The organism is Amycolatopsis sp. MJM2582, from assembly GCF_000754115.1.
In the GTDB taxonomy this organism is placed as follows: domain Bacteria; phylum Actinomycetota; class Actinomycetes; order Mycobacteriales; family Pseudonocardiaceae; genus Amycolatopsis; species Amycolatopsis japonica.
The window spans coordinates 170,613-228,283 of record NZ_JPLW01000004.1 but is presented as its reverse complement, the minus strand read 5'-3'; the positions used below and the strand labels follow the sequence as shown (position 1 = coordinate 228,283).

Genomic DNA, 57,671 nt, shown 5'->3' with positions numbered 1-57,671 from the left:
ACCGCTCCTTCGCGGCGGCCTCGGTCGGCGCGGTGTAGACCGGTTTGAGGGCCTTGGCGATCGGATCCCAGTGCTGACGGCCCGCGTAGCGGAAACTGTTGCGCAGCAAGTGCACCACGCAGGTCTGGGTGATCGTCTGCGGCCAGACCGTGGTGATCGCGTCGGGCAGCCCGGTCAGCCCATCGCAGACGACCATGAGCACGTCGGCCACGCCGCGGTTCTTCAGCTCGGTGAGCACGTGCAGCCAGTACTTGGCGCCCTCGCCGCCGTCGCCGGCCCACAAGCCAAGGATGTCCCGGCGGCCCTCGCAGGTCACCGCGAGCGCGACATAGATCGGCCGGTTGGCCACCTGCCTGTCACGGATTCTGACGTGGATAGCGTCGATGAAGATCACCGGATACACCGCGTCCAGCGGCCGGTTCTGCCGTTCGGTCATACCCTCGACCACCTTGTCGGTGATGGCGGAAATGGTCTGCCGCGACACGTCGGCGCCATAGACCTCGGCCAGGTGCGCGGAGATCTCCCCGGTGGTCAATCCTTTGGCGGCCAAGGAGATCACGGGCCGACATCAGTCAACACGGTCTTCGGGCGGGTGCCGTTGCGCGAGTTGCCGGTCCCACGACCGGCCGGATCGTGCTTGTCATAGCCGAGGTGATCAGTGATCTCGCCCTCGAGCGCGGACTCCAGCAACCGCTTGGTCAGCTGCTGCAGCACCCCGCCCTCACCGGTCAGCTTCAGCCCGCTGGCCTTGGCGCTGCTCAGCAACTGCGCGACGAGCTGCTCATCCAAGCCGTCCAGACCGGTCAAGGGCTTCGAATCCTCAGCGTTCTCCACGCCGGACATCATGTCGGTCATCAGGTGCACTTCCATGATCGGGAGTTACACCGCTCGTTCTACAGTCCCCTTCCAGGACGACCTGGGCCGCACCTACCGGGCATTCCTCGCCAGCGTCGCGCGATCCGGCCAGCCGACGAGAACCGCGAACCAACCGACGAGGAATGGACCGAATTCCAGCAACACTTCCACGCACGCAAGCTGGAACTCGGCACCTGCGGCCGCCCCTACGGCTCCTCCTGCCAGCACGAGCACGCCTGCATCCGATGCCCGGTCCTGCGCGTCGACCCCCGCCAACGCGCCCGGCTGGTCGAGATCGCGAACAACCTCCGTAACCGGATCGGCGAAGCCGAACTCAACGTATGGCGCGGAGAGATCGACGATCTCACCGTCAGCCTCAAGCAGCCCACACGAAGCTGGCCGCACTCGATCGGCAGACTGAGGACTCCGCCCGTACCGGGCCGGTGAGCATCGGCATGCCCGTCATCAGGACCGGGCAGTAGCTCTCCGAACTGCTGGGCAATGCGATCCTGGAGAAATCGAGGAACCGGGCCTCCCCGTCGATTCCGGTGAGCCGTTGAAGGTCAGCTTCAAACCGACTGCGCACGCCAAGCGAGCGCGACAGACGACGCAGCGCGACGTCCACCTCCCTCGGCCGCGCGCAACAACACGATCCCGTACTGTTCACCAACTACTTCCGCGACGATCCGACCACAGTGGACTGGGTACAAGAGATCGCCGCCTCGGCTATCGCCGACGCCGTAGTAGCCGCGCTGGCCGCGCATCGACGCCGGCTCGCCACCCACGGCGGGCGGATCGGGGAGCCAAGCAGCTCGACGGCGCGGCGCCTGGGCTCAGCGAAGGAGGCTGGATACGGTGCCGCGACCGCGAGCACCGTCCGAGTCCGGCGCGCCTGCCGTTCGTCCTTTATGGACTGCTTTCATTGCGGCAACTGTGTGGTCACCCAGCGGGCGGCTTATGCTTCCTCGCTTGCGGAAGGTCGGCCGGGCCAGATCGGTCACTGCACTGTGAGCTGCCAGTCGAGGACGATGGCAATTTCATGGATTGCCGGGATGACGGTGAAGTCGAGCAGGTTCGCTGCCGCCCCGATGTGCAGAAACACGCCGTCGCCGCCGGGAAACCAGATCATCTCGGTCAAGTCCCCTGCGTCGAATTTGATGGCCACATCCCCGAGCCACCACGAATCGCCATCGACCGCCCTTAGGAACGACGTTAGCGCGTCAGCTTCGCCGTCCGCATCGAGCTTCCCCAGGGGCCTGGCCACCCGCGACCGGCCTTCGCCGGCCGCGGTGGCCACGAACCTCAGCAGCCTTCGCTTCTGCTCGATACCAGCAGATTCCGGCCACTGCACCGTCAGCGACTCGAAAGTCGCAAGCACACCGACCTGGGCGACGAAATCTGGTGCCATGTCGGCGAACTCGCCGGGCTCGTCGCGGAAGACGATCACCTCAACCGGGTCACTCAAATTTTCCTCCAGACCCGGAACACCCGCCTGGCCGTCCGCTTCTTACCCGTGTGGATGTGCCATCGTCCCACATGCGGCTTGGTGCGCTTGGAATACCGCCTGTTCACGGCGTGAGGAGCGTGCAGAGCGATCCGGTGCCTCTTGTACCCGATGCCTTGTCCACCGATCTTGACCTTGCGGAGGATCCTGTTCGCTCGGCTTGCCGCGCTCGCTGACCGAGTCGTCGCGGTGAACCACCGGCCTGCCTTCGACGCCACCCGGCCGACGGCCTTCACCGCGCCGACGGCGGCGCCGATCCACTTGGACGCGCCACCGGTGAGGGCGCCGAAGGCGTACTGGGCGGCCGCTCCCCAGTTGCCCTGGATCGCATTGCCCACCGCGGCGACACCGCTCGCGATCGAGCCGATCGGTCCCGGCACCCACGAGACCACCTGGGCCACCCGCGTCACCGCGCCGACGAGCGAACTGAACCAACCGTGACCGTCGAGGTCGAGGCTGTTGATGGGATCACCGGCGACGTAGTCGTAGTCGTTCGCGGAGCCCCCCTCTTCGGGATCCACCGACAGGAACCGTCCGAGCAGTGGACTGTAAGGCCGCGCGCCCATCTGAACCAGCGCGATCCCGCCCGCGTGTTCGTAGGCCCGCTGGTGTTCGCCCAGCCAGCCGTAGTCCATCGACCCGGGCGAGTTGTCAGGCACGGCCTGAGGATCGACGGCTCCGGTACTGCTCAACGGCTGACCATATGGGTCGAAGGCGCGCAGTGTGCCGACCTGATGGCCGGCCACGTCGGTCGTCAGCACCAGGTCGCCACGCACCGACGGATGGTCGTACGCCGGGGTGAACGCGCCGTCGCTGCCGACCTTCGTGGTGTATAGGACTCCACCGGGCAGAGACAACGACAGCGAGGTCAGCCGGCCGGCGGCGTCCAGGGTGAGGTCCGGGGCGTCCCCGTCGCCGGTGAATCCGTAGCGGATCACGGCGTTGTTGTCGCAGTTCCGCGGGTCTCGCCGGACGATGCGATCGGTGGCGTCCCGGGTGTAGGCGACTTCGGCGTTGGCCGCGGCGACCGGGCCGCTGGTTTTGACCCCGGTGTTGCGGTCGGATCCGTCCCAGGTGAGCGTGGTGACGGTGCCGTCGGCGGCCGTCCACCCGGTCGTGTTGCCCGCCCGGTCGTAGGTGAAGCCGGACAGGCCGGTGCCGCCCTGTGTCGCGAGCAGGCGGTCGGCGGCGTCGTAGCAGTACAGGGTTTCGGCAGTTCCTGTCGCGGACTCGTCGACCAGACGCATGCGGTTCGTGTTGACGCCCGCGTTGGCCTGCGTTCCCGCTGGGCAGGTCGGGGACGCCGAGGAGGTGTAGTCGTAGGTGTAGCGGTGACCGGTCACGAACGCCTCGGTCAGGCGGCCCGCACCGTCGTAGATGTAGTTCGGCGCGTTCGGGCGGGCGTCAACGCCCGCCAGGGATTCGTCGACGATCGTCCCCGCCGCCGTGCGACCGACCTGGGACACTACGTCCTTGTTGTCGCTGGTCTTCCAGCCCAGTGAAAGGGTGCGGGCGGCGGCGTCCTTGGTCACCCCGGCGAGCGAGGTTCCGTTGGCGTACGCGACGGTGGCGAGTTCTCCGGCAGAGTCGTAGGTCACCGTGGCGAGCACGACGGCGTCGAGCTTCTGCGACAGCGCACGCCCGGCGTCGTCATAGGTGAAGGTGAGTACCCGCGGAGCGTCTGCGGCGTCGGGCGGGGCGACAGTGCTCGACACGGTCCGGCCGGCCTGGTCGTACGCGGTGCTGGTCCGGACTCCGTTGGCGTCGGTGTAAGCGACGATCCGGCCCAGCAGGTCGGCAGTGGTGGTGATCGTGCCGTTCTCGTCGGAAACTGCGCTGGTGAGCGGATCGCCGCCGACGGAGTACTGGTGCTTCACCGTTCGCGCCGGCGAGCTTGCCGATGCCGGGACGTGTTCCTCCAGCGGCCGGTCCCTGTCGTCGTAAGTGGTGCATGTCCACTCACCACCATCGGACTCGGCTACGGCTCGGCCGGAGGCGTCGTAGACCCGCTCGTCCACTCTGGCAGGCCCGGTCGCCGGCGCCGCCGAAGTGATCACCTTGGCAAGGCCACCCTGGTTGACCGGTGCGCTGCCTGCCACGCACGGGTTCGTGCGGGTCTCGGCGTCCCCGTAGTAGGCGTAGACGGTCTTCGCGCCCGTGGCCATCGTCTTGCTCGTTTTACGCAGGTAGCCGCTACCGGGCGTTTCATAGCCGACCGAGCCCGTGATCTTCAACCCTCCCGGATTGCCTTGCCCGGAGGTGGCGAGACCATAGACCGGGTCGAGCCCGTTCTCGTCGAACCGGGTGACACCGGACTTGTCGGGAACACTGTCGGACTCCGTCGCGGTCGTCGACGTGGTCAGCCCGTACCGCGGCTTGAGCTGGCTGCCGGGCACCGGCTCCTGCGTTCCGGCCGGTGTGGTCCAGTGCAGTTCGAGCTGGGCGGTGAGATCGAATTCGTAGTAGTCGATCCGGATTCGCCGGGCAGCGCCCGGTGTGGAGTTGCGGACGACTCCCGAGCGCCACGCGGGCGTGGTGTTGCGCCAGTCGTCGATCACGATCTGGTCGTCGACCCAGACCCGGACACCGTCATCGGCGAGGACGCGGAAGGTGTAGTCGCCTGCGGCGGGGAAGACGATGTCCCCGGTCGCGCGCAGCGAGAAATGGTCGGCGGTGATCCCGGTGGTCGGCGCGTCACTGTTCCAGTTCTTGACGAACTGTCCGGCGGGGCCAGCGATGCCGGTCGTGTATGCCTTGGGCGCTCCGGAGAGGCTGTCGTTGTCGTAGTACGCGACCGCAAGGCCGTTGATGCCTTCGTCGTATCCGGTGTGGCCGTGGGACATCGCGCAGCTGCTGTTGGGCGATTGACCGGCGAAACACGACCCTGGCGCCGGGCCGTAGGCATCCGTCGGGCGGTCGGCGTAGTCGTAGATAGTCGTACTGCGACGCCCTGCCGGGTCGGTTGTGGACAACGGCAGGTCCTTCGGGCTCCATTCCTGGGTGGACGTCTTCCCGGTAGCGTCGGTCGTCGACAGCGTCCGGTCGGCTTCGTCGTAGGTCACCTTGCTCGAGAACCCGGTCGCCGGCGTGAGACCGGCTGTGTCGGTGTACGTCGTGCGGCTCGCCGGGTCGTATCGGTAGCTGGTCGAAGGCCGCGGTTGTCCGGGAGCGGGCGCAGGCTCGGTCACGGAAGTGACCTGTGTCTTCCCGTTCTGGACCGCGTAGGCGATGGTCGTGTACGTCTCCGTGGTGTTGCGGTGGGCCGCGTCTGCGGCCACCCAATCGACCGCGAGCGGACTGCGGACACCCGTCACGAGACCGTTCGCGTCGTACAGGTAGTCGTTGTTCTCGGCTCCGGGATCTTCGATGCGGGCCAGCCGTCCCTGGGCGTACCAGAGACGGGTTTCGGTCCCGTCCCAGTAGCTGATGCGGCACAGCATCTGTGACGGCGGCAGTGCGTCGGTGCCTGCGGGTGCGGCGACTGAGCCGTAGCAGTCGTCGCCGGGCCGGTTGTAGTGCAACGTATGCACCCGCCCGGAGACCGGGTCCTTGATCTGCGTCAACCGCGACGGCGTGCCGCTGTAGATGTTCTGCAACGCGGCGGGCTTGCGCGAATCGGCCGCGGTTCCTTGGGTATCGAGCTTGCCGTCGGCGCGGAACGTGAACACGTCGCCGCCTTCGTGAAGCGTGACCCGGCCCGAGGTATCCAGGGCGAGGACACCGTCTTCGCTCTGGGGCGGGGTGTAGCCACCGGTGCTCTTCTTGGTCCAGGTGTGCTTGGCGCCCGTGGCGTCGGTCAGGACGATGTTCTGGTCGGTGACCTTGGCTTCGGTGTAGCTCGAGCCGTCTCCGTCCAAGTCCGCCGAGAGGGTCCAGCCCTGCGGCAGGACCGGCAGGTCGGAGGTGTAGAGCCAGTCGGCGGGCACGATCTGCGGAGCGACGGTGGTGTTGTCGCTGGTCCGCACGAACAGGCGCATCTTGGCCGCGCCAGTGGCCTCGGCGTTCTCGACCTTGATGGGCACGCGCTGGCCGGCGGTCAGCGCGACGTTGGTCGCCTGAGTCCAGTTGAGATCGCTGGGCGTGCCGACGTCGTAGACCTTGGCGCCGTTGATCCACACCACGGCACCGTCATCGTGCACGCCGGCGAACTGGTAGGTCCCTGCCACCGGCGCCTGGAAGAATCCCTCCCAGCGAGCGACGAACCAGTCCCCCGGCAAGGCCGGGGCGAACGGCGAATCCACGCCCCAGTCGACGTTGACCTGCGGCTCGGTCCGTACCAGCACAGGCTGCTGGGCGTCGCTGATCAGGCCGTTGTGAGACAGGTCGACGAAGTAGGAAGCTTTGAGGCCCTTGTTCTCCCGCTGCTGTGAGTTGTAGCCGAAAGTCAGGCCGGCGTTCCCACCGACGGTTTCGAACGTCGGTGTCTGCTGCGACAACGAGGCGTTGCCGTTCGCCAGGTTGACCGTGACAGGGCCGGCATCATCCGTCGGAGAGGGACCGTGGTCGCCGATCCGCTGGTCGATCTTGAAGTGACCGACCCACGTCGGCGTGATCGTAGTGGTACCGCTGTAGGTCATCGCCTGCCAGGTGTAGGCGACACCGTCCTGCAGAATCCCTGCGGGGACCGTCCAGGTCGGCGTCGGCAGGCAGCCGGACTCGACCACGACACCCGACTTGGCGTCGGCACCGGTCGCGATGCGGAAGCAGTATTTGACCGGCTCGCCATCGGGGTCGGTTACTGGCTTCACCGACAAGGTCGGGGTAAGCGAGGTCGACACAGTGCCGTCGGCCGGAGCGACCAGCGTGGTGGCGGGCGCCGGGGAACCGGTGTCGACGGTGAGGGTGGCGTTGAGGTTCTTGTAGGTCCAGGTCCCGGCGTTCTCGGCGCCGATCAGCATGAAGAAGACCGAGCCGTCGCGGGCGTTCACGCGATCGCGGATGAAGCCGGTCAGGCCTTCACCGACGAAGCTGCCGACGTCACCGACGAGCGCGCTGGTCATGTAGCCGCCGACGCCGTTGAAGTTGAACGCGGACGCGTGGTGCAGGTTCGCGTTCCAGGTCTTCAACGAGCCGACGACGCTGGTGTTGCGGGTCAGATCCATGCGGGCGCCGACGACGGTCTTGCCGAACAGCGGCGTGTAATCCACGTTGAAGACACTGCGGTTGTAGGTGTCGCCCTTGGCCTGGCTGTTGCCGATCCGCAAGCCGCAGGCGTCACAGTTCGTGCCGTCCGAACGGTACGAATGGGACTCCTTGACCCCGTAGGTGAAGGTCGGGTCCACGTAGACGGGGTAGACGCGTTTGGGGTCACGCAGCCAGTTCGCGTCGACGGCGACGGTGAGCCACCAGTCCGCTCCGGCCTGTTCGAGGGAGTAGGTGCCGCCGGTCATCGCGGGCGCGGTCTCGCCGTTGCCCGCGGAATCCCAGGTCTCGATCGGTGGCATCACGATCTTCGCCGCCCCGCCCTCATCGGCGAGAACGACCGTGCCGTTCTCCAGCTTCGGGGTCAGGCCACCAGTGTTGAGTTTGAACTTCCACGACGACCGGCCATCAGCGGGCAGGCGCTTGAGCTTGATGGTCTCCTTGACCGCACCCGGCGTGACCTCGTACTCCAGATCCGTCCCGGCCGCGACCTCCGGATACGTGACGGAATCACCCTTCACCGCGGCGGTCGATCCTGCGGCCTTGTCCATCGCGAGGCTCGCGGTGTGCCCACCCGACTCCACCTGCAGCACCGCACCGTCGTCTGCCTTCGTCGCCAGCGACGGGCTCAGCGGATGCTGATCCGCGTCGGCGCGCTTGGTAGCGGGATCGGTCGACAGAGTGGTCTGGACCGGCTGCCAGTTCCCGGCAGCGTCCTGCACGTTCAGCGGCTGGTTCGACTGCCGCACCGACCGGGTGCCATCGGGATTCTCATACTCGGTGACGAACATCGACCGCGACACCGGCTTCGACCGCTGCGGATCGAAATGACTGCCCGCACCGCCGTCAAGCCGTGATCTGGCTCCGAAATCCGCCGTGGACGGCGCCTGTGGCGTGACCGGCGCGGCGGGTTCGGACGGCAGGACACCGACCTCACGCGGATCGATCCGCTCGGCCGCCGCCGCCTTCGGTGAAGCCGAGACAGTCTCCGTGCTCCCGATCACCAGAACGGCGATCAACAGGAAAATCAGAGCTCTGATCCACCGGGTTCTTTCGATCTCACGGCGCAACAGGAACACGAAAGCCCCCTCCATCGCGACGGCGAAAGCCGTCGACGCAGTGCCGCCTCGGCCTGTCGGGGGCCGGGGCGTGATCGAGGGGATGACCCGCCCGACCGAGCCGTTCATCGTCGCGACCACACGTAGTCGTTACATCACTTCTTGAGGTGAACCTCACTCTTGCCAAGCACCGGCCGGGTGCCGTAAAGACACTGGTCACAGCCGTTCCGGAGCCGAATCGGGCAAACCGCTCAACTCTCCGGACCGAGTGCTCACCCCACCCCGGCAGGAGATCCGTGAACCACCTCGCCCCCGCCCGTCCCGCAACCGCGGACACGCTTCCACGCCCCGCGCAGGCCCGCCTGTGGCGACGAAGCGGACCGGTCGCATTGTGGCTTTTCGCGGTCGTCCCGTTCGGGCTTGCTCTGTTCACCGCCGTGCGGGCTCCGAAAATGCATGTGCTGCTCGATTACTGGCATGTACTGGCGAAAATCACCGACGATAATGGCGATCTGCTGTTCGGTCAGGTGTTCACCTATCACCTCGATCAGCCCTTCGTCCTGCCTTCGCTGATGTTCTGGGCGGACGCGGCGTGGTTCGGCGGGGACAACCGGGTCCTCACCATCCTCACGGTGCTGCTCACGGCCGGGATCGTGGCCTGCCTGTACTCGATGCTCCCGGATTCCCTTTCCACGACAACAAAAACCGTCGTCGTGGCAGGCTTTTCGTGGCTGCTGTTCACCTCGCATGCGGCGGAGCTGTGGTTGCAGGGCACCAACGGGATCAGCTGGATCCCCGCGGTCTTCTTCTGCGTGCTCGCGATCGCCTGTGCACATCGCGGCAGGAGCTGGACAGCGGGTATCTCGGCAGCGCTGGGTTGCCTCAGTTTCGGTGCGGCTCTGCCGATCTGGTTCGTTCTGGCACTGATCGCCTGGCTGCGTAAGGACTCGCGCCTGCGAGTCTTGATCCCTGGCGTGACCGGAGTTCTCGTTGTCACGGCGTGGTTCCTGACCAAACCGTCCGGTCAGCACTCGCTGGCCACGTCGGCGTTCGACCCCGACGGCAGGCTGTCCGTTCTCGCTGCGGCACTCGGCGGGCTGTGGTCGGCCGACATCGCAGTAGTCGCGGTGATCGCCGGCGGGATCACAATCGCCGCGCTGGTCTACCTTGCCCGAGAAGCAAGTCCTCGAGTCTCTGGCTGGATCGCGCTCGCCACGTACGCCATCTTGCTCGCGGGCATGCTAGCGCTGGGCCGTACGACCGATCAGGTACCCGGCGGTAACGTCGGACTCATCAGCCGGTACGCCGTCATCGGCGCACTCGCCACCAGTGCCCTACTGGCATTGGCGGCCATCAACCGTCCACAATGGCCACTACGGGAGCTGCTGATCGGCACCGCGGCGGCCGCCTTGGTCACCCACGCCATCGGCGGCGCCAAAGCAGAACGCGTCCGGCACGACTATGCCCCCTTGAGCCTCGCGGCCATCGCCCTGCGCGTGGACGCACCCACCGTCCTCGACACACTGCACATCCAACGCGCGGCCGCGCCCGCGGCGCGCTCACTCGGCGCCTACCCCTTCAACGACACCTTCACCCTTGGCTGCGGCGGACCCGAACTCGGCACCCACCTCTCGACTCCGGCCCCACTCCCCCATGGCACCGAACCAGGGAACACACGCGGCGAAACCAGCATGCCGCCGGCTGGAGACACGGTCCTCAGCGGCTGGGCCACCATTGGCGGCACGCGGGCCGACTGTGTTCTCGTCGTCGATCAGAACAATGTCGTCGTCGGTGGCGGCCTCATCGGCCTGCCGAGTTCAGCCGCCAGAACCAAGACTCCCGCACCGGAAGGAATGGCCTGGCAAGCCGTCGCACCAGCCGGCACCGCGATCGGCGGGATCATCGCTGTGAAGGCGGGCACACTCTACCGACTGCAACCACAAGAGTGATGATCACCGCGTCGGGCGACTCCAGCAAGTCGCCCCACGCAAGCGAAGAAAACCCCTTGGCCTTCGCGCTCGCCGACCACGCCGGCTGTCCATTCTCCCTCGAGCGGGCCGGGCAGGCGACGATCTTGCTGGCCGCGAGCACGACGCCGCGACCTAATACATACAGCGGTCAGTCCCGGTCGAGCATTCCGGGGCCGAAGACCTCGTAGTGGATGCGCTCGGCTGCCAGGCCGCGCTGGATCAGCCCGGCGCGGATTCCGTGCATGAACGGCAAGGGACCACACAGGTAGGCGGTGGTGTCCGGAGGAAGCGGTAGCGCGTCAACATTCATGAAACCGGGCTGCGAGCGGTCGGCGTGGGCGAGGTTGATCCGCCGCGTCGGCTGGGTGCGGGCAAGGTGATCCAGCATGGCGGCCATCGGGTTGATCCCGATACCGGCGCTGACCAGGAGCACCGGTCCGTGCCCAGTGTCGAGGGCGCACCCCATACCCGGGCATTCCTGGACACCGTGCTTCCGACAGCCCGGCAGGGTCTACGCCTTCGCCGCCGGCGCTCTCGCGCGAACAACTGAGGCTGATCCGTTGGTGGTGACGTGTCGGTGAACGTGATCGTCGGTATCCTCTGTTGTGCGGGTCTGCCGGTGCTGCCGTTGTATCGTCTGCGGCATGAACGGTTCCGTCGAGGAAACACGACGACAGCTAGTGATCGACGAGCTGCGGCCGCTTCTCAACCAGGTTTCCCTTCCTGCCGCTGATCTGCGACTGGGTGGTGGCTCGCCGGTGTCGGTGACGGGGTCCTATCTGGCTGGTCATCCTTATCTGCCCGAAGGCGTGCCGTGGCCGCGGTACAACGACGTTCCGATGTTCTGCGTCGCTCAGGTCAATTTCACCGATGTCGGGCCGTTGCCCGGCTTCCCGTCGACAGGGTTGTTCCAGTGGTTTGTCGCCGCAGACAGCCTCAATTTCGGGCTTACATATGACGAGACGGGAGGCAAGTCCGGTTTCGAGGTCCGCTGGTATTCCGATACCACTGCGCGTCCGGTGGCGCCGCCGACAGCTCCGACACCCTGGCATAAGGCTGGAGACGAGCCGGAGGTGTACGCGCCCTTCCGCCCCACCGAAGCGCGAGGTGTGACGTTCACGGTCGGCAGCGCGCTTCCGCAACTAGCCGAATTCACCCCTGACGACCAGGGGGACCTGGCACGGCTGGTCCGTGAACTGGCCAAGCTCAACGGCGAACGCGGTGACCATCCAGGAGATCTTCTGCACAACGGATGGAATTTCCACGTCCTCGGTATCGAAAGCCCGTTCCGTGAGACCTTCGTCTTCGGTAGCTCAGTGGGAGGCAGCGCCAGTTTCAGGCAGGAGGACGCGCGCAGTTATCCGAACTATCCATCGATCGGTGAGCCCGCGGGTCAAGTGCTGGTCACGATCGATCAGGACGTAGCACAGGGCTGGGGTGACAGTGGCATCGCGCATCTGTTCGGTGACCCGGCCGACCTGGCCCGAGGGGACCTGAGGTCGGTGCACTACTACTGGGACAGTTTCTGACCGCACACCATCGAGTAGCGGCTGTCCGGTGGCGCATGGTCAGGTACGCCGGGGGTCCGGCAGATGAACCACCGGACCCCCATTTCTCACGTTGTCCGGTCAGTCAGTCCGGGCACCGGCCGAGCATCGCTCGCAACGCGTCTTTTTCCTCGACCTGCATGCTCAGGCCCCACCGGAACTTGGTGTGGACCCAGTGCTTGGCGTATCCGCAGTGCGCACCCTGTCGTGGCGGTACCCAGGACGCAGGATCTTTGTCGCGCTTGTTGTTGTTGACCTCCTTGGTCACCGGCCTCAATTCCGGTCCTGCAAGATCGTTGGCGAAGTCACTGCGCCGTTCGCGGGTCCAGGTGTTGGCGCCCGAGCGCCACGCATCGGCGAGCGGCACAACATGATCGATCTGGAGTAGTTGCGGGTCGGTGACGGCAAGGCCGTCATATTCACTGAACCAGACGCCGGACGCTGGTTGGCAGCCGGCGCCGAGCCGGACTGCTCTGCCGTCACGCCGAAGCACGATCTGCCTGGTACTGCAACCATCGCTCTGCTTCCAGTGCGGGAACTGATTGGCGTCGTAGCCCTCCATCGATCCCTCAGGAATAGGGATGAAACTATCTAGTTCCAGCCGTGCTTGGGTCGTTGGGACTCCCGGCTGAGAGACTCCACTGTCGCGGTGCGCGTGATCGCTGACGCTCACCGTTCGCCAGGCAGTGAATACCATACCTGGACGATGCGTGTTCGCGACCTCGGAGTCGGCCCAGCTCAGATTATGACTCTGGAACAACAGCCACAGAGGAAAGTTCACTACGTCCGGCGAGTGATAGCTCACCAGCGGACCGTTGGAATCGAGACCAGTAACGATCATCGACCGGATCTCCTTGGTCTTGGAGTCCGGCAGTGCCAGTTGTACTACGTCGCCGAGTCCGACGTCACTCAGATACTTGATCTTTGTCACGCGACCCGACTTTCTCGCGAACGAGCTCCAGGTCTCAGCGTTCACCCATGACCAGGTAGTGGCGCCGACGCCGTTACCGTTCGTGGCATTTCCTCGGTAATACCAGTAGTTGCTGCTCTGGTGATCGCCAAGCTCACCGTCTCCGGGTTCGTACCATTGCCAGCCTCCCGCAGCCAGAGACTGGCTCACGAAGTTCGGACTGTCACCACCCACGGCAGGACCTCGATGGTCCCAGTTCCAATAGTTGCCGTTGTAGTTCCGGGCATGCGTCCGCGCGTAGGCCGCGGTCGCATCGGGGTCGAATCCGGGTGCTGGTCCGATCTTCGCCGGTACGCCGGTGTCACCCTCAAACAACGTTTCACCGAGCGCTTTGGCGACAAGATGGTACCGGGCAGGATCGAACCGCAGCGATCTCACCGCTTCGACATGATAGAAATAGCCGCCCTTCTTTCGCGTGTGTTTGGCCTGCGGGTTGATCGTCGCGCCGACGGCGGGATAATTCCTCGACGGTTTGGAGCATGCGGCGTCTCCTTCGAAAACACCCGAAGAAACACCCTTGTAGCGAACTTTCTCGGCGAAACTCCGAAGCTTCGGATGCGGCTGACAACTTCCGTTACTTAGTACAAGCTCCGGATATCCGTCGCGCGCTTCGAAACCGTGGATCTGGAGCACATGAGTTGGACTCCATGTCCCTCCTGTGACATTCGGGTGCCCGGTCGTGAAATTCGCGTGCACTTTATGAAAAAGACTTTCGTAGCTGCGCGCCATGTCCGATATTCGACTCTTGGGATACTTCACAGGATCGCGGACTTCGGTGCTGTTGTAGCGATGAGTGCCGGCCATCGCGAACATCTTCCCGTCAAGATCGATAAAAGTCTTGATACCGAAGTTGACGGACAGCTCGTCGTGAATCGGATGAGGAGCCTCAACTGCCAAGTTTGCCGGCGCCGACGTCGCGTCATAGCGCAGCACATACAGACCCCACCCGCGATTGAACGGGTTCAGCTCATAGAGAAGGAGATAATTTCGGCCCGTGGTCGTGTCTGTGATGAACTCGAGCTCATAGCCATAGTCCTCCAGCCCGCGGTCCGCTTCCAGCCTCCCCTCAGGGGTTCCACTGTTCGCGGTCTTCATCAAGGAGATGATGTTCGCGATTTCGCCAGGACTCTTGGCGTCCCACTGGTAGTCATTGGTGTTCTCAGTTGCCGGGATTCTGGCCCGATAGGCAAGGGTGACCGCCTCCAAATCCCTCGAGACGGGTTGGTTGTCGTCGGCTTCGCCTTCCTGACATGTGCCGTCCCCGGCGACGTGATATCTGCTTGGCGGCGACAGGCGGCCAGCGGTCTCGTGCTCCCAGCCAGCCAACGTCGCCCAGGTCCCCGCGCAGTCCACGATCCCGTTACTGAGATACAAGGTGGTGCCGGATACGATTTCCCGGACGGCGCAATCTTTCACCACGTCGGTAAAAGGGTACATTATCGCGCAGACCTCGATGTGCTGCCCCAGACATTTGAGCACTTGATCATCAGTCAGGCGGACCCGACCGTATATCCGCTCGAGGGCCACTACCGAATATACGGGTCGCTCCACACTGAAATCCACAGTGGCACACCCCGCGGCCACTCCGCCCTCCACGCCCGGGTTCGGATCTGCCGAATGCTTGCCATCGCGCAACGCCGCGCGGTCCCGCACCGCTGACTTATCGTTATCCGCGCTGCCAGGCAGGTATTTAGTTCCCGGAGGCGCCTCGGGGCCCTCGATATCTGCGTCTTCTTCCGGAGCTCCCACTTCCGCGTCCTCCCCCGAATTTCCAGCACCCGAGTCATCGACTGGAGTCCCCACGTCAGTATCGGGCGGCGCGGCTTCCGCGGTCGTTTCGGCTGCCGGAACGGCCGAAGCAGGCGACAATACCGGCGCCACCATAAGGAACAACACCATCAAACCAACGGCACCACATGCAACGGCACACAATAATCGACGATGAAGATTCATATAGATCATCATCCGGCTACCCGTAAATCCCACAACCGCCGAACGGCCCAGTCAACGTCACACCGAGCGGAATCGACGTTCTCGAACATGAGTACGACAGATGGTTGCATGCGAAGGGGTTGCCGACGGTCGGAATCTCGGTAGACGACGCGGGCACGCCGCAAGCAGTCTGGCGGCGACACCGATGCCAGCGATCATGTCGGTTGACGGGACTCGACATCTTCCCGTGGTCCGACTTACGACAGTGCCAGCCGTGCCCGTCTCGGGTTGTGCATGACCCGCACTGCGTGGAGGACGAGCCCTGCACAACCCGAAGTGGTCAGCGAACTCTTGGGCGAGTCCGTCCCGACCGATTGATACCCGAATGCCACCCTGTCCCCCAGGCTCCTCGGGCGCCGGTGCTGTGCCGGCGCCAACGACCACCTCCTCTCATCCGCATGTCCGGACGTGTGTACGTGGGAGATTGTTTTCATGACAGCCGGAGAGATCACAGGACGTGAGGTACTGCTCGTGACCGAACGTCTACTGCTTCGACCGTGGCGGGCGGCCGAGGCTGCCCTGCAGCGCGAGCTGTGGGTCGAACGTACTCCGCGAGTACCGCCGCAGAGGCGGATTGCTGCCGGTGGGCGTCCGACCGTTGTCGAGATCGAGGAGGCGATTCGCGCCGTCGATCGTCGTCGGCCGGGTTACGGGCGGTCGAGCGGAAGGCCGTCGGCGACGTCATCGGGCGGTCGCCCCGTCGCCGTCACCAACGGCCGCGGTGGCGCAGTGCAGGTGTGGGACCTGGCCACCGCCGAACGCATCACCACCTACAGCGGCCACACCCGACGAGTTGGGGTTGCCCCTTGGGGCCGGACGTCTTGATTCCAGACATGGGTCTGGAGGGAGGATGTCTTGGTGTCGCGTTCGTCGAAGTATCCGGAGCAGTTCCGTCGGGATGCGGTGGAGCTGGTTGGTTCGGGTGATCGTCCGTTGCGTCAGATCGCCCGTGAGTTGGGTGTCAATCATGAGACCTTGCGGTCGTGGGTGAACAAGGCCAAGGAGGAAGCGGCCGCGCCGGCGGCGGGTCCTGAGGTCACCGATGAGGTGCAGCGGTTGCGGAAGCGGGTCGCTGAGCTGGAGAAAGAGAAGGAGATCCTGCGTAAAGCGGCCACCTATTTTGCCAAAGAGATGGATCGATGATCTACCGCTGTCGGTTCATCTCCGAGCATCGCGCCGAGTTCGGTGTGAAGCGGTTGTGCCAGGTCCTGGGTGGGATCGAACGGTGTCGTGCTGATGAAGCTGGCAGGGTCACGCGCCGACGGCGAAGCGGGCTGTGACCGTTTGCGCTGCCACTCACGTAAAGTGTCTAGCGGCGCGGTCTCGGTGATATATGTAGCGAGCCGAAGACGAAACCGCATTAGCCGCACTAGCTGAACGCTTCTCAGGGGGTCAAATGGCGGTTCCTGTAACGGAACAGCGCAAGCTGTTCCAACGCTCTGGCGACATGTGCGCTTTTCCCCGTTGCAAGAAGGCGCTCACGGCGAAGCAGACAGACAGCGAACCCGTGGCGTCCTTGGGCGAGATAGCCCATATTGTGGGCGACAGTGCCAACGGCCCTCGTGGGACCTCCCTGCTCACGTCCCGCGAACGCAATCAGTACGAGAACCTGATTCTCCTCTGCAACTATCACCATCAGCTCATCGATTCGCATCCCGCCACCTGGACGGTCTCACGGCTTGAGGCGATGAAGCGGACTCATGAGGAATGGGTACGGTCTCGGCTCGGCTCGATCGATCCCGTGACGGGCACAGCCGATCGAGGTGCTCAAGCCGGAGGCGACTTCATCGAGTGGTTCATCACCGAGGCGGAACGGTGGCCCATCGTCGATTCCCCGGTCGACCGGGCTCTTCTGGGTATCCATGCCGCGTTGCCGCTCCCGTCAGGACTCCCTGAGTCGTTGTCGGCGCAGCTGCCCGAGTATGTGCGTCGCGACATGGACGCCGAACTCCATAAGGCAGTTGGCGACGCGGCGCGCCGAAGCGGCTTCGTCGTCGTAGTAGGGCCGTCGGCATCGGGCAAGACTCGATCGATTTATGAGGCTGTGCGCGCCAAACTTTCCGGCTGGCGCATGATCATCCCGCCGACGGCGGGCGACCTCGACGAGTTGCTGCTCTCTGGAATCCCGCTGGACCGATCGGTCATCTGGCTCGACGAGCTAACCCACTATCTGGATTCCGGCGCGCTGAGTCTGCGAGCCATCCGGAAGATTCTCGCGGAGCAGAGCGGTCCTCTTCTTGTCATCGGGACTATGTGGCCTGCAGATTTTGACCGTTTTTGCGTCCCGCCCGTCACGGAGCATGCGCTGGATCTGAACGCCGACGCCGCCGCGATCCTCCGCCTTGCCATCAGGTTCGATCTCGCCTCCGCCTTCACAGAGTCTGAGTACCGGCGGGCGGCAACGGTTGGCGAACAAGATCCCCGCGTCCGCGAGGCGATCGAACGCTCGGCGGACGCGGCGATTCCATCGTGCCTGGCATGCGCGCCTGAGTTGATCCGCCGCTGGGAGCGGCCCAGCGACCCGGTGGGCGCAGCCGTCATCACCGCTGCCGTCGAGGCGCGACTGTGCGGTCACCCTGCGGTCGTCCCGCCTGGTCTTCTGCGGTCGCTGGCCGCGGAGTATCTGACCAGCGCGCAGCGGGCCACGGCATCCGCCGGTTGGTTCGACTCGGCGCTCCAATGGGCGCTGCGTCCGGTGCGCGGGGACGTCGCCCCACTCGTCCCGATGGCGCGCCGCGTCGGAGAACTCGATGGCTACCAGGCAGCCGATATCCTCACGCACCGAGCGGCGCGGCGCTACGGCGAGCGTGGACAGTCCCCGGACAAGCCCTGGGGCGTCTTGGCGGCGCATGCGGATCACGAGGCGTCCATGGCGATTGGGATGTTCGCTAGTGCTTGCGGCTATCGCGATCACGCGGAAGCCGCGTGGAGCCGTCTCGCGGAGGCTGGTGACACCTCCGCCATGGCTGCCCTGGGGTTGGCACGCCACGACGACGGCGACGACGAGGGCGCAGCCACCTGGTACCACCGTGCGGTCGAGGCCGGCGACAACGAAGCGATGGCGCCCCTCGCAGCCGCGTTACAGCAGCTCGGCCGGACCGACGAGGCGAACGCCTGGATCCGTCGGGGCGCGGAGGCCGGCGTGCCGCGCGCCATGGTCGGTCTCGGTCAGATGTTGGAGGACGGCGGCGACTATCAGATGGCGCGGCACTGGTACGAAGCCGCATCGGAAGCCGGGGACAACGGCGCGGGCAAGCTCTTCCTCGGCTGCATGTTGCGCGATCAAGGAGATCTAGACGCAGCCTGTGAATGTCTGCACGAGGCAGCCGAGGCGGGCCGCGCGTTCGCAGGCGCTGATCTCCACCACATGGCAATGCCGATCGGGGCAACCGACGCCGCGATCGGGAGGTTCCGCGTAGGTCTCACGACCACGTATGCGAGCGCGGCGTTATGCCTCGGCGAGATCTACCTGTCGCAGGAGCGCTCCGACGAAGCGAAGACCTGGCTTCAGCGCGCCGCGAACCTGGGACGCCAGGACGCGATGCTGGCCCTCGGCACCTTGGTCTGGCATGAAGGCGAGCACGAACTCGCCTTGACCTGGCTCCGGCCGGCCGCGGAGGCGGGCGAAGCCGAGGCCATGCTCTACGTAGGTCTGACGCTGGATGAACTGGAGGAAAGCAGCGAAGCGGGCACATGGTTCAAGAGGGCCGCGTCGGAAGGGCATCCGCTGGCCATGGGCCGCTACGCGATCTACCTTCACGAGCACGGTGACACCGCGCAGGCGCTCGAGTGGCTGACCAAGGCACGTGAGGCAGGCGACCTAGTGGCCGACATATTCTTCGCAGCAGTGCCCGGGACAGACAGTCAGACGATCGTAACCGTGAACCCTCTGAGGCTCGGAGACCTGAACGACGCGATCAGCTGGACTCCAATGGCGCACACCTGTGGATGTGTCGCGGACTGGGGCTGGGAAGCGGAGCACGCCGACCCACTGAGCTTCATGCAGTGGTGCTCCGGGGTGGTCACCGTGGAATGTCCCTGGCACGCGGTGGCCAAATTCCCCGAGGACAGGCCGCCTCTCCTCGTCCGGAGCTCACCGGACGGCCCCGCCTTCTACGCACGGGCCGCGTCCAGCGCCGACGAGAACCTCGGGCAGCGCATCGCGTCGGGAATCCAAGAACTGCTCGCGATGGCCGAGAACGGGGACGTGGCAGGCATCCTGGCGACCATCTCGCCCGATTATCGGTCCTGGCTCGAATCCCAGCAATACGATGTGGAAGAAGAATGCTTCCGCTGGCGCCTTATGAACCTAATCCTAAACCGTTGCACATAAGGGGCGCGACCCACACCGGGACACCAAGCCCGAGAGCGAGTACGAAGACATTGCCGAACCCGAAGAGAAACGTCAACCCGACCACGGTTGCCACCATCGTGCTCACAGCCGACACAACCGGATCGCGCCGCCCCTCCAACATCATCGTTCACACCACCCGGCAATCCAGCCATCCAAGGCGGCTGGACCAGGCGACAGAACCCGGCATCTGCGAGCCCGAGAGGTCCGAAACAGTCCGACACCAGGCGACGTACCCCGACACCGCGGACACGCTGCGACCAGACGAAAAGGTCTTGTTCGACATCACTCGGCACCATCCGACACGGAGGGTCGCTGGCTCTTAACCAGCTGGTTGCCGACCCGACCTCAGCCCTGTCGGCAGAGGTAAGCCCGCTCGAAAGTCCACGTCCAGTCCGACCGTGCTGGCCTTCCGCTCACGGTCGGGATCTCCGCCGCGAACACTCATGACTCGCTCGCGCTCGAACCCCTGGTGATGGCGATCCCCGCAGTCAACTCCCAGCGCGGCCCGCGACGCCGCAAGGCCCGCCAAGCTGCACGCCGGCAATGCCTACGACCAACTCGCGCTCCGACGCACCTGCTCCAGCTTCGACCCGAGCGAAACCGCGGGGGCGAGCGCCGACTCCAGCAGGGCCGCAGTTCGAGAGCACGTCTATCTACGCGACAAGCAGGAACAGCATCTTCGACCGAGCGGTGGTCGGGAACGCCGTGCACGTCGCGGAGGCCTGCGCGAATCCGGTGCGACGTGCTACCGAATCTGGGCAAACGGCTGCTCGGCGGCTCCGCGTATCCCGGGACAAGCTGCGCCGGCTGGCGAGCGGCCGTACCGAGGCCTCGAGAAACCCGCGCTGCGCGCAACCCGCTGCGACGGCGGCCGCACGTGATGTCCCGACAAGATCGGTCCCCCGTGAGAGCTACTCGGATCGTCCGCTCAATGGTGATTCGCTGATGTCGGTGCGCTTCTAGCGTTTCCGTCGGGTCGCGCAGCCGTGCGGCCGTGGTTCTTCTGGAGGACACCATGCACACGAGTCCGATCGCAGCGGCAGATCATCAGCCTGGGCGAGCGGGGCGCATTTTGCGGTTCCCGCTCGTCTGGACGCTGGCCGGGATAGTCGGTGTCGGCGGGGTGTCGGCGCTGTCCTCGGGTGGACCGCCGGTGCTGGCGGCCGTGGGCGCGGTGGCCGCAGTCGCCGTCTACTGGGCGGTGATGCGCTACGTCGCACGGCGAAGCACACCGGAGATCGCGAAGACCCGGGCAGGCAGCCTGGCGTTCCTCGGCATCGGGCTCGGCTTCCTGTTCATCGCCGTGTCGATGCTCATAGTGATCACCGAGTTCTCGTTCACCTGGGCGCCTGGTAGCGCCGTGGTGACCGTCATGAGCATCATGGCGGTGCAACTCGGTGCGGCGGTGACCGAGGAACTACTCTTCCGCGGCCTGTTGCTGCAGGGACTGGAACGGCTGGGCGGCAGCTGGTTCGCGCTGGCGAGCACCGCGGTGCTGTTCGGTGCCATCCACCTGGCCAACCCCGGTGCCACGCTGTGGACCGGGTTCGCGATCGCCGTCGAGGCCGGTGTCCTGCTGGGCGCCACTTTCCTGTGGCTGCGCAGCATCTGGGCGGCCGTGGGTCTGCACTTCGCCTGGAACACCACCGTCGGGCTGCTCGGCCTCCCGGTCTCTGGTCACGCGTCGCCGGGTTTGCTGATCACCCGACCGATGGGCCCGGAGTTGGTGACCGGTGGCCAGTTCGGCATCGAGGGATCGATCGTCCCCGTCGTCGTGAGCCTGCTGCTCGCCGTGCCCATGCTCGTCGCCGCTCACAAACGCGGCAACCTCGTGCCCATGCGGCGGCGCTAAGCTCGCCGAATGCTTGCCGGAGCGGCATCCCGCCTCAGCACCGCACTCAGCGGGTGGCGCGACCTCCCATCGTCCACAAAAGACAGTCTATTGGCGGCGACGCTGACCGTACTGGCCTTCGCGCCGACCGTCGCCCACATCGGCCCGGAGATCGGCGATCTCCCCCGGCGGGAGACGGGCGGCATCGGTGCGGCGCTGACGCTGGCGATGTGCCTGCCGCTCGCGGTACGCACCCGCATGCCAGCCGCGTGCCTGTCGATCATCGGTACCGCGTTCGCGATCGGTCAGGTGCTGGGCTACCCGGACACGTTCGGCAAGGTGGGGATCCTCCTCGCGTTGTACGCCGCCGGCGCGCACCTGACGCGGTTCCGCCGGGCGCTTGCCGCAACGCTGACCGCGGGCTATGCGGTACTCGCGGTAGTACTGCACAATCTTGGCTCACCGCAACGGTTTCCGGACTTTCTCGCGTTCTATTTCGTCTTGGTGGTGATCTGGCTGGCCGGCACCGGCATGCGCCGATGGCGCGCGGAAGAAGCCGAACGGAGACGGCTGGCGGCCGAGGTGGCCGCGGCCACCGAACGGGCACGCATCGCCCGGGACCTGCACGACGTGGTCACCCACCACGTGACCGCGATGGTGGTCCAGGCCGACGCGGCGCAGTTCCTGCTCGACTCCGCACCGGATCGGACCGGGACAGGGCTGCGCGCCATCAGCGACACCGGACGCCGGGCGTTGACGGAACTGCGGACCCTGCTCGGCATTCTCGAGGCGACCGGCGAATCCGGGACAGCGGACCGGACACCGGCCCTGGGAAAGGTCGCCGATCTGGTCGAACAGGCCCGGCTGGCGGGTCAGCCCGTCGAGTGGACCGAGCAGGGCGAGCAACGACCGCGGTCGGTCGACGTGGAGCTGGCGACCTACCGCGTGGTGCAGGAGGCGCTCACCAACGCGCTCAAACACGCCACCGGAAACCCGACCCAGGTCCGGATCCGACACGGCAAGGACCACATCGAGGTCGAGGTGATCACCGTCGGTCCCACGGCAGGCGACACGGCCACACCATCCGGTGGCCGGGGCTTGACCGGACTGCGGGAACGTGTGCGCATGCTCGGCGGGGACCTGGTGTCCGGCGGCCTGCCCGACGACGACGGCTTCCGTGTCTGGGCCATGATTCCAGGGAGTCCCGCATGACCGAGCCGATCCGGGTACTGATCTGCGAAGACCAGGAACTGGTGCGCACCGGGTATGTCACCATCTTCTCCGCGATGCCCGATATCGAGGTCGTCGGCGAGGCGGCCGACGGTCGAGCGGCGGTGGAGGCAGCGCGGCGGTTGCGCCCCGACGTGATCGTGATGGACATCCGCATGCCCGTCCTCGACGGCATCGAGGCGACCCGCCAGCTGGCCGGCCCCGGCGTCGAAGCACCGGTGAAGGTACTGGTCGTCACCACGTTCAACGTCGACGAATACGTCTACGAAGCACTTCGCGCCGGCGCCAGCGGATTCCTCCTCAAGGACACGCCACCCGCGCAACTGGTCGACGGCGTCCGCACGATCGCCCGCGGCGAGTCCCTGCTCGCCCCCGCGGTCACCCGAAGCCTGATCGGCCACTTCGCCGAACGGCTCCGCCCCGCCGACACCTCCCGCCCGGCACGAGACACCGTCGTGCGGACACTGACCGCCCGCGAGCTGGAAGTACTCGAACACCTCGCCGCAGGCCTGTCCAACGCCGAAATCGCCGCGGAACTGGTCATCTCCTCCGAGACGGTGAAAACCTATGTATCCCGGATCCTCACGAAACTCGACCTACGGGACCGCGTTCAAGCAGTCGTCCTCGCCTACCGGATCGGCCTCATTTCCAGCACAGACTGACACCCGTCAGTCGATCGTGAAACACCGTAGACTTGCTGGGCCAATCGGGCCGGTGCCGACGTCGTGACCGACCAGCGGCGCCCTCGTCGGCGGCGGATGAGCTTATCTGCGCGGGGCACACACAGCCACGTCGTTTCGGGTCCCTTGCCAGCCCATAGTGATCAGGCCCCCGCCCCCGTGCGAGTTGTCTGTGACGATCGCGGCCCGGTATATCACTCGCCCCTTCGGTAGTGTGTGCCGCCTAGCTACGGGGAGGGGATCCCTAGCGGTGAACGGGTGGCAAATCGGCGTGACCGCCCTGGTCGGCGTTCTCGCGACCTCGGGCGCCTTCGTGGGCGCACGCCTGGGTGCCCGAGCGAACGACCGGGCGACCGAGCAGCGAGAGCGGGCAGCACGGCGCGAGGAGTGGTGGCGTCGGTTCACCTGGGCGGCAGAGCTTGCCGTGGACGATGCGCCGGTGAAGCGCGTTGCCGGACTGAAACTTCTGACCAAGCTGGCGCAGTCAGAACTCGCGCAAGCAGACGAGCTTGCCTTGCTAGACGTGTTCCAAGGGCGTGTACTTGACACGCTTTTGGACGAGTTGGCGCGCGAAACCTACGAAGGAGGAGGGTCGGCGGCGTGAATCAGCCACAACATTTCACGGAGGAACAGATCGCTGCCGCACAGCTGCGCATCGTGCTGGACGAAAGGCTCGGACGCCAGACCCCTGAAGCTGTCCGTCGCATCGCAGATTCCTCATCCAGTGGGACTCTCGGAGGCGACGGCGCCACAACCTCCGAGGGAGCCAACGTCACCTACTACAACGACCTCCCAGTGAGGGGACAGGAGTCATCGACACGACAGCAATCTGGGCAGCACCAGCGGTGGATGCCCCCTCCGCCACGCGAATCGAGTCGTACTCCTGGGGTCTACCCCCGAAATACGCCCAGGATGAAGAGACTCGACGAGGTACTGGTCGCGGCCATAGAACGCGAGCTCGGCCCCGATCATCCCGAGACCCTGGCAGCTCGGCTTGATTTGGCGATCGGAAAAGCTGATGCCGGACCGACCCGGGACGTGTTTGAAATGGTGGAGCAACTGCGCGAAGACATGCTCAGAGTCCTGGGGGAAGAGCATCCCGAGCTTGAAAGAGTGGACGCACTGTTAACCCAGATGCGAAACAGCGCCGACAGCGAACAGTAGTCATTCTTGCATGGAACGCGATGCCGCCGACCAGATCAGCACGGTCACCGACCGCGCGGCTGGTCCTGGCTTTTGGCCCGCTACCCCCTCAGATACCTCTGCGTGGCGACGCGCTGTGGAGTACTCGGCGGGATCGTCCGCTCTCGCAAACCGAACCCGACGTCGATCCATTCTCGCGGCGATCGTGAAGGCCGCCGTCGACCACGTCCGGGGGCGCCGAGCACGCCGGGTTCTTCCTCGTCGCACCCACCTCGCGGTCGAAAACCGCGACACGATACCCCCGGTCCCACTGAAGCCCCCACCGAAGCGGTTGTGACGACGAAGCAAAGAGTCTGCTACGCCACCAACCGGCTCCGCGGAGCGCTTCTTCTACTATCGGCACACCGGAGCAAACGGAGACCAGCCGCGATTAGCGCCAAGGCGAAATTGCCGCCGAAGGGCCAATATCCCCACAGGTCGGCAACGATATCGATATGGTGGGCCGGGTCGGGCTCGAACCGACGGCCAAGGGATTATGAGTCCCCTGCTCTAACCAACTGAGCTACCGGCCCCAACGGTGCCCTGACACCTCCGCGGGAGCCGTCCCCGCCCGAACAGCGGGTTTGCGAACGCACAGAAGTCCCAGTTCGCTCCAAGCTATCACAGCGTTCACCTGCCCCGATCGCCTAGGCCGATCAGCTGGTTTCCGGCGCCGGGCAAAGCCGGCTCGTCTAGGTTTCAGGGACCAGCGCCGGGCGGTTCGCCGTCCGGGCCCGTCGGGCAGGGAGGCGCTCGTGGCGAATCCGGTCGCCATCGGGCTCGGTGTCGTGGTCGTCATCGGCATCGTGTTGTCACTGAGGGCGAGCATCCGGGTACTGCGGCGAGCCGGTCTCCGGATCGACGCGATCCTGGCCGACGAGCTGGACGACCGGCCGCCGCGGTAGTCGATTGCCAGTCCAATTTGGACGGTCAACGACCCGGCGGCTCGGGTGTGGTGGGTGTGGACGCCGGCGGGAACGTCCTCGAACTGGTCGGCTGAACGATCGGTGCGCCATAGGCCGCATAGCTGAACCAGATCGCCCCGCCGACCTTCGGCGTGGTCTGGTCGAACATCGCCCGCACCTTGAACGTGGTCGCCGTGTACGAACCCTGCACCGTGTTCAGCATGTACGCGTTGAACTGTCCCGGCGTGTTCGCCGAGACGACCACCACCGCCGGGACCGCGCCCAGCGTGTGCTGCACGGTGCACATCCCGGCGCCGTCGGTCACGCACGACGTCTCCGCGGCCTGCACGCTCGGCGCCGGCGACGGGCCGACGGCGCCGGACGTCCCGGCGAACACCGTGCCCCCGGCCGCGGCGACGGCCAGCCCCGCCACGGCGAGCGCGGCCTTCTCCCTGGTCCTCATGTTCGTCCTCCCTCGCTCGGAACCCGAAGGCAAGGGTCGGCGGCCGCGCCGCGATCGTTACGCCACCCCGAGTCGCCGCAGCGCCGGTCGCCACCGGTTCCCGCCGGTCGCCAGCCCCAGTGCCACGAGGCCCGCGCAGTACTTGCTCACCGATTGCTCCCGGATCCGTAGTTTCGCCAGCGCCTCGGTGACGCTGTTGCGCTCGGACGCCGACTTCACCTCCAGCAGCACCAGGTCGTCCCCCGCCGCCAGGCTCCGCGCGCCGGAGCGCCAGATCAGCGACGTGTCGCAGGTGATCCGCGTGTCGGCGGTGACGAGGGTGGTCCGCCGGTAGTCGGTGACCAGCGCGGGAAGCAGCGGCCGGGGCGCGGGGCGGCCGTAGGCGGCGGTGAGGGCGTCGTCCAGGAACGTCAGCGCGGGCGTGGTCAGGCCGTGCGCAGCCTCGACCGGATGCGGGCGGCGGACCTTGACCGTTTCGTCGCGTCGTCCGCTGACCTTGAGTTCGCAGTAGGTGTCGGCCGAGTCGGTGTAGGTCCGCGTGCGGATCTTGAACCGGCGACGGCGATCCTGCCGGTGCGCGCGGAAGATCGCCAGATCCGGTGTGTCGAAATAGGTCGACGAGTAGCCGAACACCCGTTGCCCGCCGATTTCCAGGCAGCGGAGCGACAGCACGTCGGCGACGGCAAGGAAGTCGTTGAGCGGCAGGACGTACTTGCGGTCCGTCCGGCTCATCAGCCCGCTCGTGGCGACGACTTCGGCCAGCGACAGCGAAGGAAGCCTCTTCGCCACCGCGGCGACGGTGGCCGTACCGCGCCCGTTCACCGGTGCCCCGCCGGAGCGCCGTGGACGACGGTGGCGGTGCCCGGCCGGAACCGGACGTCGACGACGGTGACCTCGCGGACATAGTCCACTTCGGACACACTGTGCCGCACGACCGTTCCGCCGAGCCGCGCGCGCAGCTCCATCAGCATCGTCTGCTCGTCGGGATACACGGTGTCGAGCACGACCGTCCGCCGCTGCGGACCACGAGTGCGCGACGGGTGGTCGGCGACGTACATGACGGCCAGCAACAGCACGTTGAAGACGGCGATGATCCGCCAGTCCGCGGACGGCAGCCCGTTCACCAGGCCGAGCACCAGCGCGACGAAGTAGTACGCGACCTCCTGCTGGCTGATCGAATCGGATCGCAGCCGAATGATCGACAGTACCCCGAAAAGGCCGAGCCCGAGCGCGCTCGCGGTCGACACGGAAAGCAGCACGGCGACCGAAACGCAGACTCCGACGTTCAGCGCGAGATAGGCGCACGCGAGGTCACCTCGATGATGGCGACGGGCGTAGATACCGTAGGCGAGGATCACGGCGGCGACGAGGTCGACGGTGAGATGAAGCAGTGTCGTGGTCATGGAAACCACTGTGGCGCCCGAGAAAGAGACCGTCGTGAGATCGCGATGAGAACAGTCTCATCAGGACTCACCGAGCCGGTAGCCCATCCCCCGCACGGTTTCGATCCGCTCGGCGCCGATCTTCCCGCGCAGGTAACGGATGTAGACGTCCACCACGTTCGAGCCCGGATCGAAATCGAAACCCCAGACCCCGCCGAGCAGTTGCTCGCGGGACAGCACCTGGCCGCGGTTGCGCAGCAACGTCTCCAGCAGCGCGAACTCGCGGGCGGTGAGGTCCTTCTCCTCCCCCGCCACCGAAACCCGCCGTGTGCGCAGGTCGAGGGCGAGGTCCCCGGCCCGCAGCACAGCCGGCTCGGCTTCGGGATTTCCCCGTAGCCGCAACCGGATCCGCGCCAGCAGTTCCTCGAAGGCGAACGGTTTCGCGAGATAGTCGTCGGCACCGCCGGACAGCCCGGCGACCCGGTCGACGACGCTGTCTCGCGCGGTCAGGATGATCACCGGCACCGTGCGGCCCGCCGCGCGCAGCGCCCGCAGCAGATCCGAGCCGTCGAGGTCCGGGAGACCGAGATCGAGGACCACGAGGTCGTGCGCGCCGGTCAACGCCTCGGTCAGCCCTTCGGACCCGGTCTTGACCCAGCGGGTCGCGAAACCCTGCGCCCGCAGGCCTTTCTCGACGAAGGCACCGATCCTGGCGGAATCCTCCACCACGAGCACGCTGGTCACCGGTCCGCACCTTCCGCGACGGGGATCTCCATGGTGAACGTCGCTCCTTCGCCGGGCACGGTGTCGAGCAGCACCCGGCCACCGTGCGCTTCGGCGATCGCGGCGACGATCGCCAGGCCGAGCCCGGCTCCGTCGTCGCCGCTGGAATTGCTGCCGCGTTTGAACCGTTCGAAGATCCGGCTCCTCGAATCCGGCGGGACACCCTCGCCGGTGTCACGGACCCAGAGCCGCGCCGTCGTCGCCGTCACCTCGGAGCCGAGGGCGATCTCGTCGCCGGGTGCGGTGTGCCGGACCGCGTTGGAGACCAGCTGCAGCAGCGCCTGCGCGAGCCGTTGCCCGTCCGCGCGGACCTTCACCTCGGCCACCGCGTCGAGCCGCCAGACACGGTCGGCCAGCGGACGGGATTTGGCCAGGGTTTCGACGGTGAGATCGGCGAGGTCGGTCTCACCGGGCGCGAGGAAGCCGGGGTCGCCGGATTTGGCGAGCACCAGCAGATCGTCCACGATCCGTTGCATCCGCCCGAGTTCGTCGAGGACCAGCCGTCGCGTCGCCGCGTTCTCCTCGGGATCTTCGCCCATCAGCTCGATATGGCCACGGACGATCGTGATCGGCGTGCGCAGTTCGTGCCCGGCGTCGTCGATGAAGTCACGCTGCCCGGCGAAGGCGCTTTCGAGCCGGTCCAGCATCGTGTTGAAGGTGCGGCCGAGCGCGGCGACGTCATCCGAGCCCCGGACCTCGATCCGGCGGGAAAGATCGGTCTCGCCGATCTGCTCGGCGGCCAGGCGCACCTCCCGGACCGGCGCGAGGATGCGGCCGGCGACCAGCCAGCCGATCAGCCCGGCCAGTACCAGCGCCGCCCCCGACATCGCGGCCATCACGCCGACGACGTCGTTGATCTCGCCCGCGGCATGGTCGACGAACTCGACGATCACCAGCGCGCCGCGGCCCGGCGAGCCCTCGATGGTCACCGGGACGACGCCGTAGCGCGCGGATCCGACCGCGGTGGTGACCGTGCCGTACGCCGGGCTCGTGGCCCTGGAGAGTTCGGCGACGAATTTCGGGTCCGTGTCGAGGCGGACCGGCGGCTCGATCGCGCTCCGCCTCGACGCGGCACCGTCGCTGATCGAGAAGAACGTCTCGTACTTCTCGGGCAGATTCCGTTCCAAGTGGCGGCCGAGGACCGCTTCGACGGTGGCGGGCTGCCCGGCCGGACGGGCATCCGGAGACGCCAGGAAGGCTCGAAGTTTGCCGGTCTCGTGCGCGATCTCGTTGTCGAGGCGCTGGTCCAGCTGGTTGTGCAGGACGGTCCGGGTCGCCAGCAGCGAACCGGCGAGCGCGAGCAGCACGACCAGCAGGACCCACGCGAGGATCCGGGCGCGGGCGCTCATCGGCCCCGCTCAGTCGTCGAGGTCGAAGTGGTCATCGGCGTCATCAGGGTCATCATCGACGTCGTCGTCGTGCCCGGCCAGCCGGGGCGGGACGACGGCGGGCGGGGCGCCCGCCTCCCCCGGTCCGGAGACGGCCCGGCCCGCGGGGGCGACCACGGCGGGGCCGAGATCGGGCGGCGAGACCGCGGTGGCCGCGATGACGGCGAACGTGCCGGTGGCCGCCACCACGACGGCGGCGACCCCGGTCAGGACGATGATTCGGACTCGCATACCCCCAGGCTGCCCGGACCGGGTGAGCCGCCGATGAGGGCTCGATGAGAACTTTCTCATCGAGCCCTCCCGCTCATTTGAACGCCGCCGCGTTCCGCGCCGCCCATTCGGCGAACGTGCGTCCCGGCCGGCCGAGCACCTTTTCGACGTCGGGGCTGACCCGCAGTTCGTCCTCCGTGGGCGCGCCGAGGATCGAGAGCGTGGCCTCCACGACCACCGGTGGCATGAACTCCGACATCGCGGCGCGGGCCTCGTCCTCGCTCAGTTCGGTGAACCGCACCGGCTCGCCCAGCGCCTCGCCGAGGTCGGCCGCCTGCCGCCGGGGCGAGATCGGTTCGGGTCCGGTGAGCACGTAGGTCCGGCCGTGGTGGCCGGGTTCGCGCAGCACGGCCGCCGCGACGTCGGCGATGTCCGCCGGGTCGATGACGGGCAAGGCGACGTCGCCGAACGGGGCGGCGACCACCCGGTCGGCCCGGACCGACGGTGCCCATTGGAAGGCGTTCGACGCGAAACCACCCGGACGCAGCACCGTCCACTCCGGACTCGACGCCTTGACCGCCTCTTCGAACGCGGGCGCGTGCCGTCCGGACCCGACTCCTTGGGAGGACAGGAGCACGATCCCCGCTCCCCCGGCCGCCGCGACGATTTCCGCGACGTCGCCGCCCGCCGCCATGAATTCCCCCGAGGTCAGCAGGAAAATCCGATCCGCGCCGTCGAAGACCTGCTTCAATCCGTCGGACCTCGTGAGGTCGGCCTGCACTGTCCGCACGCCGTCGGGCACGTCCGCCGCCGAGATCCGGCGAGACACCGCCGTCACCTCTTCTCCCGACGTGGCAAGGGTTTCCACCAGCAGCCGTCCCACGTTCCCGGTCGCTCCGGTCACCACGATCATGGTCTCTCCTCGAATCACGTTGCGTTGACGCGACCGAAGCTACCTTCCTGGGGATAGTAGGTACCTAGAGGAAAGCATTGGATTCGTGAGCGCGATCACAACTTCGAGGACGGCAGCGGCCACTTAGGGTCGGGCCATGTCCGAAACCGCACTCGGCCCGCTTCGCGTCCTCGACTTCTCGCGGGTGCTCGCCGGCCCGTTCGCCACCATGCTGCTGGCCGACCTCGGCGCGACGGTGATCAAGGTCGAGCGGCCGGGCACGGGCGACGACACCCGCAGCTGGGGCCCGCCCTACGACGCGGCCGGGCAGGCGACGTACTTCCAGTCGGTGAACCGGAACAAGACGAGTGTGGCGCTGGACCTCGGGAATCCGGACGACCTCGCCCAGGCCCGCGCGCTCGCGCTGGAGGCCGACGTCGTGGTCGAGAACTTCCGGCCGGGCGTGATGGAGCGCCTCGGCCTCGGCCCGGAGGTGCTGCTGGCGGCGAACCCCGGCCTCGTCCTCTGCTCCGTCACGGGTTTCGGCTCGGGCGGCGGCGCCGCGCTGCCCGGTTACGACCTGCTCATCCAGGCCGTCGGCGGGCTGATGAGCATCACCGGCGACCCGGCGGGTGAACCGCAGAAGGTCGGCGTCGCGCTCGTCGACGTCCTGGCGGGGCTGTTCGCGAGCGTCGGCATCCTCGCCGCCCTGCGCCACCGCGACCGCACCGGACAGGGACAGCGCGTCGAGATCGACCTGCTGTCCAGCCTGCTCGCCGCCCTGGTCAACCAGGGCAGCGCCTACACCTCCGGCGGGACGGTCCCGGCGCGGATGGGCAACCGGCATCCCAGCATCGCCCCGTACGAACTCGTCCCCTGCGCCGATCACGAACTCGCGCTCGCCGTCGGCAACGACCGGCAGTTCGCGGCGCTGTGCGAGGTCATCGGCCTGCCGGAACTCGCGGAGGACAGCCGGTTCGCGACCAATCCGGCGCGGGTCGCGCACCGGACTGGGCTCCGCGCGCTCCTCGAAGACCATTTCGGCAAACGTCCCGCGGCCGAGTGGGCGGCGGAGCTGAGCGCGGCGGGCGTTCCCGCCGGGGAGGTCAACGACGTCGCGGGCGCGTTCGCGCTGGCCGAACGGCTCGGCCTGAACCCGACGGTCGATCTGCCGCGACCCGACGGCACCTCCGTGCGGCTGACCCGCAACCCGATCGGGCTGTCGGCGACACCCCCGCGCTACGAGACGGCGCCGCCGGAAGCCCCTGGGCAACTCACCCTTCCGCTCCCCGGCTGGAGCTGACGAGGAGCGGTCAGCGGACTGTCAGCGCTTCGTCAACGCCGGCCGTGAAGCTCCTGCCATGACGAACAAGACAGTCCTCATCTCCGGCGCCAGCATCGCCGGTCCCGCGCTCGCCTTCTGGCTCTCCCGCCAGGGCTACGCGGTCACCGTCGTCGAACGGTCGCGGGAACTCCGCAGCGGTGGCCAGGCGGTCGATTTCAAGGGCGCCACCCACCGCGCCGTCCTCGAGCAGATGGGCATCCTCGGCGAGATCGAGCGGCAGCAGACCGGCGGGCTCGACCAGACCATCGTCGATGCCGAGGGGCGGCCGCTCGCCGTCCTGCCCGGTGAGTTCACCGGCGGCGACGTCGAGATCCGGCGCGGCGATCTGGCCCGGATCCTGTACGACCGGACCTCGGCGGACTGCGAGTACGTCTTCGGCGACTCGATCACTTCGCTGACCGAGACCCCCGACGGCGTCGACGTCACCTTCGAGCGCGAAGCCCCGAGGCGGTTCGACCTCGTCTTCGGCGCCGACGGCATTCACTCGACCGTGCGACGGCTGGCGTTCGGCCCGGAAGCCGACTACGTGCAGCACCTCGGCCACTACTACGCCCTGGTCGAGACCGGCGAAACCGACGGCGGCCCGGCCGTGATGTACAACGAGCCCGGCCGCATGGCCGCCACCGGCGGACCCAAGGCGACCGCCTTCTTCGTGTTCGCCTCCCCGGAAATCAGTTACGACCGATACGACACCGGACGGCAGAAGGAGATCCTGACCACCGCGTTCGAGGGCGGTGGCTGGCGGCTGCCCGAGCTGATGGAGATGGTGCAGCGCGCGGACGACGTCTACCTGGACTCGATCGCCCGGGTGACGATGGACGGCTACTCCACCGGCCGCGTCGCGCTGCTCGGCGACGCGGCGTACGGCAACACGCTGGGCGGCTTCGGCACCGGGCTCGCCGTGGTGGCCGCGTACGTCATCGCGGGCGAACTCGCCGCGGCGGACGGTGACCACGAACTCGCCTTCCGCCGGTACGACGAGAAGTTCCGTGGTTACGCCAAGATCGCCCGCAACGCCAACGCCGGGCCGTTCCTCGCGCCGCCGACCCCGCTGCGGATCAAACTGCGCGACCAGATGTTCAAGCGCCGGTTCCTGCTGCGCGGGATGCTGTGGGTGACCGACAGGTTCGCCACCGACATCACCCTCGACGAGTACCCCGCACTCGCCCGGCAGGGCTGACCACCCGGCTTCGGCGTGCGCGATCCGCCGTGCCGTGGTCGGCTGGATCGGGTTTCCCGCGTGACGTTTCCGGGGAAGCGGTGTCTTGAAGGGTGACCACCTGTCCGGGTGGGGTGAAGGGAGCTTCGGCATGACGGCGCTGCACAGGTGCGCTCGATGACGACTTCGGCGAGAACAGAGCCGCTCGCGGCCGGCGAAACGGTGCTGGACGACGCGACGCTGGTGGCGCGCGCCCGCGACGGCGAGATCCGCGCGTACGAGCAGCTCGTCCTGCGGTTCCAGGGGCCGATGTACCGGCTGGCGCTGCGGATGCTGGGGAACAAGGGCGACGCCGAAGACGTCGTCCAGGAGGTGTTCCTCATCGCCTGGCGGCGGCTCGACCAGCTGCAGGAGGACGCGGCGTTCGTCGGCTGGCTCTACCGGATGACGACCAACCGGTGCCTGAACGTGATCCGCGCCAGGAAGCCGGTGGCCGACGTCGAGCTGGACCAGCAGGAGTCCACCGGTTCGGCGGGCCGTCCGGATCGCGCGGCCGAGACGAGCGCGCAGATGACGGCGCTCACCGGGGCGCTGGACCAGCTGACCGCCGAGCAACGGGCCTGCTGGCTGTTGCGGGAGGTCCACGGTCGCTCCTACGAGGAGATCGCGAAGGCGATCGGGGCGACCACCACCGCGGTGCGCGGACGCATCGCGCGAGCACGAGCACAGTTGGCGGAGGTGATGGCGCCATGGCGATGAACCACGCGACCCGCGACTACCTGCTGCCGTGCGGCCGTGATGTGGAACAGGTCTGGGAACGGCTCGACGAGGTCGACGCCGGCCGGGCGGACGCGCACGAACTCGACTGCCCGCACTGCCGGGCGACCCGCGAAAGCCTGCTGGTGCTGCGCGGGCTGACCAGGGAACTGGCCGACGACGACGCCGAGCCGTCGCCGGATCTCACCGGCCGCATCATGTCCGCGATCCGCGCCGAGGTGCGGCGTCGCGATCTGGTGCCGCTGGCGAGCCCGGAGCCGGGCGAGGTCCAGGTGAGCGATCAGGCGGTGGCGGCCGTGCTGCGGTTCGCTGCGGACTCCGTCGACGGCGTCCGCGCGCGGCGCTGCCGGGTCCTGCCCGCACCGGACATCGCCGACCCGCTGGCCGTGAACGTGGAGCTGAGCCTGGCGATCGCGCATGATTTCGAGGGTGACTCGCTGGACGTCGTCCGTGAGCGGGTCACCGCGGCGGCGGGTGCCAGGGTCGGCGTCCGCCTGGCCCGGCTCGATCTGGTGGTGGAGGACCTCTATGACGCGTGAGCAGGCCACGGCCCGGCAACTGGTCGAGACGGTGATCGCCCCGCCGGTGATCGCGGCGGTCGCCGCGCACGCCGCGGCCCGGGTCCCCGGCGTGGTACGCCTGGAACCCGGGCTGCGCGGGCTGGCCGGTTCGCTGACCAGGATCGCTCGGCAGCGGATCAAGGGCCTCGAACCGGCGCCCACGGAAGGGGTCCGCGCGTTCGTCGAGCACGACCCGCCGGACGTCCGGGTGGAGATCGACCTTTCGCTCTCCGGCCTGGACCAGGCCGCCGCGACCGCGCAGGCGGTGCAGCGGGCCGTGGGCAAGGCGGTCACCGAGGCGACCGGGCTCACCCCGTCCGCCGTCTCGGTGTCCATTTTGGACATCGAAATCCGTGGAGGACTGTTGTGACCGCACGTTCCGAACTGACCGCTTCGCTGCTCAGCGCCCTCCGCGAGATACCGGGGCTGCGCGCGGCCACGCCGTCGACCACGGCCGCCGCGTCGGCGGTGCCGTGGGATCTCGACGTGATGGCCGTCGACATCTCCGAGAACGTCGTCGAGATCCGCGTGGTCGCGCTGGAGGTGCCGATCCCGCCGCTCACGGAGGTCGCCGGGGCCACGTTGCGTGCTGTGCTGGCCGGAACCCCTTGGGAGAACGCGAGTCTGCGGCTCGTGGTGACCGATGTGGACGCCGCCGCGCTCGTTCCCTGAAACGCGGATCGCGGTGGCCGTGCCGTGAGGCATGGCCACCGCGATCGCGGGGTGGGGACCTAGTTCTTGTTGGTGCCCGGGGTCAGTACCTTGTCGATGACGAAGACGGTGGCGTTCTTGGTGGGGATGTTGCCGCACAGGATCTTCGCGCCGTTGACGGTCATGTTCTCGCCGGAGCCCTCGATCTTGACCGGGCCGCCCGCGGTGTTCAGGCTCTCCACGGACTTGGCGGACTCCAGGCCCTTGGCGTCGTAACGCTTGCCGACGACGTGGTACTGCAGGATCGGCGCCAGCTGGTCCGGCTTGCCGGCGAGTTCGGTGAACTTGGCCTCGCCCAAGGCTTCGAAGGCCGGGTCCGCCGGAGCGAACACGGTGATGGCCTGCTGGCTGTTGAGCGTGTCCACCAGGTTGGTGGCCTTCACCGCGGCGACCAGCTTGGTCAGCAGCGGGTTGGTCGAGGCGGCACTGGCGACCGGCTGCGGGCCCATCGAGTCCAGCGAACCCGGCGCACTGCCCTGCGGCAGCTGCGAACAGGCCGGGCCGAACACGTCGGCGTTGGTGGTGACGCCGTCACCGGAAGCGGCGCTGGACATCGGGGCCGACATCGACGAGGACGGGGCGGGCGCGGGGGCGCTGCTGGAGCTGCCGGACGAAGCGCTGTCGTTGCTGCTGCAGGCGGCCAGGGCCAGCGCGGTGACCGCGGTGAAACCGATTCCTGCGACGCGAAGCTTGCTCACGGAAAATCACTCCATTTGTTTTTCGGACTCTTACCGGGTATTCGGAACCACGGTGAAATCGGATTGCCACCCATTCGAGTGACGCCGATCACCGTGCGGTGAAACTGATGACATGCCAGCCGGTCGCCCCGTCGGGGACGGTTCCGGCGCGCGCGTCGGTCTGGGTGTAACCGGATTTGTCGACAGCCCGGACGGTGACCTGATGGCTGCCCGCCGGAACATCGAATTCGGTCCACCACATCCGCCAGGTGTTCAGCCCAACCTCACGGGAAAGCGTTGCGGGCAGCCAGCTTCCGTTCGCGCCGAGCCGGACTTCGACCCGCTCGATCCCGGTGTGCTGCGCCCAGGCGACACCCGAGACCCGGACCTTGCCGGCGGGTACTGTTTCGAAACCTTTCGGACTGTCGATCCTGGATTGCGTTTTGATCGGGGCCTGTTCACCCCAGCCGCGATCGAGCCAGTACGCGCGCCGCGCTTTCCACGTGGTGATCTCCAGGTCCTTGACCCATTTCGTCGCCGAAACGTAGCCATAGAGACCGGGGATGACCATGCGCGCGGGAAAACCGTGTTCCACCGGCAGCGGTTCCCCGTTCATCCCGATCGCGAGCATCGCGCCCCGCTCCGGATCGAGCGCGGCGACGACCGGGCTGCCCGCGGTCCAGCCGTCGACGCTGGTGGAGAAGATCTGCTCGGCACCGGGCAGGATCCCGGCCTCCCGCAGCAGGTCCCCGAGGTCCACGCCGATGAAATTCGCCGTGGACACGTACGTCCCACCAACCTCGTTGGACACGCAGGTCATGGTGATCGTGCGTTCGATCAGCGGCCGGTCGCGGATGTCGTCGTAGCTGAACCGTTTCTCCTCACGCACCATGCCGTGCAGCCGGAGACTCCAGTCCTCGGCCCGGACCTGCGGCACCGACAGCGCCGTGTCGACGCGGTAGAAGTCGCGGTTCGAGGTGAGGAACGTCGGCGTGCCGAGTTTCGCGAAATCCGCGTCGGCCGGAATGGGCGGCGCCGGCTCGGCGGGAACGAGCCGCCCGACGGCCGTCCGCGAAGACTCCGCGTCTCGCGTGCCTGCGAGGAGCTGACCTCCGGCCCCCGCCGCCCCTGCGGCCACGACGGCACCCGCTCCGGCCAGCAACACCGACCTGCGTGATGCGCCCGCGACCTCGGTCTGGGGAGTGGCCGAGGCCAGGCGATGCAGCCAGAGGAAGACGCCCACCCCGGCGATCAGGCTGGCCAGCGGCGCGAGCAGCGCGACCGGCGAGAGGTCGGGCCGCAGCGCCACGGCGAGCCCGCCCAGCAGGCCGAAGGCGGCGATCAGCACGATGCCTGGAACGGGTGACCGGCGCGAGGCGATTCCGGCCACGGCGGCGGCGAGCACCATCACCACGGCCATCCCGCCGAGCAGCACGAGCTTGTCGTAGACGCCGAACGTGCGGACCGCGAAATCCTTCAACCCGACCGGCGTCAGATCGATCGCCCCGTTGCCGACCGCGAGGTACGGCGAGGCGTTGGCGCTGATGAACCCGGCCACCAGATGGCCGGCCGCCAAGGCCGCGGCGAGGGCCACGACCCCGATGAGCGCCGCCCCGAAGAAGGGAAGGCGTGGTTGCCGAGCGGCCCGCGAAGTCTCCATGCCGGGTATTCGAGGCGGCCGGGCCCGCGGACAGGTCGCCTGGGTCGTGAGTGGCGATTCGGGTTAGAACCCGAATCGCCACTCACGACCCAGGCGACCACCCACCCGAGTTGCGCCGCTCACCCCGGCTTGCATGGTCATACACTCCTATGCATATACTTCCATCATGTCCAAGGTACTCACCTCTCTGCCTGTCGGCGAACGCGTCGGGATCGCCTTCTCCGGCGGCCTCGACACCTCGGTAGCGGTCGCGTGGATGCGCGAGAAGGGTGCAGTGCCGTGCACCTACACCGCTGACATCGGCCAATACGACGAGCCCGACATCGCGTCGGTCCCCGGCCGGGCGAAGGCCTACGGCGCCGAGATCGCGCGCGCCGTCGACTGCAAGGCCGCGCTGGTCGAGGAAGGTCTCGCGGCGCTGTCCTGCGGCGCCTTCCACATCCGCAACGGCGGCCGCACCTACTTCAACACGACCCCGCTCGGCCGCGCGGTCACCGGCACCCTGCTGGTGCGCGCGATGCTCGAGGACGACGTCCAGATCTGGGGCGACGGCTCCACCTTCAAGGGCAACGACATCGAGCGGTTCTACCGCTACGGCCTGCTCGCGAACCCGTCCCTGCGGATCTACAAGCCGTGGCTGGACGCCGCGTTCGTCAGCGAGCTCGGCGGCCGCAAGGAGATGTCCGAGTGGCTGCAGGCCCACGGCCTGCCCTACCGGGACAGCACTGAGAAGGCCTACTCCACCGACGCGAACATCTGGGGCGCGACGCACGAGGCCAAGTCGTTGGAGCACCTCGACACCGGCATCGAGATCGTGAACCCGATCATGGGCGTCCGGTTCTGGGACCCCGAGGTCGAGATCGCGGCCGAAGACGTCACGATCGGCTTCGAGCAGGGCCGCCCGGTGACGATCAACGGCAAGGAGTTCGCCACCGCGGTCGACCTGGTCCTGGAGGCCAACGCCATCGGCGGACGGCACGGGCTCGGCATGTCCGACCAGATCGAGAACCGGATCATCGAGGCCAAGAGCCGCGGTATCTACGAGGCGCCGGGCATGGCGCTGCTGCACGCGGCGTACGAGCGGCTCGTCAACGCGATCCACAACGAGGACACCCTCGCCAGCTACCACAACGAGGGCCGCCGCCTCGGCAGGCTGATGTACGAAGGCCGCTGGCTGGACCCGCAGGCGATGATGCTGCGCGAGTCGCTGCAGCGGTGGGTCGGCGCGGCCGTCACCGGCGAGGTCACCCTGCGGCTGCGTCGCGGCGAGGACTACTCGATCCTCGACACCACCGGCCCGTTCTTCAGCTACCACCCGGACAAGCTGTCCATGGAGCGCACCGAGGACTCGGCGTTCGGCCCGGTGGACCGGATCGGCCAGCTCACCATGCGGAACCTCGACATCGCGGACTCGCGCGCCAAGCTCGAGCAGTACGCCGGGCTCGGCATGGTCGGCGGCGGGCACCCGACGCTGATCGGCGCCGCGCAGGCCGCGTCTACCGGCCTGATCGGGGCGATGGACGCGGGCGGCGCGCAGGCGATCGCCTCGCGCGGCAAGGCCTCGGGCGAGGACGAACTGCTCGACCACGCCGCGATCGAATCCGGTACGGACTGACCCGAACAGACGGGACGCGAAAGCGCCGGGCGCGCGGCATCGAAGCCGTTCGCCCGGCGCTGTTTCTTTATTTGCCGCCCAGCTGGGACCGCCGCTGTCCCAGCTCGTCCACGAGCCGGGTGATCTCGACCTGCCCGATCGCTTCGGCCAGCACGGAAACCGAGGCGATGCTCTCGATCTGGTACTGAACCGGAACGCCGCCCGACGCCCGCGACCGCGCTTCCGCGTCCGCCTTCTTCTCCGCCTCGACGGCCGAGAAGACACCGCCGGCCCCGCCGTTGACGCAGCTGATCGAGCCGGAGCCGTTCATCGGCAGCGTGGCCGTGTTCCGGCAACTGCCCGCCGAGCGGCCGCCGATGGTGACGTTCGCGGTCATCGTGGCGTTGACCTGACCGGTGACCTTCCCGCCGCTCGCCGAAGCGGAACTCGAGACGTTCGCGGTCACCGTGCAGCCCGAGGCACTGCACGCGACCGTCGCCGCGCCGTCCATGTCGAACCGCACACCGGTATTGACGGCGCCGGTCAGCTTCTTGGTGTTCGACGTCAGTTCTTCGTAGACGGCGTCGGTCTCCTGCGGCGACAAGGCGTCCACATCGGAGTCACCAAGACCGGCACCCGACGGCGGCTGTGGCCGCGAACCCGCGCCGGGCAGGGAAGGCATGCCGCCGGGCATCTTCACGGAGTACCGGAGAAGCCGGTGCGGCGCTTCCTTCGACACGTACAGGTCGCCGGCGGGCGTGCTCGCCTTGAGCGCCGGGACGTCCCGGATACTCGGGCCCTCGGTGATCTCGTCCGCCCGCTCCAGCGCCTCGCGCAACCGGGTCGCGAGTTTCTCCGGGGACTCGAACTGCTGCAGGACCGGGCCGAACAGCTCGTCCTCACCGGTGATCCACCGGTCCTTGAGCTCCTCGGCCGAGTCCGTGGACGCCCCGGGCAGCATCCCGTCGGGTGCTTTGAAGAACACCTTCCCGCCGACGACGAGGATCTCGATCTTCTTGCCCTGGAAGGACATCGTGCCGGACGTCTCGCCGTACGCCGTGGTCTTGACGTCCGTCTCGATCATCCCGCCGACCGCGGAGGTGCTGTTCCGGACGGCGGGCGCCGAGGAAAGCCCGGCCAGTGCCTGCTCGAAGGGTTCACGGCCGGCGTTCGAGGGCCACAGCAACCAGGTCGTCAGACCCGCGAGGAGCACCACCACCAGCCCGGCGATCCCGGCGAACAGCGGCCACCGGGGTTTCCGGGCGGGCGGCGCCGGTACCGGTTGCGGGACCCAGCCCTGCGGCGGCGGCCACTGCGCGCCTCCGGGTGGGAATGATTGCTCCACGTCGCCCTCCATCACTGAATTCATCGAACGAACCCAAGCTAGGGAGGAAGGATGAAAACTTGATGAAACACGATCAGGTCCCCTGCCGCGCCGGGCGGACGCGGCAGGGGAAGCCGGTTCAGCCCTTGCGCGCGAACGAGATCCGGTGCAGCCCGCCCGGCGTCTCGTCGGCCAGGTACAGCTCGCCGTTCTGATCGGTGCCGAACGTGGTGGCGTCGAGCGGGAACTGGCCGATCTTGGCGCTCTCATAAGTGCCGTCGGCCTTCTTGCGGACGGCCCAGGCCGTTCCCTGGCAGAAGTCGGTGGCGAGATAGGTCCCGCCCACCAGCGAGGCGTACTTCCGGCCGCGGTAGACGTGCCCGCCGATCACCGCGCAGCCCTCCGCGCCGGAGATGTAGTGGAAGACCGGTTCGGTGTAGGTCACGCCGTCCTTGCACCGCGTCTCGTCGAAGACGACCGGCCCCTCCTTGCAGGACCAGCCGAAGTTCGCGCCGCCCTTGCCCTTGGCGAGGTGGTCGACCTCCTCGAAGCGGCCCTGGCCGACGTCGCCGATCCACAGCGAGCCGTCGGCCGGGTCGAAGGAGAACCGCCAGGGATTGCGCAGCCCGTACGACCAGATCTCCGCCCGCGCGCCCGCGACGCCGACGAACGGGTTGCCCGGCGGCACGCAGTACTTCAGCGGACGGCACGCGCGGTTGACGTCGACGCGCAGGATCTTGCCCAGCAGCGTGTCCAGCCGCTGCCCGCTGGCCAGCGGGTCGCCGCCTCCGCCGCCGTCGCCGATCCCCCAGTACAGGTAGCCGTCCGGGCCGAACGCCAGCTGGCCGCCGTTGTGGTTGGGGAACTCGGCGTGCGGCTGCGTGATCAGCTCGGTGAGCTCCCCGGTGTCGAACCGGACGCGGGACAACGTCACCGCGCTGTCGGACTTGCGGGTGTACGCGACGTAGGCGCGCCGGTCCTTGGCGATCGCGAGCCCGAGCAGTCCGCGTTCGACGTCCGCGCCGTTCACCTTGTCGCTGATGTCGAGGACCGGTTTGGCGGCGAGTCCGGTCTTGGGGTGGTAAGCCCGGACGACCCCTCGCTTCTCCACGATGAGGATCCGGCCGCTCCCGTCGTCGAGCGCCGTGATCGCGGTCGGGTTCACCAGCCCGGACGCGACCTTGGTCGCCGTGGCGGTCAGCTCGCCGAGCGGAACACCCCGCGCTTCCTGGGTCTCCGCGCTGCTCGCGGCCGGGAGCAGTGCCCCGGCCACGGTGAGCCCGGCCACCAGGGACAACCCCCGGCGGAGGTGCCGTCGCGTCATGAAGGACTCCAATCGCCAGTGAATGGTCTGGTCCAATTCAACAGCGGTCGGCGGAGCGGCGGTACCTCCATCCGCGAGGTTTTCGTTGGTTTCTTTCCCTCGAATCCCGTCATCTACCCGCCCAAGATCATTCTCTTGGCGTTCACCCTTCTTTCGGGGCAATCCGGACATCGGCCATACCCCTGAGTAGCCACATGTATGACCTCTGTATGCTCCGCTCTCGCTCGATGGGATTGTTCATCCCCCGTTCGGGCGAGCCGTTGCGGTCGGGGCCTGTGGTCGCACGCGGCGCTGGCATTCGTGGTCCGTATCCGGATGGGAGACACATGCACGGCAGGTCAGTTCTGGTTCGCGGCGGGATCGCGGTGGCCACCGCGGCCGTCGCGCTGACGATGGCCGCTCCGGCCGCCCTCGCCGACGACGGCGCGGCGCGCGGCCGGGTCGACGGTGACGCCGGCACCGGCGGTTTCAAGGTGAACTTCGAAGGCGGGAAGCACGCCGACACGGTGCTGTTCACGCTGAAGCTGTCGGACGGCAGCAAGCTCAAGATGTACTGCGTGCAGGTCGAGGTCGGCATGCGCACCGATCAGGACATGATCGAGCGCCCGTGGAACAAGTACCCGGACACCGCCTCGCCGTTCAACAAGAACAACGAGAAGATCAACTGGGTGCTGCACCACGGCTACCCGGCGGCCTCGGCGAAGGCTCTCGAAGCCACGCTGGGCAAGAGCGACGTCAAGCTCAACGGCGGCCTTTCCGTCAAGGAGGCCATCACCGCGACCCAGGCCGCGGTCTGGCACTTCAGTGACGGCAAGGACCTGAAGCGCGCGGAGCCGATTTCGGGCGCGGCCGCGGAAGACTCCGCCGACGTGCTGGCCGTCTACGACTACCTCGTCGGCAAGGACAACGTCGGCATCGGCCAGCAGCCGAAGCCGACCCTCGACATCGGCCCGGCCAAGGCCTCGGGCGCGACCGGTTCCCGGATCGGTCCGTTCAGCATCGCCACCAGCGGTGACATCACCGAGCTGACGAGCAAGCTGCCCGAGGGCGTCAAGGTCACCGACGCCGACGGCAAGGAGATCAAGGCCGCCGACGTCAAGGACGGCACCAAGGTCTACGTCGACGTCCCCAAGGACGCCAAGGACGGCAACGGCACGTTCGCGCTGAAGGTCAGCGGCCACCTCGACACCGGCCGCCTGTTCGTCAGCGAGAACTACGCGAAGGTGCCCGCCCAGTCCCTGATCGTGGCGGAGTCCGAGAAGACCTCGGTCGTCGCGAACGCGACCGCGACCTGGAAGCAGGGTGGCGCCCCCGCCACCGAGACCCCGGCGCCCACCACCCCCGGTGGCGCCGAGTCGGGTGGCGGCAACGAGCTGGCCAACACCGGTGCCTCCGCGACCATGCCGCTGGTCATCGGTGGCGCGCTCCTCGGCGCGGGTGTGCTGATGGTGCTGCTGGTGCGCCGTCGCCGTAGCGAGGCGTAAGAAGCGAACGAAGAAGCGGGGCCGGTCCATTGTGGACCGGCCCCGCTTTCGCGTTCACCGGTCGTAGTGCGTGCCCGGCGTGTGCCCGAAGGCGCGGCGGAAGACGTCGATGAACGCGCTCGTGGACGCCCAGCCGCAGGCATGCGCCACCGCGGTCACCGGAGTGTCCTCGGCCAGGAGGACCAAAGCACGGTAGAGCCGCAACTGCGTGCGCCACTGCGGGAACGTCATGCCGAGATCGGCCTTGAAGAGCCTGGCCAGCGTTCGGTCACTGGCCCCGACCAGGGCGCCGAGGGCGGCCAGTGTCCGGTTGTCGGCCGGATCGGCGCTGAGGATCTCGCACAGTGCGCGCAGCCGCGGGTCGTCCGGCGTCGGCAGGTGCAAGGGTTGCTGCGGCGAGGCGCGCAGCTGATCGAGCAGGACCGCGCGCAGCCGGCGGCGTTCCGGGGTGTCCTCGCGCGGCGGATCCGTGTACGCGCGGATGAGTTCGCGCAGGAGCGGGCCGACGGCCAGCACGCTCGGTTCGTTCAGCCGCAACGGGTTCACCGTGGCGGGCAGGCCGACCAGCCGGAGTTCGAGGTCGCCGTGCGCCTGGTGGGCGTGCACGGTCCCGGCGGGCACCCAGATCGCCCTGGTGGCCGGCGCGACCCAGGAACCCTTGTCGGTCGTGATGGCCAGGACGCCACGGGCCGCGTAGACGACTTGATGCTCGTCGTGGCGATGCGCGTCGACGATCGTGCCGGAGGCCAGGGACCGGACCTGGGTCGGCGCCGCGGGCAGGTGGCGGATTTCCGTCATCGTTTGTCATTTTATCGGAAGCGCGACACCGGTGCCCGCGACGAGCATGATGGGATGCCGAAGATCAAAGCGATCGCCCTGCTCTCGGCCGGGCACGCGTGTGTGGATGTGTATCAGGGTTCGGTCGCCGCGCTGGTGCCGTTCTTCGCGGCCGAACGCGCCTACGGATACGCGGCGGTGTCGGGAATCGTGCTCGCCGCGTCGCTGCTTTCGTCGGTGGCGCAGCCGTTGTTCGGCGCGCTGACCGACCGCTGGGCGATGCCGTGGCTGCTGCCGTCGGCCACCCTCCTCGGTGGCCTCGGGATCGGGCTCGGCGGGCTGGTCGACTCGTACGCGCTGACGCTCGCTTTCGTCGCCCTGTCGGGAATCGGCGTGGCCGCTTACCATCCCGAGGCCGCACGGGTCGCGAGGATCGCGAGCGGCGGAGGGCATACGGCCATGGGCTGGTTCTCCCTCGGCGGGAACGTCGGATTCGCCGCCGCACCCGTCCTCGTCGCCGCGGTCATGGCGCTGGGCGGGCTCCGGATGTCACCACTGCTCGTCGTTCCCGCGCTGGCGGGATCCGTGCTCTGCCTTCCCGTGCTGCGCGCCCTCACGCGGAAGGCCGGCAGCGGCGGCTCGCGATCGGACGCCACCGGCGTCGACGACTGGAGGTCGTTCGCGAAACTGTCGGCGGCGGTCGTCTTCCGCTCGATCGTGTTCGTCGGGCTGAGCACGTTCGTCTCCCTCTACGCCCAGCAGCGGACCGGCGGCGGCACGACGACGGGCACCACCGCCCTGTTCCTGCTCTATGTCGGCGGCGCCGTGGGCACCCTGCTGGGAAGCAGGCTGGCCGGACGCCGGGGCCGGGTCACCGTGATCCGGTGGTCGTATCTGGCCACCGTCGGCACGGTCGCGGGAGTCGTGTTCGTGCCGGGCCCGGCCTTCTTCGCCTTCGTCCTGCTGGCCGCGGTGAGCCTGTACATCCCGTTCTCACTCCAGATCACCCTCTCCCAGGATTACCTCCCCACGCGGGTCGGCACCGCCAGCGGCGTCACGCTCGGCCTGACGGTCAGCATCGGCGGGCTCGCGAGTCCTGTCATCGGAACGGTCGCCGACCACACCTCTCTGCAAACCGGCCTACTGCCGCTAATCGCGCTTCCCGCCTTATGCTGGTTCGCGACCCGCTCATTGACGGAGCCGGACGCGCCGACGGGCGCGCAAGAGCAGGATGCGCCCGATGGCGTGAAACTCATCGACAAGGGAATCTGAATCCAGGACGGGAAAACAGCCGTCCACTATGGACTCATGCGGATATTCGGGTGCCACAGGTCGAAACGCCCGTGCGAACGCACGTGCAAATTCGTCTGTTCGTGTATTAGTTGACACACAATTGCTCGCTTACAACCGCACAATTGGAGACACTGGCCAGCCGGACACCAAACGGGGGGACACCGCATGGATGACCTGGGACTGCGCTCGCATCAGCCGAAAACAGCCGGGAAGAGCGGTGGGGTCAGATCATGACCGCTCCGGCCGGCCTCGGAGTCCCCGCGGACCGGCCTTGGCAGATACCGGCCGCCCCCGCGGTATTCGAAGCCCGGGAACGATTCACCGCGGAACTCGACCGGCTTCGGAGCGAAGGCACGGGGCGACGGCTGATGGTGGTGAGCGGGGTGGGCGGCGTCGGCAAGACGTCACTGGCCTTGGATTGGCTCTACTGCAAAGCGGACGAGTTCCCCCAAGGAGTCCTGTACAGCGACCTCGGCGGTGCGCGCGAGCAGCCACCGGAAGCCCCTGGGGACGTCCTTCACGGATTCCTCACCGCGTTGGGAACACCGCCTGCGGAGATCCCGGCGAGCCTGGACCAGCGAGCTGCGGCGTTTCGCACGGCGACAGCCTCGCGACGGATGGCGATGTTGCTCGACGACGCGGCGTCCGTCGCGCAGGTCCGCCCTCTCCTTCCTGCCGGGCAAACGACGGTCATCGTCGTCACCAGCCGGTGGCGGCTCACCGACCTGGGTATCGACGGAGCTCAGTTCGTCGATCTCCCGCCTCTCACCGAATCCCAGGCATGGGCACTGTTCGAGCGGTACGCCGGGAGTGAACGCATTCGTTCCGACCCATCCGCCGCCACGCGGATCGTATCCTCATGCGGCGGGCTCCCACTGGCCCTCTCTGTGGTGGCGGCCCGGCTGAGAAGCCGGCCGCGGCGATCTCTCGCCCGAGAAGCCGCGGCCTACGGTCGGTGGACGTCGACGGGCGACAGGCCTGCCGACAAAGCGCTTTCGTTGAACGCGATCTTCGAAGTCGTCTACGAAGGTCTGCCACAGAGCGCGGCACGGGTGTACCTGGCGTGCGGAGTGCATCCTGGGCCGTTCCTGTCCACCGAGCCCTTGGCCGCCGCGCTCGGTCGTCCGGTCGATTCCGTCGAAGACGACGTCGACGAGTTGATCGAGGCGAATCTCCTCGCCGAGGCCGGTGAAGACCGGTTCGTCCAGCACATGGTGCTGCACAGCGACGCACGAGCGCGTGCCGCCTCCGCGCTGCCCGGCGAGGAGCGGGATCGGCTGGCCAGGTCGTTCGCCGGGTGGTACCTCGACCGCGTTCTGGCCGCCGACGAGGCGATCCATCCCCATCGGGCTCGGTACGCCACCCGTACACAACGGTCGAAGGACTTCGTCGAACGCGCCGACGGCCTCGCTTGGTGGCGGGAGCATCTGCCCGTGATCCGCGCTGTGTTCAGTGAGGCGGCCGATCACGGCTGGGACGACATCGTGTGGCAGTTCTGCGAGGCGTCGTGGGGCTATTTCCTGCACCACCGGGACTACCGGCCCTGGATCGCGATGAACGAAAGGGGTGTGCTGGCGGCTACTCGGACGAATCTGCCTTTGATCCAAGCGCGACTCAGGTCCCAGCTCGGCTTCGCGTACGCCAAGCTCGGCCGGTACGACAAGGCCGCCGAGCAGAACCTCATCGCGCTTCGTCTGGGACGGCAAGAAAACCATGGCCCGACGCAAGCGACAGCGCTCTCCCAACTGGGCAGATCGGCGCGCGGGCAAGGGGATCTCGAGGGGGCCCTCGACTATTACCGCCAAGCCGCCGATCTGCAGGAGCAGCTGGGAATCCCGCGCGGGGTGGCTTTGTGCCGGCGTCGGCAAGGCGAGGTGCTCGCCAGGCTCGGCCGGCACAGCGAAGCCATGATCGAACTGACCGCCGCCGCGACCGTAATGGCCGATATCGGCGATGTCGCCCAGCACTCGCGCTCCGTCATGGCACTTGCCGGCATACACGCCGCCGAAGGCCGGGCCGAAGACGCCATCGACCGGCTGACCGAATCACTACGGACGGTCCGTTCCCTCGATTCCCCTTACTACACCGCCGAGCTCCTGACCGCTCTCGGCCGCATCGAACTGCAGTGCGGCCGAGAGCAGGAAGGCGCCAGCCATCTCGCCGAAGCTGAGGCCCTCTACGCCGATCTGGGAGATACCCACAGCGACTCGCCTGGAGAGGACGCTCAGCCGTGAGGCCCAGTCCTCGTGTTCGCGCCGGGACCGCTTCACCGCCATCGCCACCGTGCTCGTCCGGGTTGCGATGACGTAGCCACGCGGATGGAGCACGACCGCGACAGTCGCACCTGGGTGACGGCTCAACGCGGTCTCGGCGGAAATGTGTGCCCCGCCCGCAGTTCGATCGTCGTCGACGAGAAGCACGTCACCTGCCGCCTCCCAGGCGCCTCGCCCGGCCGCCACCGCGACGACATCGCCTTCGCGGCCATTGGCTCGCAAACGAATACGGGACACACCCGGCGCAAGACCGTGTACGGCGCATACGATGCCCATTCCGTCACACCTCGATCGGCAGCGGCGCGGGCAACATCGGGACAGACGGGAAGCACTGCGGCTCCGGCAACCTCAGGAGGCGGTACATGGCCGACCGGAGGAGCCCTGCCGACCGCCCCGGGACTGAGCTGATCGCCGCACTGGCGACCGCGGACAAGCGCTCTTGACGGCGGATCGCATCGGCCTCCTGACCCCACAACGAGCCCGGTCCCAAGAGCGGAGCGTTCGCCCTGACCAGATCTGCGATGCTTCCCGGGCGCAGCCGGTCGTCCGGATCGGCCGCCAGGGTGACCGGGCGGCCGATCGCGGCGGCGTAGGCGGTGGTCGAACCGTGATCACCGATCACCCAGTCGGACGCGATCATGGTCGCCTGCCAGCCGTGATCCGGCGGGATGAGTCGAAGGCCCGCCTCGACACAGTCGGACAGCCAGGCAGTCACCTGCCTCCGTCCGTGGACGGTCCACACGTTGGGATGCAACACCGCCGCGACCGAGTACCGCGGGGAGGGAAGGGCGTCGAGAATCGCCTTGCAGAGACTCGGGACCCGGCCGAAGATCGAGTCGGTCGACCACGTCGAACTGATCGTCACCAGTCGCCGCCGCGGCCCCACTCCCAGCGCGTTCCGATAGTGCTCACGAAACCGGTCGCCGTCGATCATCCGATCCAGGCAGATGTCCCCCGCCACGACCGCGACGGGCAGCGCTTCGGGACAGAGGGAACCGAGAGACGTGCGCTCATCCTCGGTGGCCAGCGCGAGGACCGAAGGAAGGATCCGGCCGCGATAGCTCAGAAGCTCACGATCGAGACCGGTGGCGGGCAGCGTCGGGGTCCCCGCCTTACGACTGTACAGATGTGACTTCATCGTTCCCGCGCCGTGGCCGACCAGCAGGATCGGGCCACGGAGTTGCTCGAGATGGCGATGGCTGGCAGCGAGTACGAGATCGAACGTGTGCTGGACCGCCTGCTCCCACGGCATGAGCAGACCGTGCTGCGCACGAACGAATTCCTCCACCCCCGGCCACTGATCCGTGGTGTGCGGAACGGTGAACACCAACTGGACCCTGTGGTCCGACTCGAGCAGGGGCACGATGTCCAACAGGCGCGTGCCGGCCGTCATCGTCGGCACGACCACGAGCGCCGTCCGGCACCCCGCCCGGGTCACCCTCGCCTCCGCGCCCACCCCGATCGGCCCCCGGATCCACATCTCCCTGCTCATGACCATCCCCTCCCGTCGTCGAATGTGACAACGAGAGTGGCTCGCGCGCCTGACACGACCCTTTCTTCCCACGGTTGACACTCCTGACAAAGGATCACTCCTCCTCTGTTCCGCGCAGCCCACGCTGGTTCGAAACGTAAAAGAATGTGAAACTGGAGTGCGAGGCGAGGGGCGGCAGCGACACTGCCGATGGGAAGGGGGCTGCCATGGAAGTTGCCTTCGGAGTTCTCGGGCAGACTACGGTGCGAATGCACGGGAATTTGGTCGTGAATTGGGGGCGGCGGCGCGAAGAGGGCATCCTCGCGGCTCTGCTGACACGTCCCGGAAGACGTCTTTCCATCGAAAACGTAGTCGAATGGGTTTGGGACGAAGAAGAACAACGTCCGCGCGACCCGCGGGCTACGATGTACCAGTATGTGACCCGGCTTCGCCAGCTTTTCCGGAAGATGCGCGCACCTGCGACACTGGTCACCGCGAACGGCCGGTACACCCTCGACATAGATCCTTCGCTGATCGACTACGTCGCCTTTCGCGAGGCGATGAAAGCCGCCAGAGCGTTCGGCGACGGTGACGAACATCTGCGCGCGTGCGAGACCGCCACAGCGGCGGTGGGTCTGTGGCGAGAGCATCCACTGGCCGATCTCACGACCAGGCCGGCGGAAGAGTGGCGCACGTCGTTCATCCATTCGGATTGGATACCCGCGAACACTTTTCTGCTCGACGAACTGATCGCCACCGGACAATCGCTGACCGCCCTGCAGCGCTTGGACGAACTCGATCGCGACCATCCGGACGAAGTGGGCTTCGCCAAGCTCCGCCTGAAGGCGTTGAACTCCGCCGGACGCCGTGGCGAAATCACGGAGTTCTACCTGAGAAAGTACCGGGGGTTTCGCACCGACGGCGACGGCGAGGCCGCCGACGAACTCCGCGAATTCCATCAAGAACTCACAGAGCAGGTTCCGAAATCCATTCAGGTCACGCCGGCCATCGCAGACAGAAGAACTGAGCAAGTCGACGAAAGTGTCATCCCGCTCCGACGGCTGCCCCGTGATATCGATCGTCTCGTCGGACGCGAGGATGCCTTGGCGAAACTCGACTCCCTTACCTTCGACGTGTCCGGCGCTCCACTGGCGACACTGGTCTGCGTGACCGGACCGCCCGGTGTCGGCAAGACGACGACCATCGGCTACTGGGCCCACCGCGCGGCCGCGAGGTTCACCAACGGTGTGATCATGATCGATTTGCACGGATTCAGCCGGACTCCACGTCTGGAGGCCAACGACGTCGTGGATGCTCTGCTTTCCGCGCTCGATTTTCGTGTCGATCGCATCGTCAGCCCTGCGGGACGCATGGCGAAACTGGCCACACTTCTCAGCGTGCGCCCTCTGCTCGTTGTCCTGGACAACGTGGAAAACTTCGGCCACGTCCGACCACTTCTGGACGTACTGACGCCGTGTACGGTGATCCTCACGTCGCGACGGCGTCTGACTCCGCTGACGGCCTTGCACAACGTCCCTTCGATCGCGCTCGAACCGTTGTCGCCCGCCGAGTCGTGCGAGTTGCTCGCGCATCGGATGCGAAATCGCGGGCAAGATGAACCCGAAGCCCTCGAAACGCTCGCACGGTTGTGCGACTGCATCCCGCTCGTCTTGAGCATCGTGGCCGACCGCGCGGCCAGCCGGGGCGGATTGCGCCTGCGCACCCTCGCCGAACAACTGAAGGACGCGGAAACCCTTCTGACGATCGGCGACGACGGTGACGGCGACGGGTTCCACCTGCAGTCAGCTTATTCGTGGTCCTACAACCTGCTCGAGGAGACCGAACAGCGCATGTTCCGTCTGCTCGGTCTCCACCCCGGTACGGAGATGAGCCCTGCGGCACTCGCCTCGGCAGGCGCGATCAGCGTGCCGGCCGCCCGAAGGTCACTCGATGCGCTGTTTGCCGCGCATCTCATCCAGCACCCCGGCGACCTCGATCGCTACCGCATGCACGACATTCTTCATCGGTATGCCGCGACCCTCGCGGGCCGTGAAAACGACGGAGACGAACCACGAAAACGACTACTGTCGTTCTACCTGCACACGGCCTTCAACGCGCACGCGACTGTGCATCCGCACAAACCGCGGCCACCGATGATCCCGCCAGAACCCGGCACTCTGCCCTTGGATTTCGATTCTCCCGCCGCGGCACGCCAATGGTGTCTTCAGGAGAGGACGAATCTCAACGCGCTCGTCGAGGACGCCCACCGCCTGGGACTGCACGACTACGCCTGGCGTATTCCGCATGCCACCAGCGATATCTACGACCGGTACGGGTTCTACGACGACATCGTGAACGGCCTTACGATCGCAGCCCGGTCCGCTTCCGCAGCCAACGACCCGGTCGCCGAGGCAAGTACGCTTAACGATCTTGGCCAAGTCCACATGTTGATCGGAAACGACGAGACGGCGGATCACTACCTCCGGGCCGCGTACGATCTCGTCCACGAGCAGAGCGATGACTTCGGCAGACTCGCGGTCCTCCTCAACATGGCCCGGCGCCATCACCACGCCGGCCGCGCCCAAGAAGCGATCAGCCGGTATCGCGAATGCCTTGCACTGGCGCACGTCGTACGCGACCCAGGCCACCTGGGCACCGCCGAGTACCGGCTGGGGGACGCACTCGAAGTCGCGGGCGAGCACGATGCCGCAGTCGAACATTACCGGCGCGCACTGGAAATCCGTCGCGAATCCGGTGACGCGTCCGGGCAGATGGCCGTCCACACCGCCTTGGCGGGAGTACTGACACAACTCAGCCGGTACGACGAAGCCGCTCTGCACGGCAACAAGGCCTTGCTGCTGGCAGACGAGACACATCTGCTACCAGCGACAATGAAATTGTACAGTGTATTAGCGTCCCTATCGCACGCGCAACTCAAGGACCGCGAAGCGCTTCGGTACGCGGACCATGCCGTTGACCTCGCCGAACGTACCAACAACGCCACAGGGCAGGCTCGAGCACTCGCAACCCTTGGCCGCATTCTCGCCGATCGGGGGAATTCCCCTGACGCACGTGACGTTCTCGAACGCGCAGCCGGCCTCTACCGCGATCGGGGACGCCATACCAAGGCAGCCGAGCTGGAGTCGCGGCTCGCGGAGCTCGGCCAAGGAGGCACGATCGGGATCCCAGCCGCCAGGGGGCGGAGCGACGAAGACACGGTCGCGATGCTTCCACCATCCCGACAGGCCAGCCGAAAACTACACGGATAGGTGAACTCGCCCGGTCGCGTTCCGGTGGCGTGCGCCCGCCTTTCGGCTGATTGTCGCAGCTAGCGCGTGCGAGAATGCAACTTTCCGTAGAGCGCACGCTGTCAAGAGTCGGACGTAGGTACTTGCGCGAAAGCAGCCGATGGCTCTAGCTTGCAGGCATATCCGAGATGATCGATCCCCGGTCGCCTCGGATCGCAAGCCTCCCCAACCCCCGTAAGGACTGCAGTTGAACAAGTTCATGCGTTCGATGCCTGCGATGATGATGCTCTTCGTGACCATCACTACGCTGATGGTCAGCGACTGGTGGCGCACATATTGATCGACCCGCTCCTATCGTGATCACGGGCAGCAGCATCAAGAACGACCAGCGCCGGAAGGCCCACCCCCTTTGGGCCTGAGCTGGACCCCGCTCTGTAGCAACATCCTTCGGGCGACACCGAAACTCAGCCCGAATCGCTTTGCCACATCGTGAATGGTCGCCCCGTCGAGGTATGCCTGGACGAGGCCGGGTGGGGCCGACGGCGTAGTCGGCCCCACTTGCCTCAGCTCCACGCCTGCCGAGATCAGCGAGGCACGCGTCTTGTAGTAGGTCATCCCGAAACGGGCGGCGAGTTCGGCGATCGTGACGCCGTCTTCATACGCTCGCACCAGATCGGCTTCAGCCTCGTGTCCCCGGTCCTCGCCGCGGGCGCCGGAATCGCCCGCGCCCGTCATCTCAAGGCCACCACCCCGCTCTTGGTTCGGCTACCTCTCACTACAGTCGCCTTTGCGCCATCTCAAGAGCAACCCCCACTTGGTGCATTCTTGGGCCGCGACATCAAGTTCGCGACAATAGATCATGTACTCCCCTGTACATCATACGTTACCGGCTGGTAGGTTCCGGGAATCCAAATGTGACCCACTTCATGATTCAAAGGGGAGTCATGACCCGAAAGCCCGCTCGTCTGCTGGCCGTCGCGATCGCCCTCATCGTCGGTTTCGCCGCCGCGCCCGCCGCCTCCGCCGCCCCCGCCACCGACCCGTTCTACAGCTACGACGGCAGCGAACCGTTGTCTTCGTACAGCCCCGGGACCGTTTTGAAGACCCGGACGCTCAATTACCACGTCCTCGGCATTTCCACGCCGCTCAAGGTGACCCAGTTGCTCTACCGGTCCACCGACGCGCAGGGGAAGCCGTCCGCCAACGTCACCTCGGTGCTGCGCAGCCTCACCGGCGACAGCACCAAAGCCGTTTCGTACCAATCGTTCTACGATTCGCTGAATCCCGAGCACGGTCCGTCGAGGGCGATCGCCGGCGATGTCTCGCTCGGCGGCCTGATCGCCAACGCGGAGTCGCTGTTCATCGCGCCCGCGCTGCTGCTGGGCTACAACGTCGTCATCCCCGACACCGAAGGCCAGAAGGCGAACTTCGCCGCCGGGCCGGAATACGGGAAGAACACGCTCGATTCCATCCGTGCCGCGACGAGGTCGCCGGGGACGGGAATGAACGACAAGACCCGGTTCGGGCTCATCGGCTATTCGGGCGGCGCCATCGCGACCGGCTGGGCGGCCGCGCTCGCGCCGGATTACGCGCCCGAGGTCAACAAGAACCTCGTCGGTTTCACCGAAGGCGGGGTGCTCGTCAAACCGTCGCACAATCTCAAATACGTCAACGGCAGTGTCGCGTGGACCGGGGTCATCCCGATGGCGCTCATCGGCGTCTCGCGGTCTTTCGACATCGACCTCAAGCCGTACGCGAATTCGTACGGGCTCCAGGTGCTCAAGGACATGGAGAAGGCGTCGATCGTCGACGCGCTCGGCCGTTATCCCGGGCTGACGTGGGAGAAATTCGTCAAACCCGAGTACACGAACCCGAACAAGGTGCTGCCGTACGTCGAGGCCGTGAACAAGATCAACCTCGGTTCCGCGCCGACGCCGACCGTGCCCGGTTACATCGCGCAGGGCAACAACGGTGTCGTGGAGGGCACTTTCGGCAACCCGCCGGGGATCGGGACCGGTGACGGCGTGATGGTCGCCGGTGACGTGCGCTCGCTCGCCCGGCAGTACTGCGACACCGGCAACAAGTCGATCAAGTACGACCAGTACGACCTGCTGAGCCACGTCGGGGCGGCCGCCGCTTGGGCGCCGCAGGCCATCGGCTGGCTCAACGACCGGTTCGCGGGCAAGACCGCGCCGTCCAGCTGCGGGAAGATCGCGCCCGGCAACTCCCTCGCCCCGGAGGTGCCGGTCAGCTGACCGCTCGGTCCGTGAAGGCCTCCTTCCCTACTCTGAGAGTTGGGAAGGAGGCCTTCACGGATTTCGGGGACCGGTACGGTGCCGCACGTGACCGAGCACCGCAAGCTGCCGAAGGGGCCGCACAACCTCAGCCGCGACGAGGTCGCCGGAACCCAGCGGGCCCGGCTGATCGACGCGGTTCTGGAGAACACCGGCAAACGCGGCTACGTCGCCACCACCGTCGGCCACATCACCGCCACGGCGGGCGTGTCACGGACCTCGTTCTACGAGCAGTTCACCGGTAAACAGGACGCGTTCCTCGCCGCCTATCGCGAGATCACCACCGAGTTCATCACGCAGGGCGTCGCCGCGGGCGCCGAAGCCGCCACTCCGCTGGACGCCGTCGCCGTCTGCTGCGATTTCCTCGTCGACTACGTGCATCGGCGTCCTAACGCCGTCCGCGCCGCGCTGCTGGAGATCTACGCGCTCGGCGACGCGGGGCTAGAAGCACGCGAGAAGACCTTGCGCGCCGGGGAAGCCGTCTTCGACCGGACGGCGGAATGGTTGCGCGCCACCGATCCCGCGCTGCCGTCACCGCCGCCGTTCACCGCGCGGACGGTCGTCGCCGCCACCATCGAGCTGATCACGCAGGCCATCTGGATCGGCACTCCGGACGCCTACGACCAGGCACGCGAAGCCGTCCGTTACACCTGGCTGCTCGGCCTGTTCGGGCATCGAAGCGTCGAGGGCTAGCGGGCGAGGCGCCGCCGTTCGAAGTCGACGATCAGTTTCGGATACCGCCGCGGGAGCAACCGGACGAGCCGGTCGACCAGTTTCGCGTCGTTTCCGACGAGTACCCGCGGTTTCCCCGCCTCGACCCCGTCGACGATGATGCGGGCGGCCTGATCCGCCGGCATCTTCAGCAGCTTCTCGTTGTACACGCGGACGCGTTCCCGCTGTTCGGCGGTGGGCTCGATACCGCGCGCCTCGGCTTCCTTCAGCGCGGCCGAGGCGATGCCGGTCTTGACGCCGCCCGGGTGGACGACCGTGACCCGGACCGGATGCCTGCCCGCGATCATCTCCGTGCGCAACGCCTCGGTGAACCCACGGACGCCGAACTTGCTGGCGCAGTAGGCGCTGAGCGTCGGCTGGGCCATGAAACCGTTGAGGCTGGAGATGTTCACGACCTGGCCGTCACCGGATTCGATCAGATGCGGCAGGAAGGCCTTGGTGCCGTTGATGACGCCGAAGAGGTTGACCGCGAGCGTGCGGTCGTACAGTTCCCATTCGGCGTCGAGCACGGTCTGCCCGCCGCCCGCGATCCCCGCGTTGTTGTAAATCTGGTGCACCACGCCGAATTGCCCGGCGACGGCGGTCGCGTACTCCTGTACGGCCGCCCGGTCGCTGACGTCCAGTGTCGCGCCCTGTACTTCCGCGCCGAGGGCCTTGACCTCGGCGACGGTCTCGGCCAGCCCGCCTTCGTCCACATCGGACACCGCGAGCCGCGCTCCGCGCCGGGCGAGTTCGAGCGCCAGCTGACGGCCGATGCCGGAACCGGCGCCGGTGACGACGGCGACCTTCCCGCGAACGCTGCTCATCGGGTTTCTCCTGCCGGATCGAGGGCCACTTCGGCGGTGAGCTCGACGAGCCGCTCCACCAGATCCGGGGCGATGTGGTGCCCCATTCCGGGGATTTCGACGTAGCGAGCACCGCTGATGGCCTTGGCGGTCGCGCGACCACCGCTGTGGTGGACCATCCGGTCGGTGTCGCCGTGGACCACGACCGTCGGGCAGGTGATGCGGCCGAGTTCGGCGGTGCGGTCGCCGCTGGCCTGGATCGCGCCGATCTGGCGGGCGATACCGCTGCGGGCGCGCCGTCCGCCGGCGCGTTCCCACAGTCCCTCGGCCCAGGCCGTTTCGACGTCCTTGTCCAGCGGGAACGAGGCCGAACCGAGGTGACCCATCAGCGACAGGTGTCCCACCACGGATTCTTCGACCGTCCGGGCGGGCCGCCTCGCCATGCGCACCAACGTCGACTTCGCGGGCTGCCCGACGCGGCGATGTCCGGTGGTGGAGAAGATCGACGTCAGCGACAGGACGCGGCCGGGGTTCCTGGCGGCGACGGTCTGGGCGATCATGCCGCCCATCGACATGCCGACCAGATGCGTCTTCTCGATGCCCAGGTGGTCCAGCAGGCCGACGGTGTCCGCCGCCATGTCGCCCAGGTCGTACGCGCCCGGCAGTGGTTTGGCCAGCAGTTGCCGGAGTTTGCCCGGGTTCGGCGCTTTGATGCGGTCCGAACAACCCGCGTCCCGATTGTCGAACCGGATGACACGGAAGCCGCGGCGGGTGAAACCGTCGGTCATTTCCCGCGGCCACGACGTGAGGTCCAGGCCGAGGCCGGCGATCAGCACCAGCGGCACCCCGTCGGCCGGGCCGTCCTCGCGGTAGCAGAGCCGCGGGCCGCCGGGGAGGTCGGCGAAGCTGTCGGTCACGAGCCCACCGCCTCACGGACCTTGGCGCGGGAGAAGTGCAGCTCGGGATCGGTGATGTCGTCCGCACGCAGCAGTTTGATGTCCGAGTGGTAGCTCATCGAGGTCAGCCACGGCATGCGGTCGCCCTGACGCGGGAGCTGGTCGAGAGCGCGCTGCACGTATCCGGCGGCGAAGTCCAGGAACGGCTTCGTCGGCATGTCCGGATCGGCGAGGACGGGGCGGCAGACGTCGTAGCCGTGGGTGTCCATATGCGTCAGCAGGCGGCAGAAGTGCTCGCACAGCAGGCCGATTTTGAGCGTCCACGACGAGTTCGTGTACCCGATCGCGAAAGCGACGTTCGGCACGTCGGAGAGCATCATCCCCTTGTACGCGACCGTTTCCGACAGGACCACCGGCTTGCCGTCGACGCTGAACTTCGCCCCGCCGAACACCTGCAGGTTCAGGCCGGTGGCGGTGACGATGATGTCCGCCTCCAGTTCGCGCCCGGATTCGAGCAAGATCCCCTTCTCGGTGAACGTCTTGATCTTGTCGGTGACGACGTCGGCCTGACCCTTGCGGATCGCGGCGAACAGGTCGCCGCCGGGCACCGCGCACAGCCGCTGGTCCCACGGGTCGTACGGCGGGTTGAAGTGCTCGTCGACCGGATAGTCCTTGGGAAGCTGCTTCTTGTTGACGTACCGGATGAGCCCGCGGGCGGTCTTCGGGAACTTCTGGCAGAACTGCCAGACCGCGAGTCCCTTGCGGATGTTCTTGCGGCGTGTCAACGCGTACGCCCGCTCGTCGCCGAGGATCTTGCGCAGACCGTTCGCGATCTTGTCCTCGCGCGGCACCGGCATCACGTACGTCGGGGTGCGCTGCAGCATCGTCACGTGCGCCGCGGTGCCCGCCATCGCCGGGATCAGGGTGACCGCGGTGGCGCCACTGCCGA

45 protein-coding genes, 1 tRNA gene and 3 pseudogenes (2 of these 49 cut by a window edge) are annotated in these 57,671 nt (G+C 67.2%); 24 read left to right on the top strand and 25 right to left on the bottom strand.

Annotation, left to right across the window (positions count from 1 at the left end):
• The 5 genes and pseudogenes from ED92_RS26355 to ED92_RS26340 form a co-directional block, all read right to left on the bottom strand.
• Positions 1–843 (bottom strand): annotated as a pseudogene (locus ED92_RS26355) (IS256 family transposase) (it extends 344 nt beyond the left edge of the window).
• A gap of 84 nt (positions 844–927) precedes the next feature.
• Positions 928–1,260: a hypothetical protein gene (locus ED92_RS26350; RefSeq protein ID WP_037342992.1), complete on the bottom strand. Its 333-nt coding sequence runs from the start codon at positions 1,258–1,260 to the stop codon at positions 928–930.
• A complete protein-coding gene (locus ED92_RS42550) occupies positions 1,232–1,480 on the bottom strand; it encodes a hypothetical protein (protein ID WP_152611016.1) in 249 nt (82 codons plus the stop codon). Before ED92_RS42550 ends, ED92_RS26350 begins: the two co-directional genes overlap by 29 nt.
• A gap of 372 nt (positions 1,481–1,852) precedes the next feature.
• Positions 1,853–2,320, bottom strand: coding sequence for a hypothetical protein (locus ED92_RS26345; protein ID WP_152611015.1), 468 nt, complete (start codon positions 2,318–2,320; stop codon positions 1,853–1,855).
• A complete protein-coding gene (locus ED92_RS26340; protein ID WP_369797434.1) occupies positions 2,317–8,292 on the bottom strand; it encodes a PA14 domain-containing protein in 5,976 nt (1,991 codons plus the stop codon). The genes ED92_RS26345 and ED92_RS26340 overlap by 4 nt, the downstream gene beginning before the upstream one ends.
• Positions 8,293–8,855: 563 nt before the next feature.
• Here ED92_RS26340 and ED92_RS26335 point away from each other — a divergent pair.
• Positions 8,856–10,508 (top strand): hypothetical protein, encoded by a 1,653-nt coding sequence (locus ED92_RS26335; RefSeq protein WP_037342990.1) that lies wholly within the window; start codon positions 8,856–8,858, stop codon positions 10,506–10,508.
• A 169-nt stretch (positions 10,509–10,677) separates the two neighbouring features.
• Here the strand turns inward: ED92_RS26335 and ED92_RS26330 are convergent.
• Positions 10,678–11,001 (bottom strand): annotated as a pseudogene (locus ED92_RS26330) (hemin transporter); the annotation flags it as partial.
• A 172-nt stretch (positions 11,002–11,173) separates the two neighbouring features.
• Here ED92_RS26330 and ED92_RS42055 point away from each other — a divergent pair.
• Positions 11,174–12,058, top strand: a complete 885-nt coding sequence (locus ED92_RS42055; protein ID WP_081975922.1) for a DUF1963 domain-containing protein — start codon at positions 11,174–11,176, stop codon at positions 12,056–12,058.
• Between the two features lie 103 nt (positions 12,059–12,161).
• On the opposite strand, the gene ED92_RS42050 is transcribed toward ED92_RS42055, so the two are convergent.
• On the bottom strand, positions 12,162–15,011 hold the full coding sequence (locus ED92_RS42050; protein WP_081975921.1) for an amidase domain-containing protein: 2,850 nt from the start codon (positions 15,009–15,011) through the stop codon (positions 12,162–12,164).
• 885 nt (positions 15,012–15,896) lie between these two features.
• Here ED92_RS42050 and ED92_RS26315 point away from each other — a divergent pair.
• The 8 genes and pseudogenes from ED92_RS26315 to ED92_RS26285 all read left to right on the top strand — a co-directional run bounded on the left by ED92_RS26315 (position 15,897) and on the right by ED92_RS26285 (position 24,297).
• Entirely contained in the window at positions 15,897–16,181 is a 285-nt protein-coding gene (locus ED92_RS26315) for a transposase (RefSeq protein ID WP_037342984.1), read from the top strand.
• Positions 16,182–16,434: 253 nt separating this feature from the next.
• Complete coding sequence (locus ED92_RS26310) at positions 16,435–19,371, top strand: tetratricopeptide repeat protein (RefSeq protein WP_152611014.1); 2,937 nt, start codon at positions 16,435–16,437, stop codon at positions 19,369–19,371.
• 368 nt (positions 19,372–19,739) lie between these two features.
• Positions 19,740–19,961 (top strand): annotated as a pseudogene (locus ED92_RS43165) (IS5/IS1182 family transposase); the annotation flags it as partial.
• A 503-nt stretch (positions 19,962–20,464) separates the two neighbouring features.
• A complete protein-coding gene (locus ED92_RS26305; RefSeq protein ID WP_235213373.1) occupies positions 20,465–21,244 on the top strand; it encodes a CPBP family intramembrane glutamic endopeptidase in 780 nt (259 codons plus the stop codon).
• A 90-nt stretch (positions 21,245–21,334) separates the two neighbouring features.
• Positions 21,335–22,435, top strand: a complete 1,101-nt coding sequence (locus ED92_RS26300) for a sensor histidine kinase (protein WP_037342976.1) — start codon at positions 21,335–21,337, stop codon at positions 22,433–22,435.
• Positions 22,432–23,115, top strand: coding sequence for a response regulator transcription factor (locus ED92_RS26295; protein ID WP_037342973.1), 684 nt, complete (start codon positions 22,432–22,434; stop codon positions 23,113–23,115). The genes ED92_RS26300 and ED92_RS26295 overlap by 4 nt, the downstream gene beginning before the upstream one ends.
• 289 nt (positions 23,116–23,404) lie before the next feature.
• Positions 23,405–23,737, top strand: coding sequence for a hypothetical protein (locus ED92_RS26290; RefSeq protein ID WP_235213372.1), 333 nt, complete (start codon positions 23,405–23,407; stop codon positions 23,735–23,737).
• A 308-nt stretch (positions 23,738–24,045) separates the two neighbouring features.
• Positions 24,046–24,297 (top strand): hypothetical protein, encoded by a 252-nt coding sequence (locus ED92_RS26285; RefSeq protein ID WP_037342969.1) that lies wholly within the window; start codon positions 24,046–24,048, stop codon positions 24,295–24,297.
• A 474-nt stretch (positions 24,298–24,771) separates the two neighbouring features.
• On the opposite strand, the gene ED92_RS26280 is transcribed toward ED92_RS26285, so the two are convergent.
• Positions 24,772–24,848, bottom strand: a tRNA-Ile gene (locus tag ED92_RS26280).
• Positions 24,849–25,070: 222 nt separating this feature from the next.
• Between ED92_RS26280 and ED92_RS43040 the strand changes: the two genes are divergently transcribed.
• The gene (locus tag ED92_RS43040; RefSeq protein WP_162836900.1) at positions 25,071–25,220 is read left to right on the top strand and encodes a hypothetical protein; all 150 of its coding nucleotides are present in this window, start codon (positions 25,071–25,073) and stop codon (positions 25,218–25,220) included.
• A gap of 25 nt (positions 25,221–25,245) precedes the next feature.
• Here ED92_RS43040 and ED92_RS26275 read toward each other — a convergent pair whose 3' ends face one another.
• From ED92_RS26275 to ED92_RS26245, 7 genes are all read right to left on the bottom strand, one after another.
• On the bottom strand, positions 25,246–25,683 hold the full coding sequence (locus tag ED92_RS26275) for a hypothetical protein (RefSeq protein WP_037342968.1): 438 nt from the start codon (positions 25,681–25,683) through the stop codon (positions 25,246–25,248).
• Between the two features lie 57 nt (positions 25,684–25,740).
• A complete protein-coding gene (locus ED92_RS26270; protein ID WP_037343457.1) occupies positions 25,741–26,472 on the bottom strand; it encodes a polyphosphate polymerase domain-containing protein in 732 nt (243 codons plus the stop codon).
• 29 nt (positions 26,473–26,501) lie between these two features.
• Positions 26,502–27,086 carry a DUF4956 domain-containing protein gene (locus ED92_RS26265; RefSeq protein WP_037342966.1) on the bottom strand — a complete coding sequence of 195 codons (585 nt, stop codon included), beginning with the start codon at positions 27,084–27,086 and terminating at the stop codon, positions 26,502–26,504.
• A gap of 60 nt (positions 27,087–27,146) precedes the next feature.
• Positions 27,147–27,809, bottom strand: coding sequence for a response regulator transcription factor (locus ED92_RS26260; protein WP_037342964.1), 663 nt, complete (start codon positions 27,807–27,809; stop codon positions 27,147–27,149).
• Positions 27,806–29,197 carry a cell wall metabolism sensor histidine kinase WalK gene (locus ED92_RS26255; protein ID WP_037342962.1) on the bottom strand — a complete coding sequence of 464 codons (1,392 nt, stop codon included), beginning with the start codon at positions 29,195–29,197 and terminating at the stop codon, positions 27,806–27,808. The genes ED92_RS26260 and ED92_RS26255 overlap by 4 nt, the downstream gene beginning before the upstream one ends.
• A gap of 9 nt (positions 29,198–29,206) precedes the next feature.
• Positions 29,207–29,467, bottom strand: coding sequence for a hypothetical protein (locus ED92_RS26250; RefSeq protein WP_037342960.1), 261 nt, complete (start codon positions 29,465–29,467; stop codon positions 29,207–29,209).
• Between the two features lie 73 nt (positions 29,468–29,540).
• Positions 29,541–30,359 carry an NAD(P)H-binding protein gene (locus ED92_RS26245; RefSeq protein WP_037342959.1) on the bottom strand — a complete coding sequence of 273 codons (819 nt, stop codon included), beginning with the start codon at positions 30,357–30,359 and terminating at the stop codon, positions 29,541–29,543.
• A gap of 136 nt (positions 30,360–30,495) precedes the next feature.
• Here ED92_RS26245 and ED92_RS26240 point away from each other — a divergent pair, with 136 nt between their 5' ends.
• The 6 genes from ED92_RS26240 to ED92_RS26215 all read left to right on the top strand — a co-directional run bounded on the left by ED92_RS26240 (position 30,496) and on the right by ED92_RS26215 (position 34,851).
• Positions 30,496–31,641: a CaiB/BaiF CoA-transferase family protein gene (locus ED92_RS26240; RefSeq protein ID WP_037342958.1), complete on the top strand. Its 1,146-nt coding sequence runs from the start codon at positions 30,496–30,498 to the stop codon at positions 31,639–31,641.
• 58 nt (positions 31,642–31,699) lie between these two features.
• On the top strand, positions 31,700–32,863 hold the full coding sequence (locus ED92_RS26235) for an FAD-dependent monooxygenase (RefSeq protein WP_037342957.1): 1,164 nt from the start codon (positions 31,700–31,702) through the stop codon (positions 32,861–32,863).
• 156 nt (positions 32,864–33,019) lie between these two features.
• The gene (locus ED92_RS26230) at positions 33,020–33,601 is read left to right on the top strand and encodes an RNA polymerase sigma factor (RefSeq protein ID WP_037342956.1); all 582 of its coding nucleotides are present in this window, start codon (positions 33,020–33,022) and stop codon (positions 33,599–33,601) included.
• Positions 33,592–34,158, top strand: a complete 567-nt coding sequence (locus tag ED92_RS26225; protein WP_037342954.1) for a hypothetical protein — start codon at positions 33,592–33,594, stop codon at positions 34,156–34,158. Before ED92_RS26230 ends, ED92_RS26225 begins: the two co-directional genes overlap by 10 nt.
• Positions 34,148–34,549, top strand: coding sequence for an Asp23/Gls24 family envelope stress response protein (locus tag ED92_RS26220; protein WP_037342953.1), 402 nt, complete (start codon positions 34,148–34,150; stop codon positions 34,547–34,549). Before ED92_RS26225 ends, ED92_RS26220 begins: the two co-directional genes overlap by 11 nt.
• Complete coding sequence (locus ED92_RS26215) at positions 34,546–34,851, top strand: hypothetical protein (protein ID WP_037342951.1); 306 nt, start codon at positions 34,546–34,548, stop codon at positions 34,849–34,851. Before ED92_RS26220 ends, ED92_RS26215 begins: the two co-directional genes overlap by 4 nt.
• 59 nt (positions 34,852–34,910) lie before the next feature.
• Here ED92_RS26215 and ED92_RS26210 read toward each other — a convergent pair whose 3' ends face one another.
• Together ED92_RS26210 and ED92_RS26205 are read right to left on the bottom strand one after the other, a co-directional pair.
• Positions 34,911–35,588, bottom strand: a complete 678-nt coding sequence (locus tag ED92_RS26210; RefSeq protein WP_037342949.1) for a fasciclin domain-containing protein — start codon at positions 35,586–35,588, stop codon at positions 34,911–34,913.
• Between the two features lie 88 nt (positions 35,589–35,676).
• Complete coding sequence (locus ED92_RS26205) at positions 35,677–37,227, bottom strand: molybdopterin-dependent oxidoreductase (RefSeq protein ID WP_037342946.1); 1,551 nt, start codon at positions 37,225–37,227, stop codon at positions 35,677–35,679.
• A gap of 166 nt (positions 37,228–37,393) precedes the next feature.
• On the opposite strand from ED92_RS26205, the gene argG reads away from it, so the two are divergent.
• A complete protein-coding gene (argG, locus tag ED92_RS26200; protein ID WP_037342945.1) occupies positions 37,394–38,842 on the top strand; it encodes an argininosuccinate synthase in 1,449 nt (482 codons plus the stop codon).
• Between the two features lie 67 nt (positions 38,843–38,909).
• Here the strand turns inward: argG and ED92_RS26195 are convergent, their stop codons facing one another.
• Complete coding sequence (locus ED92_RS26195) at positions 38,910–40,166, bottom strand: SON protein (protein ID WP_235213371.1); 1,257 nt, start codon at positions 40,164–40,166, stop codon at positions 38,910–38,912.
• A gap of 118 nt (positions 40,167–40,284) precedes the next feature.
• Positions 40,285–41,469, bottom strand: a complete 1,185-nt coding sequence (locus ED92_RS26190) for a sorbosone dehydrogenase family protein (protein WP_037342942.1) — start codon at positions 41,467–41,469, stop codon at positions 40,285–40,287.
• Between the two features lie 326 nt (positions 41,470–41,795).
• Here ED92_RS26190 and ED92_RS26185 point away from each other — a divergent pair, with 326 nt between their 5' ends.
• Positions 41,796–42,953: a thioester domain-containing protein gene (locus ED92_RS26185; protein ID WP_037342941.1), complete on the top strand. Its 1,158-nt coding sequence runs from the start codon at positions 41,796–41,798 to the stop codon at positions 42,951–42,953.
• A 54-nt stretch (positions 42,954–43,007) separates the two neighbouring features.
• Here the strand turns inward: ED92_RS26185 and ED92_RS26180 are convergent, their stop codons facing one another.
• Entirely contained in the window at positions 43,008–43,751 is a 744-nt protein-coding gene (locus tag ED92_RS26180; RefSeq protein ID WP_037342939.1) for a helix-turn-helix transcriptional regulator, read from the bottom strand.
• Between the two features lie 54 nt (positions 43,752–43,805).
• Here ED92_RS26180 and ED92_RS26175 point away from each other — a divergent pair, with 54 nt between their 5' ends.
• Complete coding sequence (locus ED92_RS26175) at positions 43,806–45,002, top strand: MFS transporter (RefSeq protein ID WP_037342938.1); 1,197 nt, start codon at positions 43,806–43,808, stop codon at positions 45,000–45,002.
• 404 nt (positions 45,003–45,406) lie between these two features.
• Positions 45,407–47,257, top strand: coding sequence for a tetratricopeptide repeat protein (locus ED92_RS26170; protein WP_235213370.1), 1,851 nt, complete (start codon positions 45,407–45,409; stop codon positions 47,255–47,257).
• A gap of 319 nt (positions 47,258–47,576) precedes the next feature.
• Here the strand turns inward: ED92_RS26170 and ED92_RS26165 are convergent, their stop codons facing one another.
• Entirely contained in the window at positions 47,577–48,794 is a 1,218-nt protein-coding gene (locus tag ED92_RS26165; RefSeq protein ID WP_152611013.1) for a hypothetical protein, read from the bottom strand.
• A gap of 200 nt (positions 48,795–48,994) precedes the next feature.
• Between ED92_RS26165 and ED92_RS26160 the strand changes: the two genes are divergently transcribed.
• Positions 48,995–52,036 (top strand): tetratricopeptide repeat protein, encoded by a 3,042-nt coding sequence (locus ED92_RS26160; protein ID WP_063777628.1) that lies wholly within the window; start codon positions 48,995–48,997, stop codon positions 52,034–52,036.
• A 354-nt stretch (positions 52,037–52,390) separates the two neighbouring features.
• Here the strand turns inward: ED92_RS26160 and ED92_RS26155 are convergent, their stop codons facing one another.
• The gene (locus ED92_RS26155; protein WP_037342935.1) at positions 52,391–52,750 is read right to left on the bottom strand and encodes a helix-turn-helix domain-containing protein; all 360 of its coding nucleotides are present in this window, start codon (positions 52,748–52,750) and stop codon (positions 52,391–52,393) included.
• A 209-nt stretch (positions 52,751–52,959) separates the two neighbouring features.
• On the opposite strand from ED92_RS26155, the gene ED92_RS26150 reads away from it, so the two are divergent.
• Entirely contained in the window at positions 52,960–54,270 is a 1,311-nt protein-coding gene (locus ED92_RS26150) for a lipase family protein (protein ID WP_037342933.1), read from the top strand.
• 87 nt (positions 54,271–54,357) lie between these two features.
• Positions 54,358–55,002, top strand: coding sequence for a TetR/AcrR family transcriptional regulator (locus ED92_RS26145; RefSeq protein WP_235213369.1), 645 nt, complete (start codon positions 54,358–54,360; stop codon positions 55,000–55,002).
• Here the strand turns inward: ED92_RS26145 and ED92_RS26140 are convergent.
• The 3 genes in view from ED92_RS26140 to ED92_RS26130 are tightly spaced (each overlapping or abutting the next) and all read right to left on the bottom strand, a layout consistent with a single transcriptional unit that may run on beyond the window.
• Positions 54,999–55,847 carry an SDR family oxidoreductase gene (locus ED92_RS26140; RefSeq protein WP_037342929.1) on the bottom strand — a complete coding sequence of 283 codons (849 nt, stop codon included), beginning with the start codon at positions 55,845–55,847 and terminating at the stop codon, positions 54,999–55,001. The two genes, ED92_RS26145 and ED92_RS26140, sit on opposite strands and share 4 nt — an antisense overlap.
• Complete coding sequence (locus ED92_RS26135; protein ID WP_037342928.1) at positions 55,844–56,743, bottom strand: alpha/beta fold hydrolase; 900 nt, start codon at positions 56,741–56,743, stop codon at positions 55,844–55,846. Before ED92_RS26135 ends, ED92_RS26140 begins: the two co-directional genes overlap by 4 nt.
• Positions 56,740–57,671, bottom strand: the 3' portion of a protein-coding gene (locus tag ED92_RS26130; RefSeq protein WP_037342927.1) for an NAD(P)/FAD-dependent oxidoreductase. Its footprint extends 562 nt past the window's final position; 932 of the gene's 1,494 nt are visible here — the last part of the coding sequence; the start codon falls outside the window, past its right edge; the stop codon is at positions 56,740–56,742. The genes ED92_RS26135 and ED92_RS26130 overlap by 4 nt, the downstream gene beginning before the upstream one ends.

Coding starts and splice junctions, on each gene's coding strand:
- ED92_RS26180 (WP_037342939.1), bottom strand. CDS start 43,751: ATGACGGAAATCCGCCACCTGCCCGCGGCGCCGACCCAGGTCCGGTCC.
- ED92_RS26160 (WP_063777628.1), top strand. CDS start 48,995: ATGGAAGTTGCCTTCGGAGTTCTCGGGCAGACTACGGTGCGAATGCAC.
- ED92_RS26190 (WP_037342942.1), bottom strand. CDS start 41,469: ATGACGCGACGGCACCTCCGCCGGGGGTTGTCCCTGGTGGCCGGGCTC.
- ED92_RS26265 (WP_037342966.1), bottom strand. CDS start 27,086: ATGACCACGACACTGCTTCATCTCACCGTCGACCTCGTCGCCGCCGTG.
- ED92_RS42050 (WP_081975921.1), bottom strand. CDS start 15,011: ATGATGATCTATATGAATCTTCATCGTCGATTATTGTGTGCCGTTGCA.
- ED92_RS26140 (WP_037342929.1), bottom strand. CDS start 55,847: ATGAGCAGCGTTCGCGGGAAGGTCGCCGTCGTCACCGGCGCCGGTTCC.
- ED92_RS26150 (WP_037342933.1), top strand. CDS start 52,960: ATGACCCGAAAGCCCGCTCGTCTGCTGGCCGTCGCGATCGCCCTCATC.
- ED92_RS26275 (WP_037342968.1), bottom strand. CDS start 25,683: ATGAGGACCAGGGAGAAGGCCGCGCTCGCCGTGGCGGGGCTGGCCGTC.
- ED92_RS26165 (WP_152611013.1), bottom strand. CDS start 48,794: ATGGTCATGAGCAGGGAGATGTGGATCCGGGGGCCGATCGGGGTGGGC.
- ED92_RS26340 (WP_369797434.1), bottom strand. CDS start 8,292: ATGTTCGTCACCGAGTATGAGAATCCCGATGGCACCCGGTCGGTGCGG.
- ED92_RS26175 (WP_037342938.1), top strand. CDS start 43,806: ATGCCGAAGATCAAAGCGATCGCCCTGCTCTCGGCCGGGCACGCGTGT.
- ED92_RS26250 (WP_037342960.1), bottom strand. CDS start 29,467: ATGCGAGTCCGAATCATCGTCCTGACCGGGGTCGCCGCCGTCGTGGTG.
- ED92_RS26285 (WP_037342969.1), top strand. CDS start 24,046: ATGAAGAGACTCGACGAGGTACTGGTCGCGGCCATAGAACGCGAGCTC.
- ED92_RS26205 (WP_037342946.1), bottom strand. CDS start 37,227: ATGGAGACTTCGCGGGCCGCTCGGCAACCACGCCTTCCCTTCTTCGGG.
- argG (WP_037342945.1), top strand. CDS start 37,394: ATGTCCAAGGTACTCACCTCTCTGCCTGTCGGCGAACGCGTCGGGATC.
- ED92_RS26295 (WP_037342973.1), top strand. CDS start 22,432: ATGACCGAGCCGATCCGGGTACTGATCTGCGAAGACCAGGAACTGGTG.
- ED92_RS26155 (WP_037342935.1), bottom strand. CDS start 52,750: ATGACGGGCGCGGGCGATTCCGGCGCCCGCGGCGAGGACCGGGGACAC.
- ED92_RS26235 (WP_037342957.1), top strand. CDS start 31,700: ATGACGAACAAGACAGTCCTCATCTCCGGCGCCAGCATCGCCGGTCCC.
- ED92_RS26220 (WP_037342953.1), top strand. CDS start 34,148: ATGACGCGTGAGCAGGCCACGGCCCGGCAACTGGTCGAGACGGTGATC.
- ED92_RS26185 (WP_037342941.1), top strand. CDS start 41,796: ATGCACGGCAGGTCAGTTCTGGTTCGCGGCGGGATCGCGGTGGCCACC.
- ED92_RS26240 (WP_037342958.1), top strand. CDS start 30,496: ATGTCCGAAACCGCACTCGGCCCGCTTCGCGTCCTCGACTTCTCGCGG.
- ED92_RS26230 (WP_037342956.1), top strand. CDS start 33,020: ATGACGACTTCGGCGAGAACAGAGCCGCTCGCGGCCGGCGAAACGGTG.
- ED92_RS26255 (WP_037342962.1), bottom strand. CDS start 29,197: ATGAGCGCCCGCGCCCGGATCCTCGCGTGGGTCCTGCTGGTCGTGCTG.
- ED92_RS26245 (WP_037342959.1), bottom strand. CDS start 30,359: ATGATCGTGGTGACCGGAGCGACCGGGAACGTGGGACGGCTGCTGGTG.
- ED92_RS42055 (WP_081975922.1), top strand. CDS start 11,174: ATGAACGGTTCCGTCGAGGAAACACGACGACAGCTAGTGATCGACGAG.
- ED92_RS26310 (WP_152611014.1), top strand. CDS start 16,435: ATGGCGGTTCCTGTAACGGAACAGCGCAAGCTGTTCCAACGCTCTGGC.
- ED92_RS26225 (WP_037342954.1), top strand. CDS start 33,592: ATGGCGATGAACCACGCGACCCGCGACTACCTGCTGCCGTGCGGCCGT.